A 53,358-nucleotide genomic window follows, 5' to 3' on the forward strand; every position below is an offset into this window, starting at 1 on the left:
TCTTCATTGTTGACTGGTTGAATTGCTGGTATTGCGGCTAGTAGTTTTTCTTTCTCCTTGGCTAAAAGGGCAATTTCTTCTAACGATTTAGATTGTATTGCCATTTGCTTTTTGATAATGTCTAAACGCTTTGTCGTAGCAATCACCATCTCAGAATTATTGAAACCCTCTAGAGATTTATAACGATTAATTCCTCCAAAACCTGCTCGCCGTTGCTCTTCCGGAATCGGATTAGCTTCAAAGTACAATCGGTAAATATTATTATCACGGTCTTCAATATTGGCAAGAACTTGTTCAATCTGTCCCATCTTCTTATTCAAAAGTTCAAACTGTAGTTCATAGTTCTTAGCTTCTCTTGCCAAAGAAAGCTCTCGAGGAGTATTCACTATGTTGGTGTTTAAAAGAAGTATTAACGAGAATAAGCCGAATAGGGCAGATCCTAAAAAGAAAAGTCCAATATTACGGTAGCGTCTTGATTTCTTCGGCTCTATCTTTCGGTAGGAGAGCGTATCAGGATCGTAATAGTACTTTACTTTAGACATGAATGTATTTTACCTATTTTTGTGTCGTTTTTACAGAACAAACAAATATAAAAATTGTTTTGTAGAAACCGTTAAAATTTGTAAAACTTACCATTTTATATGACTTCCAAAGAAATTAGGAATCAGTTTCTAGACTTTTTTAAAGAAAAAAGCCACAAAATAGTCCCTTCTGCACCCATGGTCATCAAAGACGATCCAACACTGATGTTCACAAATGCAGGGATGGTTCCTTTTAAAGAGTTCTTTCTAGGAAATACGGCTATTCAACACCCAAGAGTTGCAGATTCTCAAAAATGTCTACGAGTGAGTGGAAAGCATAATGATTTAGAAGAAGTTGGAAAGGACACTTATCACCATACGATGTTTGAGATGTTGGGGAATTGGAGTTTTGGCGATTACTTTAAAAAGGAGGCAATTCAATGGGCTTGGGAATTTCTTACTGAAGTTTGCAAAATAGATAAAGACAGTTTGTACGTTTCTGTTTTTGAAGGAAGTGATGATGCCGATAAGCTAGAAATGGATACTGAGGCTTTTGATCTTTGGAAGGCGATTGTGCCCGAAGATCGAATTATCATGGGTAATAAGAAGGATAATTTCTGGGAAATGGGTGACCAAGGTCCTTGTGGTCCCTGTTCTGAGATTCATGTAGATATCAGATCTGCAGAAGAAAAAGCAAAAGTTTCTGGAGCTTCTTTAGTGAATGAAGATCACCCTTTGGTTGTTGAGATATGGAATCTTGTTTTCATGCAGTACAATCGAAAGGCTGATGGAAAACTAGAATCACTACCTGCTAAGCACGTTGATACGGGAATGGGTTTTGAGCGCTTATGTATGGCTTTACAGGGTGTAGAGTCGAATTATGATACGGACGTTTTTACGCCCATAATTCGTGAGATTGAAACCATTACTAATTCTAAATATGGTAAAGAAGAAGAAACCGATATCGCGATTCGTGTAATTGCCGATCATATTCGTGCCGTTTCCTTTTCGATTGCTGATGGACAGTTGCCAAGTAATACCGGAGCTGGCTATGTAATTCGTAGAATTTTAAGAAGAGCCATTCGTTACGGATTCACATTTTTAGACACGAAACAGCCTTTCATGTATCGTTTGGTAAATGTATTGTCAGAATCTATGGGGAATGCTTTTCCCGAGTTGAAAGCGCAGCGACAGCTTATTGAAAATGTTATCAAAGAGGAGGAGCACTCTTTCTTAAAAACATTAGAGCAAGGTTTAGTTTTGCTTGATTCTATTATTTTAGGTTCAAAGGGAAAAGAAATTGATGGTAAAAAAGCTTTCGAATTATATGATACGTATGGATTTCCGATTGACTTAACTGCTCTGATTCTTGATGAAAAAGGGTACGCTTTAGATGAGAAAGGTTTTGAAATTGCCATGCAAGAACAGAAAAATCGTTCGAAATCAGCATCTGCAACTTCAAAAGAAGACTGGACGATTTTGTCTGATGATATCGAGCAAGAGTTTGTAGGATATGATCTTTTAGAAGCCAACGTAAATTTGGTAAAATATCGAAAGATAACTTCTAAGAAAGATGGGGATCAATTTCAAATGGTGTTTAATTTAACTCCGTTCTATGCAGAAGGTGGCGGTCAAGTAGGTGATAAAGGATATTTGGAAGCGCCTAACGGAGATGTTGTGTACATCGTGGACACGAAAAAGGAGAATAATGAGATTGTTCATTTTGCTAAAAACCTTCCCAAGAAAACAGAAGAAACTTTCAAGGCCGTTGTTGATAAAAAGCAGCGTCAAAGAACAGAAGCAAACCATACCGCAACGCATTTGTTACACCAAGCACTACGTGAGATTTTAGGAACACATGTAGAACAAAAAGGTTCGGCAGTGCACTCCAAATATTTGCGTTTCGATTTTTCTCACTTTTCGAAGTTAACTGTTGATGAACTTCGCGAAGTTGAAAATTTCGTGAATGCTAGAATTGAAGGGCAACTTCCCTTTGAAGAGAATAGAAATGTTCCCATGGAGCAGGCTCTAAAAGAAGGAGCCATGGCATTGTTCGGAGAGAAATATGGTGACGCTGTGAGAACGGTTCGGTTTGGGCAATCCATTGAATTGTGCGGAGGAACACATGTAAAGAACACGGCTGACATTTGGCACTTTAAAATAAAATCAGAGGGCGCTGTTGCAGCTGGAATACGAAGAATTGAAGCAATAACTTCAGATGCGGTTAAGGACTTCTATTTTGAAAATAACAGAGTGCTTTTCGAAATCAAAGATATTTTGAATAACGCACAAGATCCTCTGAAAGCAGTTTCTGCTTTGCAGGATGAAAATGCAAAATTGAAAAAAGAGGTCGAGCAACTCTTAAGAGATAAAGCAAAGAACTTAAAAGGAGAATTGACAAACGAGTTGGAAGAAATCAACGGAATTCAATTCTTAGCTAAAAAAGTGGACCTAGATGCTGCAGGAATCAAGGACCTTTCATTCGAAATGGGTCAAAACAAAGACAATCTCTTTTTACTCTTCGGAACAGAGCAAAATGGAAAAGCTTTGCTTTCTTGTTATATCTCCAAAGAACTGGTTGCTTCGAAAGATTTAAATGCCGGAACCATCGTTCGTGAACTTGGAAAATACATTCAAGGCGGCGGTGGTGGTCAACCGTTTTTTGCTACTGCTGGCGGTAAAAACCCTTCTGGAATTACTGAAGCTTTAGATAAAGCGAAGGAGTACATCATCTAATATATTCAGACCTTAAAAAGTGTTCTGTACAACAATAATCGTGGTTAAATGAGGTTTTATACAAACCAATTTAAACATTTAACCATGAAAAATTATCTTATTTTATTATTCGCTCTAGTAAGTTTTACGGGGCATTCTCAGATTTCTGTCGGAGCAAGGCACCGAGGTAAACCTGCCGACTTAAAAAAGGAGACCTTAGAAAGATTTAAATCAACTACTACAATTTTTGTGCTTTCAGATGTAATCAACGCTTCTGAATATGATCAAATACTTAAAGATACTTGGACGGTAACACCTTATGAATTAATCTCTAGGGATGATTTTTCCTTGATTAATATGTACAAGGGAAATTATTCTTTTGCAACCTTAACAGGATTTAAGGTAGTTGAAAAGCAATTCGGTATTGAAACACCAAAGTCACTACATACGTATTTTGACATTAGGATGTACGATGCGGAAGAAATAACCAAAAAACTTGGTAAATTATCACCAAGCCTTTCAGAAAAAAAACTAGAAAAGAAAGCAGAAAAAATATTCAAAGAGAACAAGAAATCAATCGCAAAGTTCTATTTGTTTCCTGATACTGATTTTGTAGTAACAGCCTTTACAAAAAAGAATGAGGAAATCATGAATAGTATTTATACAGAAGATGTGTTTTTCAATTATACTTCTGGTATGCTTAAGAACTACCTTCAAAAAACGAATGCATTACTTGACAAAGAAGAAACATATTGGATGTACAAAAAGGATTTTGATGCTGAAAAAATAGCTAGCTTATCAAGCCAAAAAATATATGTACCTGAGTATATCACTCAAAAAACCAATGCGTGGAATGCCAATATTTCAGATAGGGATGAAGAAGAAGTTGAGAAACTTTTTAAAGGATATGGTTTTGATTATGAATTCATTAACAAGGAAGATTTGGATAAAGCTATTGCATCAAATACCGAATTTTACTACATGCGATACATTCGTATAAATGCTGAGCGATTTCTTCAAGTTGTAAATTCGAGAACTGGGGAAGTCATTTATAGGGACTATTTTCCTGGTCTGCTGTCCTACAATTTGAAAGCTAAAAATTTGGAGTATCTTAGTAAGATAATTGCTAAATCAAAAAAGAAATTAGCCAAATAGTATGGTCGAAAAATGAAATTCCGTTCGGAAATCAATTTCACGAAAGCCCAAAATCAAATTGATTATCAAAGTCAATTGCTGATTTTGGGCTCTTGTTTTGCCAAAAATATTGGTAATAAATTAGCATACTTTAAATTTCAAAGTCTTCATAATCCTTTTGGGATTTTATTTCATCCTGTGGCAATTGAAAAATTGATTTCAAAAGCAGTTAAAAAGGAAAGCTATACAGAAGAAGATATTTTCTTTCTAAACGAACGTTGGCATTGTTTTGATGCACATTCTGATTTAAGTAATCCATCCAAGGAAATACTACTTCATGAATTAAATATAGGTTTAGAGAACACGTATGAACAAATAACCAAATCAACACACGTACTAATAACTTTAGGGACAGCTTGGGTTTATTGCAATAAAAAGACAAACTCAGTTGTTGCCAACTGCCATAAAGTACCGCAAAAGGAATTTACTAAGGAATTACTTTCAGTTGCAGCGGTTCAGAAAAGTATAGAGAATACCATCCAAAGCATTCAATCGGTGAATAAAGATGTGAAGTTTATTTTTACAGTTTCTCCAGTGCGACATCTCAAAGATGGATTTGTTGAAAATCAGAGAAGTAAATCACACCTGATATCGGCAATACATCAAATCATGGAAACTTCGCATTTCGTACCTCGAACTTCGTACTTTGAAAGCTATGAACTTATGATGGATGAACTCCGTGATTACCGTTTCTACGAAGCTGATATGATACATCCCAACGAGCAGGCTATTGACTATATCTGGGAAAAATTTGTTGAAGTCTGGATTTCACCTGAAGCACATCCTACTATGCAAAAAGTAGATACTATACAAAAGGGCTTACAACACCGACCGTTCAACCCAGAATCGGAACAACATCAAGCATTTTTAAAATCCCTAGAAAAGAAAATTACGTATCTTCAAAAGGAGCATTCGTTTATGGAGTTTTAGGCGACCTTGAATGTCATCCTGAGCGCAGTCGAAGGGCTAGGAACTGAAGAGGTTAAATAACAGTAATGGTCTTCGACTGCGCTCAGACTGACAATAGACGCAAAATAAACCTGTGATAAATGAAAAAAATCTTAATAGCAATAATCATCGTCTTGAGCGGAATCCTAATTTTTCGAGCGTGTTCAAATGACCAAGTGGAATATACTATTCTTCAAGAGAATTCGATGCTCATTCAGCAGGAAATTTTCAATGTTTCGAAGCTTATTGTTACTGAAGGCCACTTCGCCGAAGTCTACAATTACAAAGATTCACAAGAGCTATTCGGACCTCTAATTACTGCAGATAAAAAGGCTTTGGTGGTTGTGAATGCTGAGGTTACCGTGGCCTATGATATGCAAAAAATTGATTTTGAATTAGATGAAGAAAACAAAACACTTCGTATAAAAAGTATTCCTGAACCCGAAATCAAGATTAATCCTGATTTTGAATATTACGATGTTACTGCAGATTATCTAAATCAATTTGATGCTTCAGATTACAACAAAATCAAGAAAAATGTAAATGCTTCCTTGATGAAAAAGATTGAAGCTTCAACTTTAAAAAGTAACGCAAAAAATCGCCTAATCAGCGAGCTTCAAAAAATGTATGTGCTCACTAATTCTATGAACTGGAAACTAGTTTATAACAATGAACTAGTAGATGAAAATTTAACTCAATTATTGCTCAAAGATTAGTCTAAACAACAAAACTTGCGTTGACCAATTCCAATCCGTCATCAATTAATTGTCCGACTTTAGGATTGCTCAACTTTACGGTTTCTAAGTGATTTGCAATTTCTTGGGCAAAATCAGTATCTCCATTGTTTTTAGCTAGTTCATACAATTCGATTGATAAGAGCCAATCGGCAGGAAATTCTTTTGTTATTTGTTCAAAAACCTTGTGACGCGAAATGGTGGTATTCGTCCCTTCTCGAAAATCGCGGACTTGGCGGTAATAACTTTCCAACTTTTTTCGTTCGGCTGACATTTCAGGATTTACTTTAGTTGATGAAACCTCATGATTAATTAAATCAAAACTATTTAAATCTGCAGGGCCATTGTAAGCTGAAACAATATGTTCGCCTACTGCTATACTGTATAATCTTTCATCCGATTTAAAGAGGGTTTTCTTTTTATGGGTCACCTTGCAATTACGGAAGGTTATGAGAATGATTTCACCTTTTAGATTTCTTGTTCCGGTAATGATTTCTCCGGATATTTTGATACCTCCTTCGAATTCCAAAGTGATGGTTTGTCCTTCGAAAATATTGTAGGCTTTCAAATCCCTCGGACTCATATCTTCAATGGCCAAATTGATTCCCTTCAATTTTCCCATAGGGGAACCAAATCCATCATAATGAATTTCAGCACTATGACCCACCAATTCTTTTTCACGATAAGACAAAGCTGTTGGGCCAGTAGTTTGGAAAAAGACAGGCCGTCCTTCATAATCCATAACTTCATCAAAATTTCCAGAAACTTGAAGTCCTGTACTTAATTCTATAGTCCCTAATTCTTTAGAGTTGATCAGTTTTTGAATACTACTCAATCCTCCTTTTCGAACTGCCATTTCATTTGCAAATTCTTCCAAGACCTCACTAAGAAAAGCAAAATCAGGAGTTACAAAAAGTTGCGGTTGCGGTTTAGTAATATCGAAAGAAGTATGCGCTGCTTCAATCGAGTAGGGTATTTTTTTGACTTCATCCGTCATGCACCAAGCACTTTCACCAATCGAAGAGAGGAGTCCCGCTCCATATATTTTAGGATTATCAACTGTACCTATCAATCCATATTCAACGGTCCACCAATGTAGGTTTCTGATAAGGGCGATTTCACTTGGCTCGCCCATGTTATTTTGTAGATCTTCAATATGCTTTTCCGCTTTATTAATTTCATCTTGCGGTGTTCCTGTGGCTTCTTTGATTATAGAAAGATGTCGCACAGCCTCATAGAGTTCATAATCTTTAGCACTAGAAATTGCTTTACAACCAATTTCCCCAAAACGACGCAAATATTCCGCGTATTCAGGATTGGCAATAATTGGAGCATGCCCAGCACCCTCATGAATGATATCAGGAGCAGGCGTATATTCAATATGTTCCAATTGTCGAATATCGGAGGCAATCACTAAAACATTGTAAGCTTGAAACTCCATAAAGGCAGAGGGAGGGATAAACCCGTCAACGGCGACTGCGGCCCAACCGATTTCTTCAAGAATACGGTTCATACCATACATATTGGGAATATGGTTTATAGATATACCTGTTTTTTGAAGTCCATCCAAATAAGATTTATGGGCAACCTTACTCAGGTAATCGACATTTTTCCGCATCACATAGCGCCAAACAGCCTGGTCAATGGCGGTGTAATCGCTATAGTCTTGAGGCTTAATAAATTGCTTCAAATGTTCAGGAAGCTTGTCTAAAATGGGATTGCTTTCGTACGACATTCAATTTAATTTTTACCTCACCATGGGAGAGGTTGATATTGCCCTAAGCAATATCCGATGATGACGTAAAGTTACGAAAATCGAAATCGAAAAAGGATATGAAAGATGTTAAGAGAAAGTATAAAAAAAACCGCCTTTAAGGCGGTTTTTTAATTATTTTGATTGTATTATCTCCGGCGGATACTGCGTCATAATTTCAGCAACAAACTCCTTGATGCGCATTTCTTTCTTTTCGATATTCTTGGTATTGTTTAAGGTGCCGTCACCTTTACCCTGCCAAACCAATTCTTTGTTTTTGGAATCAATTAAGTCGATATAAAGTGAACCTTGTGTTCGGGTGCTAACATTGTTACCTCCCCATCCCCAACCGGGACCAAAACCACCGCCCCAGTACCAAGGACTCCAACCCCAACCGAAGCCACCGCCACCCCAGTAGTTATTGTATACATCAACTTGCTCACGTTCTTTGGTAAAAATACTTACTAAAATATCTGGACTTTCAGATTTTACAAAGCCTTTAGCACTCATTTCAGTTTCAATAGCTCGTAAAATTCGTTTTTTATCTAAATCAGAAATTTGGGCCTTATCAATACCTGTTTTATAGAAAGCATAGGATTTATAAGAACCGAAATCTGCGTTTTTGTCATAGTCAGATAAGACGCGTACCGAGGTGCAAGAGCTTAGAAAAAGTAGCACAAAAACAGGAAGCGCGAGAATTTTTAATTTTTTCATTTGTTCAATTTTTAATTGTTCTTTAATAGTCAAATGTAATTTGCCATTGCCGTTCTTAGTTAGTATTAAAGAATCAGTCTGGCTCATTTCATAATCAATTATTTTTGGAATTTGTCAAGTTTAACTTCCTTAAAAATATCAAAAACCATGCCGAATAGACTGTGAATCACTACTGTGAGTTCGTTTTTGCGTCATAACCATATGGGCAATGCCGGCAACCACTTTCGCAGCAATAACCGCGTTTCAAATGATACTGTTTTGTAAAAACACGATATCCTTCTTCTGACCAGTAAAAATCTCCTTCTTCAATAGGAATAATCTCTTTCATAGTTTTTTTGCTAATCACTAATTATGCTATCGCGTTGGTTTTAAAGAAAAAGCGTGCAGCGCAAAGCGATAAGCGTGTAGCGCTTTACGAGCAAAATTAGTAGATTTTTTGTTGATAACGTCTTTCTTCGGCCCTTGAAACGAGCACTTTATGGGCTTTTAGTGGTTTTTTAACGAGCAAATGCAATTGTTGGCAACATAATTGAGTTATGCAATGCAATAACGTTCTAACAATTAACTTTGTTAATAGACGTTTTACTATCAACCTATGATACTAGTCTTTAAACATTTTTTTTACAAGAATTATGTGGGTCTCTCTTTTTGGCCTTTTATTATTCTAAAGAATGATTCTTTAAAAGAAGATAGTGTACTTATCAATCACGAAAAGATTCATTTGAAGCAACAACTAGAATTGTTGATTCTTCCATTTTACGTAATTTATATTTTTGAATGGCTTGTGCGCAGTCTTTGGCATCTTAGTTTTTATCATGGGTATCAGAATATCAGTTTCGAGCAAGAAGCTTATCACAATGAGAATAATCTGAATTACCCCAATGAGCGCAAGGTTTTTAGCTTTATAAAGTATCTTTGATGCTGCAAAGCGTTTAAGGTGCAAGTCAAAAATCAATCCGTACATCTTCCGATTTTAACTGAGAAACAAATTTCTCTTACCATAAAAAGGGAAGACTTAATTCACCCTTTTATTTCCGGTAATAAATATCGAAAACTCAAATACAATATAGAAGCAGCTAAAACCCAAGGTTGCGTTACGCTTTTAACATTTGGAGGCGCTTTTTCCAATCATATCGCCGCTACCGCTTACGCAGGAAAAGTGCATGACCTACAAACTATTGGTGTTATTCGTGGGGAAGAACTATCTCAGAAATGGAAAACAAATCCAACGTTAAAACTAGCTTCTGAACATGGTATGCGATTTAAATTTATTTCTAGGAATGCCTATCGGGATAAAAATTCCGAAGAATTCAGAAAGGAATTAGAATCGGAGTTCGGCAAGTTCTATCTATTGCCTGAAGGCGGATCAAATAAATTAGCGGTAAAGGGTTGTGAAGAAATCGTAACAGCTGAAGATATTGAGTTTGATTTCGTTTGTTCTTCCGTAGGAACAGGAGGCACCCTAGCAGGCATTATTACTGCAACAAAGCAAAATCAAAGGGTTTTAGGCTTCCCTGCATTAAAAGGTGATTTTTTAAAAGAAGATATTCGTAATTTTACTCCCAAGAAGAATTGGGAATTGCAAACGGATTATCACTTTGGAGGGTATGCGAAAGTATCTGCAGAACTAATACATTTTATAAATGATTTTAAAATGCTAACAAAAATTCCTCTAGATCCAATTTATACTGGTAAGATGCTTTACGGAATTTTAGATTTGATCAAAAAGGATTATTTCAAACCTAAAACTAAAATTCTGGCAGTTCATACTGGTGGTTTACAAAGTATTGCTGGAATGAATGCAAATTTGAAAAAGAAAAATCTACCCCAGATTACGATATGATACGAAGACTTTTAGTAGTTGCCCTTTTAGGTTCTTTTTTGATGGGTTGTAAGGTGAAACAGAAAGTTACCTACGGAAAAGGAGGCAGTAAAGCGGTAAATAAAACAGCTCAAAAACCAGCACCAAAAAAGAGAACGGATGATGGCGGACTATACCCTATGCCTGAAGATACAGGTAAGTTCATTCGAATGGAATTTGAGAAACCACAAGATTATATCAATACTTTTGCTGAAGTAGCACAATTGGAAATGAAAGCCTATGGCATTCCTGCTAGTATCACTTTGGCTCAGGGACTTCTAGAAAGTGGTTTTGGAAAAGGCGCTCTAGCAAAAAAAACCAATAACCATTTCGGAATTAAATGTCATACCGGTTGGCAAGGTGATTACGACTTTCATGATGATGACGAGAAAGGCGAATGCTTCCGCAAATACAATCACCCTATGTATTCTTATCGCGATCATAGTATCTTCTTAACCGGCCGTTCGCGCTACGCTTTCCTTTTTGAGTATCGCAATACAGATTATAAAAAGTGGGCTCATGGTCTACGAAAAGCAGGTTATGCTACCGATAAAAAATATCCGCAAAAATTGATAAAACTTATTGAACAGTATGATTTAGCGAAGTTTGATAATGCGGTAGCAAAGGCAGGATATGGTAAAAAAAGAAAAGTAACTACCGAAGAGAAACGAGTGGTTGCTAATAAAAAAAATGAGGTGCATGTGGTAAAAGAAGGTGATACGCTTTATTCAATTTCGCGAAAGTATTCCGTTTCTGTAGATGATTTAAAACGCTGGAATTACATGTACAGTGATACCATATCTGTGGGGCAAAAAATCACTGTAGAGACTCAAAAATTCAATTAGAGAATGATTTACCAAAGAAGTAGTGCCCTCTTTCAAGAGGCGAAGAAATATATTCCAGGCGGTGTAAATTCTCCTGTTCGTGCATTTAAAGCAGTTGGTGGAGACCCAATTTTTGTTAAAGAAGCGAAGGGAGCGTATTTGTATGATGAAGACGGAAATCAGTTAATCGACTATATTGCTTCTTGGGGCCCTTTGATTTTAGGTCATGCGTATGAACCCGTTCTAAATGCAGTTATTGAAAAAGCAAAAAAAGGAACGTCGTTCGGAATGCCTACGGAAATAGAAACAGAGTTAGCGAAGCTTGCGGTTTCCATGGTGCCGAATATTGATAAGATTCGATTTGTAAATAGTGGAACCGAGGCTTGCATGAGTGCTGTGCGTTTAGCTAGAGGATATACAGGAAAAGATAAAATTATAAAGTTTGCGGGCTGCTATCACGGTCATTCTGATTCTTTTTTGATTCAAGCGGGTAGTGGAGCGGTTACTTTTGGGAGTCCGAATAGCCCAGGTGTAACGCAGGGTACGGCAAAGGATACCCTGTTGGCAGATTACAATGATTTAGAAGGAGTAAAAACTCTGGTGAAAGCAAATCAAGGAGAAATAGCTGCTATTATTATTGAACCCGTTGCCGGGAATATGGGTTGCATTATTCCTACGGATGAATTTATGCAGGGATTGCGAAAACTGTGTACGCAAGAAGGGATTTTACTGTTATTTGATGAGGTGATGACCGGATTCCGATTGGGAAAAGGAGGAGCTCAAGAAGCCTTAGGAATTGATGCGGACATTGTCATGTTCGGAAAAGTAATCGGTGGAGGTTTACCGGTAGGTGCTTTTGCCGCTCGATCTGAAATTATGAGTCACTTGGCTCCAGACGGACCTGTTTATCAAGCTGGGACTTTAAGTGGAAATCCTTTGGCGATGAGTGCAGGTTTGGCCATGCTCACGGAATTGAATAATAAACCGGAAGTTTTTAAGAGTCTTGCTGATAAAACTGTTTATTTACATAAAGGCATTGCAGAGGCACTAACAGAAAAAGGGGTTGCACATCAGATCAATAGATTTGGGAGTATGATCTCTGTGCATTTTACGGATGAACCTGTGGTAGATTTCGCATCTTCAGCAAAAGGGAATAATGATACTTTTAAAAAGTATTTCCATGGAATGCTAGATAAAGGGATTTATTTACCGCCTAGTGCCTTTGAAAGTTACTTTTTAAACGATGCTATTAGTTATGCCGATTTGGATGAAACCATTGCTGCTGTAGCTACCATTTTTTAAGACGACCGTATTTTAAGGGTTGTTCTACCTACTAATTTTATAGGTTAAAAGGGTATTTCATCGTGAAATTGTGCGATTCGTCAATTTTATGTAAGTTTTTACGGCTACAACGAGTTAGCATTAAACCAAACCAAAAGACATTCCCCGGTCCTATGAAATTAAATGTTATTGTAATCGACGACTCCGCAGTGCAATTGGCACTTTCCTCAAAACTAATTGAGAAGAGCCCTCACTTGAATCTTGTTGGTGCTTATTCGAATCCGTTTTTAGGATTGAGTGCTGTTAACAGTCAGGCTGTTGATCTTGTACTATTAGATGTTGAAATGCCTGAAATAGACGGGTTCTCCCTTCAGAAGCTATTCAAAGATTCTGTAGAGGTAATTATCAACTCTACAAGATCATCCTTCGAAATAGAAGCCTATTCTAACGGAGCAATTGATTTTATGGCAAAACCATTATCAGCTTCGCGTCTTGATCTTGCAGTTACACGTGTATTGGAATTGAAGCGCCTATTAGCGTTTGAGGCACCGGCAGTAAATACACACGCAAGTTAAAAAATACTACTCTAAAGAAATCGTTCCTAAATGTTTCGGAATAATCACCTTGGTCTCCGGAGAAATTCTTTTTACATCTTTTTGAAACGGAATCAGTTTTTGTTCCACGCCGCTTCGTTGTGAAAATCCATAGGGCAAACGAAAATTATCCCAGTGGGTTGGTATTACTATTTTGGGATAATTGGTTACTGCTAAAAGACGTTCGTTGTAATTGTATAATCCCAATTGGGAACGATTAACTCCCGCCAAAAGAATATCTGGTTTTTGGCCCACCAATTCCCTTTCTACAAAATTCATGGAAGCCATAGTCAGAATGGTATGTTTTTTAAAACGCGCTAAAAACATGAGTGAACCTCCTTCAATAAATTCGGATACCTTAAGCGGAGTTTTAGGTGTTTCTGTATACGTTCTGGAGTCGATATAATGTTTGTCGTTAAGCGCGGAATGTATCGACGGAATCACTTGAAGTGAAAAGTTTTCAAATTGATAATCCTCGCCTCCTCTTACGGGGTAAAGTTGCTCTTCAGGAATGCCATACCCGCGAAGAATGTTACGTGTAGTTTCGGTTCCAATTACTTTTGCCCCAGTTTTTTTGGCGATATAAGGTACATCTGATAAGTGATCGAAATGTGAATGATGTACGAGTATAAAGTCTGCCTTGGTGATCAAGCTATCAATAAGCAAGGTGTCAGAAACAAAAATATCAGAACGTAATACTGTTTTTCGAGTATCTTTTGCACTTACCCCTGGCCCTGTGCCTAACTTTAATCGCGTAATATAAGGGTCGATTAGAACTGTAATAGTTCCATCGGTTATCTCCCAACCGGCGGTGCCAAAATATCTGAGGTGAATGGAATCATTTTGAGCTTCTGCATTGAACGATGTCAGAAAAGCAAATAGAAAAAAACAGCAAAAAAGGCTAGATTTTAAGCGAGAAATTTTCATAATAATTTGGTTTATTAGGTTGTACTTATTTTTTAAGTCGGTTGAAATAATAGCGATTAATCGCATCAGAATTAGCTTCAATAATATCTTCCCTACCGTCATTGTTGAGGTCAATAGTAATGATATCATAGGTGTCTGAAGGTTCATCTTTTAGTGGGTAGGCTACCCATTTCTTTCCGTTTTCTTCGTTGAAATAGATCATATTTGTACTTTCAGAATTCCCAATAATAATGTCCAAATCTGTATCTGAATCCATATCGGCAATTGACACGGCGTAGCTCTCAGCATCCGTATTATCGAAAATTATCGTTTGGATATATGGGTCTTTGACACTTCCTAAATAAATCACATTGGGTGAACCGATGTTTGCCGTTATAATGTCTAGCATTCCATCTTCATTGATATCGCCTACACCAACCGATCGAGTATCATCGCTGCCAGTTCCGAAGGCAATTTTCTCATCAAATCCCAGTTTGCCATCGTTCAGATACACGTAATTGGATTGTCCATCTCGATTGGCTAGAATTAAATCTAAATCAGTATCCCCATCTATATCGACAGCTACTACATCAATTGTGGAATCTTTTGAATTTCCGAAATTCATAGTTTTTGAAAAACCACCTTTACCATCATTGAGACAAATCTCATTCGGGCGGCCTCTATTGGTAATTAGAATATCTATAAAACTATCTTGGTTGAGGTCTGCCAATGTCAAATTACGGGTGGAAGAATACGATTCTCCGAAAGAACCCTTTTTAGTGAAATTACCATTTCCATCATTGAAGAATAAAGCATTGGGTGCCATATCATTTCCGACGGCAACATCGAGATCTCCGTCATTGTCTAAATCAGCTAATTCTGCAGCATAGGTCGTTTCTTTTAAAGAACCTAAGTCTTTCTCCACCGTGAAAATACCACGGCCATTATTTATAAAAATTCGATTTTGACCTGGCCAGTGACGACCATTTGCAACTAGAATATCATGATCACCATCACCATCAATATCTCCGCTGGCTACTGATGCCGTTCGCTCTGAATAGGTGCCCAGAATTAAACGACCATTTGTTTTTATTGCTGTTGTTTGTGCGCAAAGAGACGTACTTCCAATGGAGATTAGAAGCATAAAAAGTTTCGACGTTCTAGATAACATTGATCTTGTTGCTTTGATTGTTGCTACAAGTTAGTAGGTTGAAGGGAATTAAAAGAATTTTTAGGGTTTAAATAAACATGAACATGGTACTTGTAGAATTGTCGCAATTGTTCAGTATAGTTTTTAAAGTCTGAATCCGATTCCTAGGTTGAAAATGGAGGTTTTGTAGTTATCTCGCTCCAAGAGTCCTAAACTATATCTAAGGTTCAGGTCGAGCTTTTCTGTAAGATTGTACCCAATTCCGATGTTCAGCCCCAAATCAAGTTTATCAAAATCGCTAACAAATGGTGAAGCGGTTGATTTTTGCCCTTCGGACGAAAGATCAAAAGGATTTTTTTTAATTAATTCAGTTCTTTTAAAAGCATAAGCTACTTGGGGTCCGCCTTCAAGAAAAAGATTGTCAGTCAACTTAAACTGGATCATTACGGGAAGCAAAATTGAAAATTCATTCAAATTAGATTCGATACTTCCAACAGTAAAATCACCTGAAGCATCTCGCAATGAAATTTCCCCATTAACTATTTGAGTTCCTTGATTGGCAACTAATAATTCAGGTTGTACACTAAATTTTTCTGATAAGCTGAAATTGTAAAAACCACCAATATAATACCCTGTTTTTCCTTGATAATCTATTGCTGTAATACCAGCAATAACGATATCTGGCGTAAATTGAGCATAATTTGCTCCGGCTTTAAATCCAAATGAACTATCAGTTTGGGCTGATATCGTAAACGATAGTAGTGAAATAATAAGAAAACTGATTTTTTTCATTTCTTGCTGTTGGTTTTGTAACGTACTTTAATCAATTAGTCTATCAAAAGTTCTATAAATAAATTTAGTTGATACCGAGTCTTGAAGAATGTCAAACTTTAAATTCGTGAATTCCGCACCTCGGCGGCCAACTCCTTTTTTTTCTTTTACCTCTTCTAATTTGGTCCAATGAGGCATTGATAGCTGCAAAATAGCGCATAAACTATCTCCTTGAATATGGAAATATAAAGATTCTTCTCCACTTTTTTCTTCATATTTTTGAAGCCAATAGGTGAGTTTGGTCTCATCAATACCACCCAATTGTTTTACTAGTTCATCTTTGTAGACCTTAGAATTTGGAGCGTTATTTTCAAATATGAGGTTTTCATTGCTACACTCAGGTCGATCACATGAGCTGAACCAAATTGAAAATAATAGAAAGAAGGTATAGCCAAATTTAGAGTTCATTCTTTAGATGTTTTGTTAGCCATAGTTTCTACTTTTTTTCTTCGCGCAAAATTTTCTCCATTTTACGACCTTTTGCCAATTCATCAATCAGCTTTTCCATTTGTCTGCATTGTTTGTATAACTCAAATTCATCTTCGATTTCTTCAATGCGATACCCACATACGACGCCTTTAATCAAGTGTGTGTTAGGGTGCATTTTAGCTCTTTGAAAAAATGTTCTAAAGCTTGCTTTCTCGTCAATGAATTTTTGAATTTCGGCTTCGTCGAAACCAGTTAACCATTCAATCACTTGATTGAGCTCCGCTTTGGTTCTACCATTCTTTTCCAATCGATTCAGATAAAGCGGATAAATAGACCCGAATATCATATTGGCTACTTTTTCATTTTTTTCGGCTGTTACTTTCATTTTGAAATCATTTTGAATTGATTGGTGCTAAAGCTTATTGCCTGCCTGCCGGCAAGGCAGGTTTAGTTTTAATTTTTCTTGTCCAAAGCTAAATTCATTCTCGATAGCTATCGGGATTAGCGACAGAATAAATATACACAGACCTTTCGGTTTAGCCCAAAAGTCCACATTACGTTTGGGTCGAGTTGTACCTAGGCCTTTTTTATTCCATTACACACAAATTGAAAATTAAGTTTTAATTTGACCTTATACTGTTTTTAAATTGCTCAATATTTATTTTAATTTCATTCAAGTCACATCGAAACATTTTTCCATTGATATCATATCCATAAAAGGCTATGCCATCGGTATTCTCTGTTAAAATCATTGTTGGCCAGTTATGTGCAAACATTACGTCAAGTCCCTTTATTTTAGCTAAATTCCAACTTGGTGATTCCCAGTTTGGAATATTTTGAATTTGGTTCTTATGCATAATGAATTGACTATCAAAGTAAATTGTGTCATAAGATTTAGGAATCTTGGTAAATTCAGAAAACTTTACCTCACTAGGTATACGAAATTCAAAAGCTTTTCTTGTTAACTTTTCTTTCCAGTCAGAATTGTTTTTTAAAGTATCTGGTATTTTTTTTAGTACAATTTCACGTTGTACCGAACCAGTTAAGTTTAAGACTAGGCTATCTCCTTTCACTTGATTGACCTTGAAAGAAAAATTATTTACATTTTCCTCGGATTCTAAATTAAGCTTCACACCAAAGTCAAAATAATTACTACCACGAACATTTTCTAAAGAACTTAAATTGTAATAATAAATTTTTTGGTTTTCGATATCCCACAAACCCTGTCCATCACTTTTAAATTCGAATTGATTATTGTCTGTGGTATGGTTAAGTATCCAAACGCCTTCTATTCGTTTGTTTAAAAAGAATAAATAAGCGCTACCTAATAATAGAAAGAGAATAAGCACTACAATGAACAGCCTTTTCATTTGATTCTTTGATTTTAGCTTACGCAACGGTTGGCTAAGGTTCGTTGCTGTGATTCGTCCGCAGGACAATCCAGCCGAACCTAAACCTGCCTGCCGGCAGGCAGGTTTAGCTTTTTGCGCGTGATTTCCGTTTCGGAAATCGGCAAGCAATGAATTTTATGCATTGTTGAGGCTAGTTATTTTTCCCGGTTATTTCTTTGCCAATTCGTTGATATTCCGATATAACTTTTTCTGGCATTCCTCGTGCACCAATCGATTCTGGTATGTCAAATCCATTGGGCCAAAAGTAGCCTAATATTCCAACAACCTTTTCATCACTTTTGGCTAATATGTAATAATTGTTCGCAACTTCGTCCATTTGTGTCAAGTCAATATTCCCTAAGTCACCATGGGCCCAGTCTATAAAGTGACTATCCAAGATGACCATTATTTTCTGCGTAGGATTTGATATTTTAGATTTTAATAACGCCCAATCCTTCTGAAACTCGCTGTTTGTATTTGGGTTCTTAATAAAATAGCGATCAAATCCAATCCAGTCCACAGTTTCTGGAATTTGTAAATCACTCAATGACGGATAAGCTTCGATTATCATTGAGGGAATGCTTGGAAAATCTGTTTTTAGTAGTTGAGATACGGAATTCAATTCAGTAAAAGTTATTCCATTCCAAGTTGGCTCTTCTCCAATGTAAAGCGCTCCGATATAGTTGGTGTTTAAAATAGATAGATTGATATCTTTAAATTCATTCCACCTGTCTTTATAATCAGGTCGTAAGTTGTAATTCGACCCTGAAGGGCTATTGGTGTCAATTAATTCAAAGAATAGTTCATTAAGATGTAAAATTGCTTTTAAATCCAAATCCGCAAAGGTTTGTATTCTTTGTGTCAAATCAGCATTAGGGCTAACAACTAAAACATCAGCTAGATTACTGAAATTATGAATTTCGTCGGCATAATTGGTTTTCGATTCAGAGTCGGTTGGATCATCCCAATAGGTGTCTATAATGGTAAATCCGAAATATTCAATATGTGAATTTTGATTGGCAGATGAGCTGACTTCTCCATCTTTTCTACAAGATAGAAGTATGGTTATGATCAATAGATAAACTAAAGTGCTTTTCATTTCGATGAATTGGCGACAACGTTTCGTGTATGGTGTCGTAGCATCCCGCAGGGTGCTATGCACTATACACATTGTTGTGTTTTCGTGTTTTATTTATTCAATTTCTTGTATTCCAATTTCCTTCAAATATTCATACGTCTCGTCATAAAAAGCCTTAGGCCTCGTGTGATCTAAATCACTGCTTTCAGGAACAAATATTACCATTCCCTGACGTGCTCTTGTGAGAAGAACTCGATAAGTGTTTTTTAAATACTCTTTGTCAATATCCTTATTTATGTTTTGCCATTTGGTTCCTTTGAAATTTTGATATTTCCAATCAGTATTATTGAAATGAAAGTTACCACCCCAAGCAACACAAGCCCAATCTATCTCGAGTCCTTGAATATCAAATTCAGTAGCAACTTCTTCTAAGAAATAAGAAGAGCGAATATCTTGGCTATTATTTAGAAACCAACTTGGTGCAGAAATTTCATTTTTCACGTCAATGCCTAAAGGCCTTAGTCTTCTAGCTCCTGAGGAACTTATCAATCCAATCCTTTCACTTCCTTTAGCACTATCGCGAAGCCACTTTTTTGCTTTTTCAAGGTTTCTTGTTAAAACTATAGGATAAGATTTTTTGATTTCCGAGTAAATTCGTTGTGAGTTTTCAATTTCGATATTAAGCAACTCGTGAATGAAATTTGATAATTGTTCTGATCTAAATGATCTAACAGAAACCGCAAGGTGCAATTCCATTTCACTTATTCCATTTCCAATTAACCATTTTCTCGATTCTTCAGATTTTAAATAGTTATCACTTTCTAATATTGAACTAGAGTAGTGAATGTCCCAGTCAGGAAAATGTTTTTTAAGAGAACTAATCCATTCTTCTAATCCAGCTTCGCCTGTGTTTATTTCTTGCCCACCACCAATTAAACAAACTATTGTACACCAATCAAAATGCCTGTTCATAACATCAATTAGAAATTCGGGTTCTGATTTGTTAAAATCTTCAACTCCTTTTTTCCTTTTCATAAACGAACTAACTTGATCATTTGTCCAAGCTCTTTGAGCCTCATCAAAAACTACAACTCTTTCAATTGGGGCTTTATCTGAAAGTAAATTATCATCACGGAAATGGTGAATATTTTGAATAAATGCATTCGCTTTAATGCCTGCCTGCTTCTTGCTTAGTCTTTCTCCATTTTCTTTTGCTGTTAATACTCCGTCTCTTGTTAGGGCTTCTCTTAGTACATCGACTAATGGTCCATTTCCAGATAGAAACACCGCATGTTCATCCTCATCAGCTTTCATTCTTTCAACCGCTATATTTAATCCAGCTAATGTTTTACCAGCTCCAGGTACACCTGTAACAAAACAAATTGATTTTATCCCTTTGTTTTTGGATTTTTCAATTACTGAATTAATGCAGTCCGCAGTTTTAGAAAGATTAATTGTTCCTGAGTCTGATCTTGTTATTTCTTTGACATTATGTCCCTTGTACAGAGCTTGAGCAGCTTCTACTATTGTTGGTGTAGGTTTGTAGATTGAGTTCTCCCAATAATCAATATCTATTGAGTTACCATTGATATTTAGATACCGTTTAAGTGTATTGGTTAAATCATATTGATTGGATTTAGCAGCAGTCTTATGATCAATGATTTGCTTATCCTGTTCAGCAACATTTGTCGCGTTTGAAGCAACTAAAACTGGTATGAGTTTGATATCGTGGCTTCCTTCGTGGAAGTTTTTCAAATCAATAGTGTAATCAATAACTTGTTCTATGGCGTGTTTTTCGTAACCACCATCCCCAACTTTAAACTCGATAATAAATGCGACTGCATCGATAATCACAATGTTATCAACTCTTTTACCCATTCTAGGTATTGCAAACTCGAAATAAATTTGGCCTTTAAATTCAGAAAGTTGATTTTTAAGGATGCTGATTTGTTTCCGCCATGCATTTACTTGTAATTCTTCAAGTGTTCTGTTGCTATGATTAGCTGTTAATTCACCTAGAATACTCGAGTCTGGTTCTAATAAAAAGTCACGTATGTTATTCGAGTAATAGGCTCTTTTCATAAAATTAGTTTGTTGGTTGTTCCGTTTTTTCTACATGAAACACAACTACATGATAAACGCAATACCCTAAAAATCTTACAATTTTTGCAAAAAAGCAACACGAATGGGCAAATACCCTGCATTAAATATTTACAAACAAGTACAAACGTTTTTAATGTTTAAAAAAATTAAAACGGCTAGTCTAACTAGTTTTTTTAAACAAAAAAACCACACTTTGCAGCGTGGTTTTTAACCAATCATTAATCAACCAATCGAACCAACTATTTTCTAGACTTGTTTTTGCGTTCTTTAGCCTTACTTCCTTTCTTGCCTTTAGCTCTGCGGTGTTTCATTTTTTCCCATTTAGCGAGTTGCTCTTCTGACAAGATTTCTTTGAGCTTTGCTTTTTGAGCAATTTGATGATCGAGGCGTTCATTTGTGCGCGCATACCGTTCTTCAGAAGTCAGTTCTTTAGTTTCATCACTTTCTTTTCTTGCTTTGCGCTCCTCCATTTTGGCCTTTCGCATTTTCGCATTTTCTTCAAAAAATGCTTTCATCTGTGTTTGTTGTGCAGATGTTAAATCTAAAGCTAGCGTGGCTTTCTTTGCTTGTAAGGTTGCGATTTGTTCTGGGCTAAGATCTTTCATTCGCTCTTTGCCGCCTCTTTCGCCTTTTTGTGCGAAGATGATTCCCCCCGCCATTAGCATTACTACTATTAGTATTTTTTTCATAATTAAGATGTTTTAATTTTTAATGTGTTTGTACCTAAGACTATGAAGGGGCAGCTTGGTTTAATTGGAGAAGTATAATTGGGAATTTTTTAACTGTTCTTGACTGCAAAAAGAACTCGTCGCAAAATGGAAAAGAAAAACGGCATTAGCTTGGGGAAGCTAATGCCGTTTTTGGTAATTCAAGTAGGTACTTTCAAGGTGAACGTGTCAAAGGTTTTTGGGAAACCTAGGCCTTGTTCAATATATTTTCTAGTTCAATGCTTCTAGGGCAGAAACATGTTCTACAGTATTATTGGCTAAAACGGTGTTCTGAATTGTATCTGCATTTCCAACATTGTAATACATAATCACTGCGATTACTAAACTTGCGAAATAAACGATACTTTTTACTTTGTAATTCATAACAGTCGGGGTTTTGATTCTGATTCAAATGTACAGCGCAAAAGGAGGCAAAAAACGCTGTTGTTGTCAAATCACCCTTTTGTGATGTCAAAGTAGCGGATGTTGTTGAATAGTGTTTTCACTCATCGGATTTATATTCTTTTCAACGATCAGGATGTTTTTTGATTGATTTCGTCAGGTGATTAAAGTATTGTGTTTCTAGGTTCTCGACTGCGATCGAAGTGACAATTTTGACCAGTGCTTAGCGCCACACGCCACACGCTTAACGCTGCATGCAAAGAAAAGCTTATTGCGTATGGCGTAAAGCGTATAGCGTGAAGCGAGAAAAATCTAGTTTCTAATAATCTTGTAGGCTGTGGTCTTATTAAATGTACTGACGTTTAAAATATAAATGCCTTTGGCCAGTAAGCTTACATTTATAATTACTTGATTATCTACAACATCGTATAATTTTGAAGATACACGACTACCGCGCATAGCGAAGAGTGATACCACGAGTTCTGTTTCTACTCCACCATCAAGATTAATGGTAAGTTCATCACCTTCAACGGGGTTCGGATAAATAGATACTTCAGGATTCACCGCAAAGGTCTCCTCATAAACAGCATCACAGTCTCTACCTGAACTAACCTGAAGCCTGTTCACAGGATCAGTAAGTGATAGCGTGATTTCATTTGTTGAAACCATTTGTGTTTCGTCATTTAGGATGACTTGATAAGTTTCGCTTCCCGTTAAGCTTAGGGTAACTTCTAATCGCGAATAGTCAACTTCTGTCTCTACAGAGAATGCCTCAGAAGGTTCAATGGTAACATCGAAACATGCTTCGTAATTTGGCTGTCCATCCACAGTAATACAAACGGAGTACATTCCTGCATCTAAATCTTCAAAAAGAGCGAAGCCTTCGAAATCTTTAGAAATACCAAAAGCACTTCCTGATAAGGTAGCCTGATATCTATAATCTTCAACAACATCAATTTGAATTCCTCCTTTATTAGCTTCACAAGAAGGAACTTGAGCAAATGAATAGTTTGATTCAGGTAATGTAAATGAATTATCGTTGGTATCACAAATATCGCCAATACCATCATTGTCTGAATCGGCTTGGTCGAGATTTGCTTCTAAGGGACAATTATCAACAATATCTAAGATGGTATCATTATCATCATCTGTATCACAAACATCGCCTATGCCATCATTGTCAGTATCTAGCTGGTCTGCATTTGATGTATTTGGACAGTTATCATCTGCGTTGAGAATGCCATCACCATCTAAATCATCTGCAGTACTATCACAAACATCGCCTATACCATCGTTATCAGCATCTTCTTGATTCGGGTTTGCTATCAAGGGACAATTATCGTCTACATCTAAAATGCCGTCATTATCATTATCTCGATCACAAACATCACCAATACCATCGTTGTCAGAATCTAATTGATCAGGATTGTAGGTTAATGGGCAATTATCTTGCGCATCGGCGATCATGTCATTGTCATCATCGTCATCACAAACATTACCTATCTCATCAGCATCTGTATCTTCTTGATCAGCATTTGCCATATCAATACAATTGTCAACTTCGTTGGCAATACCATCACCATCATTGTCATTTATATCTTCACAAACATCTCCAATACCATCTCCATCTACATCCGCTTGGTCAGCATTTGGTGTCAAGGGGCAGTTGTCATCTACATCTAAGATTCCGTCTCCGTCATCATCGTCATCGCAAACATCTCCCATAGCATCGCCATCTGTATTTAACTGATCTGCATTTGGTGTCAAGGGACAGTTGTCATCTACATCTAAAATACCATCATTATCATCGTCTTCGTCATCTGTTGGAGTGCCATCGATTACAAAATCGTCGATAACAATACCTTCTTGATTTTCTGAAAAATCTGAATGGAAAACAAAGCGAAACATAATATTATCGGCATTGGTTAGGTCAGTATCTGTTGCAGCATTTGCTGTAAAGTCATAACTGTATTCTGTAAAGGTGGTATTGGTACCCGTCCATTGTCCGCCTGGGCAGATTTGACAAAGTGTTGGAGTAGGCGTTTGATTGCTATTATACCAATTTGGTTGACTAGTACTAGACCCTAGTAGACTCCAAGTTTCTCCAACATTCAATGAATATTCTACATAGAGCACATCGAAATCATCTTCTAAGTCATAGGCCATTTGAAATTTCAAAACTGGATTTTCTATGCCAGTAAAATCGTAACAATTAGATACTAAGAAGCTTTTCTCACTGTTAGGGTGATTGCCATTTAATACTGTGCCGTAAGCATTTGTTCCTGAAGCTGCAGCATTTAAAAGGGTACCCGTGGGCGCTCCTCTTTCCCAAACTGAGCCATTACCTGATTCGTTGTAGGTTATCAATGCATCATCTAAAGTTTCGAATGAGTTCACCTGTGCGGCAACTCCTGAGATGTTTGCAAAGAAATTGCGAACAATTGTATTGTTTGTAGGAATATCGTCATTTGTAATCTGTGCGATAATTTCAACAGTTGAATTGCCATTTGAGGTTAATATAATATCAGACAGATCAACGGTAAGGCTTTGTTGCGGCGCTAAAGTATTTGTAAAGGATTGCGTTTCTTGAGCACCATTATTTACTGTATATAGAATATCAAATCCTGAAATTGTATTTAGCCCATCATTTTTAAGTTCTACGGATGGAGCGATACTACCGCATTCCAAGCTTCCTTCATCAAGCGAGATGGAAACCAATTCAATGTCATTCTCAGGAGTTTGTACCGTATACTGACCAGAAATAGAGTATTGCCCTAGGGATGCATAGTCTGAATATCCGGTGTCAACGGAGCCTGCCCCGACCCCTTGAACTTCTAAAAAGTAGAGTCCCGCAGTTAAGTTTTCGCTAATAGTAGCCGCTAACCCAGAAGGATTACTGCTTGCTACTTCAACACCGTTAGCATTTAATAACCTCGCTTGAATATCTAAATTTGGATGTACATCATGAGGATTAAAATTAAAAGTTGCATCTCCAGCCTGCGCCAAGAAAGAAAACATATCAACATCATCTCTGTTATGAATGATTCCTGAGTTTTCGAGGGCGTTTACATTCCCTCCGGCATCGACCTCGACAGTGCTTGCGGTATTAGTTTCATTACCATGATCATCCGTAATATATTCGAAGTTGTTTGCTCCGCCTCCAATAATTTGAAGGTCATTTTCCATGTTGGTTGCATTACTGTATTCACCAAGACTCCACTGTGCAATTGACTTGCTCAAACTGAAACCCATAATAGGAGCCCAGTCGCCATGGCCTTCATAATATTCTGTGTTTCCCTGTCCGTCATGATCAAGTCCCATAGTATGACCTATTTCGTGAGAACCCGTATCACCAGCCTGTTTTCCATTAAATATGTTATATACCCATGCAGGGTCATCATTATTCCAGGAAAAAGAGCCTAGGTAGGCAACACCACCAGAATCGGGTTGTGCATCATCGGTTGGTGTGAAAATACACATCATTCTATGATCTTTAGGAGTTGCTTCAAAAACAGAACGATCGGTAACTACGTTAATGTCAAACGGACTAAAATCTTCGGCCATAATTTCCCAAGCAATAGTGATTTGAGCATCTGACATACCTGAAGGTTCAGCGACAATGGTGTTACCGCCCAACCAAGTTGTGCCAGATACGGTTTCTCCGTCAAAATCAAGATAAATAACCGCTGGTGCTCCGGGTCTACTCTGCAAATTGGTAGGTTGCAGTTTAGCCGTAAGATTCGAGGAATTTTTCTTCGTGGCAGAACTTCCTTTTGCCTTGTCGTAGGCAATACAAAGAATGCTATTGATATCAGTTTCTTCAACTAACACTTCATTTACTTTGTTTGTGTAAAGAAGGTATGCTTTGTTTTCTGCCTTTTCTATAATATGCCCTTCAAGTTTTCCATTGGTATACCTAAAACTAAAAGAAGCATCTTTTTTCTGATTCACAGAACCGATAAAAGTAGTGATATTGTGCTCCTGGTTTTTAGCATTCAGCTGTAATGTTACTCTTTTTGAATTAGAGAGCTTAATGGTCTTCGTGGTGTTTCTTTTACCTGTTTTATTGGTTTGAGAAAGACCTTGAATAAAGCTGGTTGGATTTTCGGCAACTACAACCGAATTTTGACTTTGGCGCTGTGCATTTAAAAAAGTGAAGCTGAAAAACGCAAGCGTACAGATAAGTACTTGAGAATAAAAGTATTTCATAGCATTGGTAGGTTATCGAGTATAAACGTTCAAACCTTAGTATTTATTGGCTGTTTTTTGACTTTTAGATGAATGGTAGAAATGCAAAAAGGGCTTGGAACAATCCAAACCCTTTTTTGTTAAGTAGGTGTATTCGTGGTGAACGCTGCAAGGGTTTTGGGAAACCCAAGTTGGTTCAAAATATTTTTTAGTTCAATGCTTCTGGGGTAGAAACATGCTCTTTAGTATTATTAGCTAATTCAGTGTTTTGAACAGTAGTTGTATGATCCATATTATAGTAAGCTAAAACGGTTACTACTAAACTTGCGAAATACAGTACACTTTTGGCTTTATAATTCATGGTAATCGGGTTTTTTAATTCTGGAGCTAAACTACTTCAGAAAAAGGCACAAAAAAGCCCATTGTTGCGAAATGGGCTTTTTGTGATGTCAAATAAGAAGATCTTGTTGAATAGTGTTTTTCTTCGTCGGATTTTCTAATCAGTTCATCGATAGGTCAATAAAAATGGTGTTTATCAGAACCTTTTGATTTTTCTGATTGCTATTTATTTTGGGTCCAAAATCATATCAATACGCTCCACAACGTCTTGTAAATGATATTTGCTCATGCTGTCTGATGTTCTTCCAGTAGCACTTTTGATTTCTCGTTTTAAGGTATTCAATTCTGCGCGAGCTACCGATCGTATATCAGATTGACTTGTATTTAAAGCTGTAGATTTTTGATAACCGCCGAACTCAGGCATCTTTTTTTGATTCCCGGCAGTCATTAAATAGGCCAACCTATCTATATGAGCTTTCTGCAAGTTTCTGCGATAGGTATCAATTTTTCTTCCTGAACGGAGTTCTGACCAAACACCTCTTCTGAGATCACGCATCATTTCTAATAGGGTATAGGCTTCACTACCATTCATCGTCTCATTCTCAATCAATCGTGCCATTTTACCTAAACGTAACATGTTATTTAAAGTACGCTCCTGCATTCTGCGAATACGTTCTATGGAACCTGAATATTCGATTTTGGCAAATAGATCTTTGTCGAGCATCCATTTGGGAGTCTGAAACAATTCTTCTTGTAAAAAGCGCATGCAATTCTTCTGATGCTCTTTTGAGACATGCGTATACACAGCTCCTTCTTGATCGTAAGTTTTATGGTGTTCATAAACTCCTCCAATATTATTAGATACATGACCCATATATCTATTGTATTGCGAAAGTACTTGGCCGTAGAGCGTTTCAAGATCGTCGTAATTTTTACCGTCTTCTGCTGTCCATTCTACCAATTTGGGAACAATACGTTTCAGGTTTGCAATTCCGTAAGAACCTGCTTTGATGGCATCATCTCCTAAATCTTCGGTTTGCGAACTCGGGTCCACAACGTCACCAACTTGCTGATGACCAAAACGATACATCGGGTCTCCGGCATGTTCTAATATCCAACTATCCAAAGTTGATTTTTCATCTTCAGCGGTTTTATCTATAATAGGTTTGTATCCCCATCGAATAGCATGTTTATCATAAATACCAATATCCGGCATCAAGGCTACACCTTCATCACCTGGTTGCGCGATATAATTGAAGCGAGCATAATCCATAATGGAAGGCGCTGTTCCGTATTTTTTGGTAAAAGAAGCAGAACGTAATGAATCAACCGGGTAGGCAACACTGCTTCCCATATTATGAGGAAGCCCTAAAGTATGACCTACTTCATGAGAAGATACAAAACGAATCAAACGCCCCATGACTTCATCTTTAAATCCAACGCCACGAGCATCAGGGTTGATTGCTGCTGTTTGCACAAAGAACCAGTTGCGCAGTAAAGTCATCACATTGTGATACCAGTTGATATCAGATTCTAAAATCTCTCCACTTCGAGGATCGCTTACATGAGGTCCGTTTGCATTTGGAATCGGAGAAGCCAAATAGCGAACTACAGAATAACGCACATCTTCGGGCGACCATTCAGGGTCTTCTTCTTTTGTTGGGGGGTCTTTTGCGATGATGGCATTTTTAAATCCAGCAGCTTCAAAAGCTACCTGCCAATCTTCAATTCCTTTTTTAATAAAAGGAATCCACTGCTTTGGTGTGGCGCGATCTACATAATATACGATCTGTTTTTTCGGTTCAACCAATTCTCCAGCTTCATATTTGGATTTGTCTTCATCTTTCACCTCTAATCTCCATCGATCGAGAAAACGAATGGTTTTACTTTCTTGGGCATCTAATCCGTAATCAACTTGCCCTCTGGCGAACCATCCTACGCGGCGATCGAAATACCGTCTTTTCATGGGTTCTTTCGGAAGCAAAATCATCGAATTATTGATTTCTATAGATATCGATCCCAAGGAACCATTTGAAGGCGGTTCCTTTGCGAAATATGTTTTTACGTGTCTAGCCTCAATATTTAAAGGATAACTTCTAAGGGAATCGATATAACTTCGTTTTTCATCTAAACGACTTACCTTATATCTTTTGCGGAAGAATTCTGGCATGCCAATGGCATTCACATCTTTAATGAAGAAGTCATTTACGTCAATAACAGTTGCTGGTGCTAAGGAGTCCTTCTTGAACGCCTTGATATCAAAAGCTTGAAGTACGGGCTCAAAATTGGAGTTCAAAACAGCCTCATGCACTGGCAGAGAATCTGCGGCTACAATTCCGTACGAGACGACACGGAGCAGTATTTTCTTTCCTTTCTTTTCCCAACGTAAAACCTGGGTGTTGATTTTTCCACCACCAAATCCTATTCCAGTAGCAGTTTTGGCTATTCTAGTTACCATCAACATTTCTTTATTCAATAAAGAATCGGGAATTTCATAATAATGCTTATCGTCAACCACGTGTACATCAAACAGACCTTTGTCGGTTTTGGCGTCTTTGGTAATTACTTTGTCATAAGGTTGAATTTTACCTTTTTTAGGTTTTTCAGAGGCCTTTTCGGTTTTCTTGTTTTTCTTTTTAAAAATTTGAGCTTCTGTTGTAGTTGTGCTCAAAAGGAAGAAGGCGAGAAGTAATTTCGCCAAAACAGACTTTGTCATTTGGTAGTTCGTTTTAGTTTTTCAAATATCCAAAGAACTAACAAATAAACTACACCTGTGTTCATTGAAATTTCAAGTTTCGGTTGTTAAAATATAGAAATTCTTGGTGTTTTATGTAACAATTCGTTTTTAGAGACGTCTTTAAAGTATAGAAATTCATTTTTCAATTAGCGAATTAGTCAATGATAAAGCTGTTTACTTCTGTAAATAGCTTTATTTTTTTGATTTTTTTCTCATAATAATTCAAAAGAAATATTGCTAAGGCACCAATACTTCAAATGTTAAAATATAAAGTTGTTAATATTATCAAGCTCTTTCTAAGAATACCTTAATATCCTCATTTTTAGTGCCATCGATGAACTACACGGCTAACAATAATACAAGTTCATAGCGTTATACTATATCATAGATTAACCTACGAACGTTATGAACAAAAAGAATTTTATTTTAAGTGTAGCAATGGGCCTAGCCTTGGTGAACGGAGTTTTTGCCAATAGCCCAAACAAAGACATTGAAGTTTTTGATATCAATACTATAGAGTACATTGAAGACGAAGAGCAGGTCGAATTAGGCTTCGATGTAGCTGATTATCTTCCAGAAGGATTTGATCCATACAAAATGTATGTTGATTTGAATGCCATAGAATATATCGAAGAAGAAATCGAAATTTCAGATTTTACAAAGTATTTACCTGAAGGATTTGATGCCTATTCCTATCCAACAGATATACAAAGCATCAACTATATTGATGAAAGTGACTCATTTACAATAGATTTCGACACAAAGAAACATCTACCGGAGGGTTTTAATGCGTATATAAAATAAAGAGTCCTCCATATTTGAGTTAGCACCTATAAAAAAGACCTTCGTTTAACGAAGGTCTTTTGCTTTTTGTAATATATCCGCGATATTGAATAATTTGATAAGCCTAGAATTATTTGGTATTTGGAAAACCAATGGTCTATGATTGCCAATATTTATAAAATTAAAGAGTTGTATAACTAACCGTGTTTTGTTTTTTAACTTGTTTATTAATAGTGAATTGACTGATTTATAATTATGCAAATTTATAGTTACATAGTGGTTTTACTCTTTGTGACTGGATGCTCATCCGATGATAATAAGGTGTCTGTCGAAGATTCAGTTCAAGTAGAGAATCCTGTAAGTGAGGAAGTGGAAGAATTGACCGATGACGAACTGATGGACTTTACTCAAAAGGAAAGCTTTAAGTATTTTTGGGATTTTGCAGAAACAAATTCTGGAGCTGCAAGAGAACGCTACTTTCCAAATGAGCCAGCAATAGATGAAAATATTGTCGCTATTGGAGGAACGGGTTTCGGATTGATGTCTTTATTAGTAGGTATTGAAAAAGGTTTTATTACTAGAGAACAGGGAATAGAAAGAATAGCAAATATTATATCCTTTCTTGAAACAGCAGATCGCTTTCATGGGGCTTGGCCGCATTGGATTAATGGGGTGAATGGAAATACCATAGCCTTTAGTGATACAGATGATGGTGGTGATCTTGTAGAAACCGCTTTTTTGGTGCAAGGCTTAATTTGTGTGAAAGAATATTTTTCAGATGGAAATGATACTGAAAAAACACTCGCCTTAAAAGCTGATACATTGTGGAAAGGCGTAGAATGGGATTGGTATACTCAAGACCAAAAAACCCTCTATTGGCATTGGAGTCCAAATTTCGGATTCGATATTAATTTAGAATTAAAAGGATATAATGAAGTGTTACTTCCTTATGTTTTGGCTGCCAGCTCTCCTGATTATACAATTAACAAAGATGTTTATACAAATGGATGGGCCTCAAATGGGGGAATCGTCTCATCAGACACTCCATATAACTTACCTTTAGTAGTTGACCATGCAGGGAATTCACCTTATGGTGGCCCCTTATTCTGGGCGCATTATTCATATTTAGGTCTCGACCCTAGAAATCTTTCTGATGATTTTGTAAATTTTAATGACGTAACTGTTAACCATGCTAAAATCAATTATTTGTATTGTGTAGAAAACCCAGGTGGCTTTGCAGACTATGGGGAAGATTGCTGGGGACTGACCTCTAGTTATTCTAGAAATAATGATGGCACACTTACCTATAAAGCACACCACCCCGGCAGTGAAGATGTGGGAGTAATTTCACCAACAGCTGCCTTAAGTTCTATGCCGTATACTCCCGATGAATCAATGCGAGCTCTACGTTATTTTTATTCGAATAAAGATAAACTCTTAGGTCCGGCTGGTTTTTACGATGCCTTTAGTCCGCAATATGATTTTTGGGTGTCTAATGCCTATTTAGCTATTGACCAAGGACCGATTATCGTAATGATAGAAAATCACAGAACGGGCCTTTTGTGGAATCTTTTTATGCAAAATGAAGATGTTCAATTAGGTCTTAATAAACTAGGTTTTTCGTACTAGAAAAATCACTTCTTAAAATTTAATAGGCATTGAGGCGGTACTACAGTTAAATGTATTTATCGAACGATGTATTTAAATGTTGTATTTTTTCATAAACTAAAACCAACCACATGAATAACTATATCTTAGGATTTTGTTTTCTATTATTCATATCCTGTTCGCAGGAAAGCATTGTACAACCTCAAGAAATAAATGAAGCCCTTAAAGAAGTGGTCGAAGGTGAAACCTTTGCCTACATGGAAAAAAATTATGAGAAATGGTCGTCTTATTGGGACCATAGTACTGATGTTTTAAGACTTGATGTTACTAAGGCAGGTTTCTCACAAACTAGGGGTTGGGATAAAAGTGGTGGAAACCTAGAAAGTTTTTTTAAGGAAAACCCCGAGCCTATTTCTTCTACCTTTAAAAACTCAAACTACCTTATTTTTCATGATACTAATCTTGCATGGGTTGCTTTCGACCAAACATGGACGACGACTGCGGGAGAAGAGAGCGTGGCAAAAGCTACCATCACCCTTGTCAAAAAGGAGAATTTATGGAAAATTATATCATACACAGCAATTCAATACGAATCAGAAGATGCTGCTGTAGATACGTTGGGAAGAGAATAGAATTCTCAATTATAAATTTTGTTTAACGTTAGCTATAAAAAATTAAACATTTTGTATCTTTATATAAAATATGTAAACCCTAGTTTTTAGAGATTACATTAAATAAGAAAGATGTTCGGACTATTTAAAAAGAAATCAGAAAAGGAAGTATTGCAAGCGCAGTACAAAAAACTTCTAAAAGAAGCACATTCGCTATCTACTACAAATAGAAAATTGAGCGATGAGAAAGTTTTTGAAGCTGAAGAAGTCATGAAGCAAATCGAAAAACTAGCGTAATTAAGATGCTTTAATGGCTTATACAAAACAATTTACTGAAAGAGAACTTGACCGTATTATAGAAATGGCTTGGGAAGACCGAACGCCGTTTGAAGCGATTCTGTTTCAGTTTAGCCTACCCGAAAAAGAAGTAATCAAACTCATGCGCAGTAACCTTAAAGTATCGAGCTTTAAACGTTGGCGAAAAAGGGTTAATAGTGGCGTTAGTCAAAAACACCTTAAAAAACGCAATCCTGATATTACACGTTTTAAATGTTCACGTCAAAAGGCAATCTCTGGGAATAAAATCAGTAAACGCTAAATGCAGTTATTTGAGCAACAAGATTTCATCTTCCCGCTTTCTTATGACGAAATTCGGCAGCGAATTAGGCATATTGATCCAGTAAAGTATGGATCAACTCGCAATTACCTGAATGGTGCAGTCACCTATTTGTCGCCATATATTTCTAGAGGTATCATCTCCACTAAATTTATACTTTCTGAGGTATTGAGTCGTGGTTACAAACCTGCTCAAATTGAAAAGTTTATTCAAGAATTGGCCTGGAGAGACTACTGGCAACAAGTTTGGATAACGAAAGGGGAGGCAATCAATAAAGATTTAAAAAACGAACAGCAACCAGTTTCCAACATAGGTATTCCTCAAGCAATTGTGGTTGCAAAAACAGGTATTGAAGCAATCGATAAAGCGATTGTAAGCTTTTATAAAACTGGATATATTCATAATCACTTAAGAATGTATATAGCAGCGATAGCCTGTAATATGGGGCAAAGTCATTGGAAGGCTCCTGCACAGTGGATGTATTATCATTTGCTAGATGCCGATTGGGCAAGTAATGCCTTGAGTTGGCAATGGGTCGCTGGTGCAAACGCAAACAAGAAGTACGTTGCCAATCAAGATAACATCAACAAGTATTGTTTTTCAGCACAAAAAGACACCTTCTTAGACCTACCTTATGTAGCATTTGCTTCGATGGAAATTCCTGAAGTATTAAAAGATACGACTGCCTTCAGCTTAAAAACCCCTTTGCCAAAACCTAGGTCGATAAGTATCAATGAAAACCTTCCCACTTACATTTATAATTTTTACAATCTAGACCCCCTTTGGAAAAAAGATACTTTGGCGAATAGAATTTTACTACTAGAGCCCTCGCATTTTGAGCAGTATCCCGTATCGCAAAAGTCCATTGATTTTATTTGTAAGACGTCCGCAGAAAACATTTCTAATATTCAAATTTTCGTTGGGGAGTTCACCGACCTAGTGTCAAGTTATCCGTTAGGAAAAGTGTATTATAAAGAACATCCCCTTAACAATCACTACGAGGGTATCGAAGAAGCTAGAGACTGGATGTTCGATGTAAAAGGCTATTACCCTTCCTTTTTTGCTTTTTGGAAGAAATGTAAAAAACAGCTGCGCTATTGAAAAAGCAACCGGTAAATATTGTCTGGCTAAAGCGCGATATACGTTCGCAAGACCACGAACCGCTCTTAAAAGTGGAGGAAGCTGGTATTTCGTATCGTATCATTTATTTGTTTGAACCGTCACTTATTGCATATCCTGATACGAGCCCTAGGCACTTGCAATTTGTATATCTTTCGCTTGCTGCTTTGAATAAGACCCTAGCACCTTTTAACAGAAGCGTGGATGTTTTCTATGGAGAAGCAACCGATGTGTTCGCATTTCTGGCACAGTCTTTAGATATCAAAAACCTTTTCAGCTACCGCGAAAGTGGTACGCAAATTACGTGGGAGCGTGACAAAAAAATAAAACAGTTTTGTAAGACTCGTGACATCAATTGGCATGAATCGCAACGAGATGGTATTTTACGAGGGATTAAAAACCGAGATGATTGGAGCAAACAATGGCATGTTGCAATGCATAAGCCTGTACTTCAAAACAGCTATTCCGTTTCAACGGCAGCACAGCTCGTACACGATTTTCAACTTCCTAAAAAATTAGAAAATCAGTTGAGGGAATACCCAAAACAATATCAACCTGCAGGTGAGCAAAATGCTTGGCGCTATTTAAAATCATTTACAGCGGGGCGCGGTTTTAACTACCAAAAACATATTTCAAAACCTTTGGAAAGCCGAACGTCTTGTAGCAGATTGTCTCCCTATTTGGCCTGGGGAAATATGAGTATTAAACAAGCCTTTCAATTTATTGGAACACATCCGAACGGCACAAAAAATAGTAGAGCATTTTCGGCAATGCTAACCAGATTGCACTGGCACTGTCATTTTATTCAAAAGTTTGAAGTGGAATGCAGTTATGAAACTGATTGTATCAATAAAGGTTACGAATTACTAGCACATAGAAAGAACGAAGCTTACATTAAAGCATGGAAAACAGGTACTACAGGATATCCGTTAATAGATGCTTGTATGCGCGCGGTGGAGCAAACGGGTTGGATTAATTTTAGAATGCGGGCAATGGTCGTTTCGTTTTTAACCCTTAATCTAGACCAAGATTGGCGCCAGGGAACGTATCATTTGGCAAGACAATTTTTGGACTACGAACCGGGTATTCACTATCCGCAGTTTCAAATGCAAGCTGGTACAACGGGTATAAATACGGTGCGTTTGTATAATCCGGTAAAGAATTCTCAAGAGCATGACCCACAAGGCATATTTATAAAAAAATGGATTCCCGAACTTGCGAACGTTCCAATAAGTCATATTCATGAGCCTTGGAAAATGACCGTGATGGAGCAAACTTTTTGTGGTGTTACGATTGGTGACGACTATCCGTTCCCTGTTGTAGATTTACAAGAAAGTGCACGAATGGCAAGAGCTAAAATTTGGGGCCATAAGAAGCACCCTGCCGTGCAAAAAGAGAAGAAGCGGCTGTTGAATACCCATGTGAATAGCAGACGATGAAAAAACAACATCTTCCAGAAAAAATTTGTGTCGTTTGTGAACGTCCGTTTACATGGCGTAAAAAATGGGAAAAGAATTGGGATGCCGTAAAATATTGCAGCGAACGTTGCCGAAAGAATAAATGAAACGAATAAACATCATATTTCCACATCAATTATTTGAAGCATCTCCACTTTTTGCAAATAATGCTCCCGTATACCTTGTTGAAGAGTATTTATTTTTTAAACAGTACCCCTTTCACAAGCAAAAGATAGCTTTTCACAGGGCTACGATGAAACGTTATGCGGATTTTCTCCGTGAAGAAAAAGAACTTACGGTACATTATGTTGAAGCCACAGATGAGTTTTCAGATATTCGAAAACTACTTCCTGAATTGAAGAATCAGGGTGTTACACATATCAATTATATAGATCCTACAGATAATTGGTTGCAAAAAAGAATAGCGAAAGGCTGTTTGGAAAATGATATTTCAACTGAGGTTTACGATTCTCCTTTGTTTTTAAATAGCAAGGAAGAATTGGTAGGTTTTTTTAGGAAGGACAAGAAAAAATACCATCAAACTAGCTTTTACACCGAACAGCGTAAAAAGCGAAACATACTCCTAGAACCTGATGGAAAACCAAAAGGTGGTAAGTGGACGTTTGATGCTGAAAATAGGAAGAAGTATCCCGCAAAAAAGACACCGCCGTCTATTCAGTTCCCCGATTTGGATAATTACTATACGGAAGCAAAACAGTATGTTGAAACACACTTTTCGAATCATTTGGGAACGTTAACCGACTATGCCTTATACCCAACAAATTTTGAGACAACCAAGTCCTGGTTGCAGCAATTTTTTGACCAGCGTTTTATGGACTTTGGAGTGTACGAAGATGCTATCGTTGCTGAAAACTCTATATTGAATCACAGTGTGTTAACACCCATGCTCAATGTGGGTTTAATTACACCAAAAGAAGTTATTGACGCCTGCTTAATCTATGCCGAAGAAAACGATGTTCCTATTAATTCTACCGAAGGTTTTGTGCGTCAAATAATTGGATGGCGTGAGTTTATTCGAGGGGTTTATGAGTCAAGGGGAAGTGAAGAGCGCACGACCAATTTTTGGAAATTCAAAAAGAAAATACCTGCTTCGTTTTACGATGGTACTACGGGTATTCCTCCAATCGACCAAACCATCAAAAAGGTACTACAAACTGGCTATTGCCATCATATTGAACGACTCATGGTACTGGGTAATTTTATGATGCTCTGCGAGTTCGACCCAGATGAAGTATATCGATGGTTTATGGAGCTCTTTATTGATGCCTATGATTGGGTCATGGTGACGAACATTTACGGAATGAGTCAATATGCAGATGGTGGCTTAATGGCTACCAAGCCCTATATCAGCGGTAGCAATTATCTAATGAAAATGAGCAATTATAAAAAAGGAGAATGGCAGGCCACTTGGGACGGTCTGTTTTGGCGTTTTATGGACACACATCGTGATTTCTTTTTGTCTAACCCTCGACTGGGAATGCTTGTGCGAATGTTTGATAAGATGCCCCACGAAAAACGCCAAAAACACATTGAAAATGGGGAAGTTTATTTAGAAAGTTTAGTAATTAATTGATATGGATAAGGAAGCATATAAAATACACATCGTTGGTGCAGGAATCAGTGGATTAATCGCAGCTACGGTGCTCGAGCAAAACGGATTTAAACCTACACTGATTGAGGCTACCGATAGCGTCGGTGGAAGGGTAAAAACCGATTTGGTAGATGGGTATCAACTTGACCATGGCTTTCAAGTTTTGTTGACTGCATATCCAGCGGCCCAAAAATATCTAGATTTCGAAGCCTTAGATTTACAAAAATTCTTACCAGGTGCTTCAATTTTTAAAAATGGGAGTCAAAATATCATAGGAGACCCGTTAAGAGACGCATCGCTGTTATTTTCCACATTGTTTTCAGGAATAGGGAACCTATCGGACAAATTTAAAATACTGAATTTAAACACAAGACTAAAGAAAAAAACACTGACTGATGTATTTGCTGAAAAAGAAATGTCTACGAAGTCCTATCTAATTAATCTGGGTTTTTCCTCTCGAATGATAGATGATTTCTTTACACCCTTTTTTAGTGGTATTTTTCTGGAAAACAAACTAGAGACTTCAAGTAGAATGTTCGAGTTTGTGTATAAAATGTTTGGTGAAGGTTATGCCGCCCTTCCCAAATCTGGAATCGAAGCCATACCAAAACAGTTGGCCCAGAATCTCAAGAACACCACTTTCAAATATGATGCGCAAGTAATCTCAGTGAAAGAAGGAGAAATAGCATTTTCCGATACAAATACACTAGAAAGTGATTTTACGATTGTTACTACAAAAGCTAATGATTTGATTCCCAATTTAAAGAATCAGTCAACCGAGTGGAAGTCGTGTGATACACTCTATTTTGAAACTAAAAAAAGAACGATTAAAAAACCACTAATTGGTCTCGTTCCAGAACCTGGCTCTCTAATCAACAACATTTTTTTTCATACGAGCCTTGAAACCAATACCAGGGGGGATAGCGAGTTGCTTTCGGTCACCATAGTTGAGAATCATAATCTTACCGATGAAATCCTTGTTGAAAGCGTGCAAAAAGAATTAAAAGACCTTTGCAATATTGATTCATGTAAATTTATCAAGCATTATAAAATTCCCATGGCCTTACCTAAGTTAAATGATATTCAATATGAAATGTCACCAAGCGAAACGCGTTTGACCGAGACTATTTTTCTTGCTGGAGACACACAATTAAATGGTTCATTAAATGCTGCTATGATTTCGGGTGAAAGAGCGGCCCTTGGAGTTATTGAGACTTTATCAAATACTATTACCTCTTAGAAAACAGATACTTAATCAGTCCCATTCAAATTCTCATCATCAAGAATACTACCCTCAACGGTGTCAACATCAGTTATGGGTGCACATATAGTACCACCATTTCCGTCTGTCTGTTCAAATTGCCCTTCATCACAATTTCCTTGTTTAAAGTCACTATCACAAGCGAGCAGCGAAATGGAGAAAAGAGTTAGGAACACAATTTTTTTTAACATGGATAACAATTGTTTAAGCTTTTAAATTATTAATTAAAATAGCATCGGAATTACAAACTGAAACAGCAGCACTAAAAGCCCTACAGCAATCAAATTTAAAATCACCCCAACGCGCGCCATTTCATGTACTTTAATATAGCCACTTGCAAATACAATCGCATTGGGCGGAGTCGCCATGGGAAGCATAAATGCACAGCTACTGGCCATTGTTACAGGAATCAGTAAATAAAGAATTGGTATTTCGAGACCTATAGCAATACCTGCAACCACTGGAGCCAATACTGCCACAAGTGCCACATTACTCATGAGTTCGGTCATAAACAACATCAAGAAGATAAGTAGTATCGCAGTAAACAAGATGCTGATGTCACTGGCTGCAATAGCACCTGAAACCATATCGACAATACCACTTACCGCCATTCCTTTGGCTAATGCAAGCCCACCGCCAAAAAGTATTAAAATACCCCAGGCAAGTTTCGAAGTGTCTTTCCAGTTGATAATAAAATCTCCTTTTTTAAGATTGTAAGGTACAGCGAACATTGCAATGGCACCTAGCATGCTAATAATCGTGTCGTTCAATTTTAGATCGGGTAATAGGCCATTAATTACAGTTCTGAAAATCCAAAGAAAAACGGTTACTCCGAAAATAGCGAGTACCATTTTTTCCTTTCCGCTCATGGGCCCTAACTTTTTTAATTCATCGTTTATGACATCTTTAGAAGCTGCAAATTTCAATTGCTTGTTCGGAAACATAACTTTGACCATCACCAAATAAATAATAGTAATCATGATTATGGAAAAGGGGAGGCCGATGACCATCCACTTTAAAAAGGAAATTTCAATATTGTATTCGTTTTCTAGTAGACCTATCATTACTGAATTTGGAGGAGTTCCTATGACGGTAGCAATTCCTCCCGCATTAGCGGAAAAAGCAATTCCAAGCATAACTGATAGGGCAAAATTTTGGTCACTTTTAGTAAAACCGTCTTCATCGTTTACAAGCAGACTAATTACCGACATGGCAATAGGAAGCATGACCACTGTGGTTGCCGTATTGCTTATCCACATGCTTAAAGAAGCGGTAGCAATCATAAAACCTAAGACCACTTTGTTTGGTGTTGTACCCGTTATTCTAATGATATTCAGCGCAATACGTTTGTGGAGGTTCACTTTTTCTAAAGCCAAGGCAAGCACAAACCCACCAAAAAATAGGAATATAATAGGGCTGCCGTAATTCGCACCAACATCACCTACAGGCATGATTTTGAGTAAGGGGAAAAGCAGTAGGGGCAACAGTGCTGTTACTGATATGGATGTAGCCTCGGTAATCCACCAAACGACCATCCAAACTGCTACTGCGATAACCGCATCACCTTGTTCGGAAACAAGCTCGAAGGGTAGGTTTAGTATTATTAGAAATAAAATCAGACCAAGAAATAGTCCTATTTTGCTACTGATATGCATAGAGTTTGATTGGTTGCCCTAAGCTATGATTTTCTTTTGGTTTTTGAAACCTCTTATCTCAATCTGTGGATACCTATCTTTAACTACATCGTCGCACTATGGCAAAAAGAGTTACAATGAGGAGGCCAATAATAATAGGCCATTTGCTTTTTGCCCCTGATTCTTCGGTCGCCCAACGCTCGTGATGCTTTTCGTAAAGTTGACTTTCCAATTCGGTCAATACATGACCATCACGTTGTTTTTTCATGATTTTTTGAAGGGCATATTTTTCCTTCATTGAAAGTTGGTCGAATTCTTTTTCTATCATGATTAATGAGTAAGATTGATAATATACTCTTTGTCAGTCTTTTAGTTTGATAAGGACGTCGTCATTACTTTTGAAGATTTCAATTATTTGCTTTGATTTTAATGATTTAGTGACTTTGTCCCATTTTTTATTACTTAAACCGGACCTTCCTTTTATTTCATTTAAATAAAATTTATCATCAGTATAGTCATCTGAATCAATCACGTTTAGAACAATTTTTTCATCCTCAGTAAGTTCGACGGCTTTTTTCTCTGGTCGCATTTGCGGGAAGAACAACACTTCTTGAATCGAAGAATTGTTGGTCAATAGCATAACCAGTCGGTCAATACCAATCCCGATTCCTGAGGTTGGTGGCATTCCATATTCTAAGGCACGAATAAAATCTTGGTCGATGAACATCGCTTCATCATCTCCTTTTTCAGAAAGACGCAATTGCTCTTCAAAACGTTCACGTTGGTCAATAGGGTCATTGAGCTCTGAATAACAATTGGCCAATTCTTTTCCATTAACCATCAATTCAAAACGTTCGGTCAAAGCAGGATTATCACGGTGTTCTTTCGTTAACGGACTCATTTCCTTTGGATAGTCGGTAATGAAAGTCGGTTGTATGTAAAAATGCTCACATTTTTCACCAAAAATCTCATCAATCAATTTTCCGACACCCATGGTTTCGTCAACTTCAAGCCCAAGTTTTTTGGCAGTTTCACGAAGTTCAACTTCATCCATTCCAGCAACATCAACTCCAGTATGTATTTTTATAGCTTCCAGAATCGGAACTCTTGCATAGGGTGCTTTGAATTCAATCTCATTTTCCCCGACAGTAACTTTTGAAGTTCCATTGGCATCAATGGCGACTTTTTCCAAAAGTTGCTCGGTAGTATCCATCATCCAATTGTAATCCTTGTAGGCGACATACAATTCCATAACCGTAAATTCTGGGTTATGGGTACGGTCCATTCCTTCGTTTCTAAAATCTTTTGAGAACTCATAGACACCGTCAAATCCGCCGACAATCAATCGTTTTAAGTATAATTCATTCGCAATTCGCAGGTACAAAGGAATGTTCAAGGCATTGTGATGTGTCAAAAACGGGCGTGCCGCAGCTCCTCCAGGAATAGGTTGAAGAATAGGAGTTTCCACTTCTAAATATCCTCGCTCATTATAAAATTGACGGATGCTATTTGTAATCTTGGTCCGCTTGATAAAAGTCTCCTTCACATGCGGATTGACCACCAAATCAACATACCGCTGACGGTAGCGTAATTCTGGGTCATTGAACTCGTCGTATACATTACCATCAGCATCTTGCTTTGGTAAGGGAAGTGGGCGAAGCGTTTTACACAGAATCGTAAAATTCTTTACCATTATCGTTTTTTCACCTACTTGAGTAGTGAAAAGCTCCCCTTCAATTCCGATAATATCTCCTATGTCCAACAATTTTTTATAGACATCATTGTATAAAGTTTTGTCTTCGCCTGGGCAGATTTCATCGCGATTGAAATACACTTGAACACGACCGGCACTATCTTGCAATTCAGCAAAAGAGGCTTTTCCTTGAATTCTTCTGGACATCAATCTACCAGAAACCACAACCTTTTTACCCTCTTCATAATTCTGTTTGACACTTTCTGAAGTAGCATCCACAGGGTATAAAGCCGCAGGATAGGGGTCAATACCCATCTCACGTAATTTGGTCAATTTCTCTCTTCTGATGATTTCTTGTTCCGACAATTGCATTGCGCTCTTATTTAAGGCGCAAATATAGGGTTTCGCAAGGGTAATTTAAAAGGGAATTGGTTTGAAAAAGGGTTGGATGTCTGAAGCACGAAGCTCGATGCCTTTCTATAACTTCGAACATCGAGCACCGAGCATCTAGCAAACCCCCTTTAATCGAAATGCAGTGAAGTTGGATAGTTAGGCGTATATTCTTTGTTAGTGACGATTGCTTCAATATCGGTTTCTAAAGATGTAATCGGACTTTCAATAATGCGGTTGGTTTCTTTTCCATCTTTATAGAAAATAAAGGTAGGTACGCGTTTGATGCTTAGTCCCCATTCTTCTCCTGTAGGGCTTTTTTTATAGTGTTCTTTTCTTCGATCAACCGCCACAATTTTTAGATTTTCCATTGGGAAATTTGCTGCCTCCAAGGTTTTTATAAATCGAGGGACTTCTCGTTTACTATCGCCGCACCAGGTGCCCATAAATACTAAGATTTTATGTTCGGTCAGTTCGTTTTTGATTGATGAGATGATTTTGGTATCTACTTCGTAGGCTTTATGATTGATATCATACCAACTTTGATAGGAATTAGAGGTGAGCCCGTTGAGGTCAATTTTACCGACCATATAAGGTTGATTACCCTCGATTTTGATTTCTTGATTGATTTCTTGGGCGGATACTGAAGTTGAAAGGGTGGCTAATAACAGTAATAAAATAAATGGATTCATAATTTTCGGTTTTAAAGATTCAGACCGAAAGTTGTTGAAAATGTACGCTCAAAGTGGATTTTATGGGATGGAAATAGGGACTAGACCCTAGGTGGATTTTAAATGAAACACAAATACAAACTCAAAAACAAAATACAAGTTATATGTCATGCTGGGCGCAGTCGAAGCACAAGCTCAAGTGTCAAGTTCAAATGCAAAAAATAGCTTAATTAGGGTTGTATTTCTTTGGAGACAAGTGACACTAGCTAAAGAGCTGCTTTATTTCTTCACGGGAAGAAACGTTCAATTTCTTATAGAGATTATTGATATGTGTTTTAACCGTGCTCAGGCTTATGAACAAATCAGAAGCAATTTCTTTATTCGTTTTATCCTTTAGAATTTCGTTGACAATTTTCTGTTCTTGAGCAGTTAGTTTTCCTAAAGTGCTGTTTTTGTGATTCTTTTGAAGGGATTTTTGTCTAAAAACTAGGAAGATGTTCAGCAGAATGGAAAGTGCTAAAAGGCAACCTAGAATCCATTTCCAATTGGAGTAGATAGACTTGTTTTGATTTGCTATTTGTTGGTCTGTGGCTATTTCGGTTTGATACAATTCTGTAAAAACCGTGTTTGGATATTTTTCTTCAAGTCTATGACTCAGATTTTCATAATAGTTGTTTTTTGTAATATCCTTGAGATAATAGGAATAGGTTTCATTTCGCTTATCCGACAGAAAATCAAAAATGTAGAGTTCTACCAATGGTTCATTTAGCTTTTTCCCAAACTCTTGCAAGGTCTTAAACCATTTTTTAGAATTTAGCTTTCGATTCGCTTCACTTCGGAAGTCGTAAAAATCAAAGGCCATTTCTTCTTTTAGAGCATCGATTTGGAGAAAAGCTTCCGATTTGTCATTCGTAGAAGTAATCTCGCATAAAACTTCATCAGCAAAGGAAGTTGGAAAAGTTATTGTATCGGAATTATTGGCGATAAAGAGAATACTTCTGCTGTTTTCGCACCTGCCTAAGAAATGATTCGAATCCAAAGCTTCCTCAGAACATTCGTCGACATGAATGCGGTAAATACTGTTGTCCACGGATAGATTGTCTCCTTGAAACTTAAAACGCCCAAGAGAATCGACACTTGTCTTTTTAATGATTTGTTCAAGATACGGTCGCGACAATTTTCGATAGTCTTCGACTATGGAAAGATAGACCGTTTTTCCATCTACGTTTTCAGCAATTTGTCCATCAAAAATATATTGCGAATAAGTTGAAAAGTTAGATAGGAAAACTAGAATGAAAACAAGCTTTTGAGTCATGAAAACAATACTTATAATCCTCTAAAATAGCAGATTTTGTAACAATATGGATACATTTGCGACTAATTAGTTACATCAATCAAAAATCCAAATCAAATGAGTTTTTTAAGAGTATTACTTGCCATATTATTCCCGCCGCTATCAGTAATCGGCAAAGGCTGTGGGTCATTTCTAATCGTTTTGTTGCTTACCTTCTGTGGATGGGTTCCCGGAGTCATTGCGGCCTTGGTTATTTTGAACAACCCGAATTAGTCACTCCTTTATATTAAAATATTAGCAATTTTTTTAGGGTTTGACTTTCTCCTTTTCGGGGGAACTTTGGGGAAGGTCTTACCCTTTTTCATTTTCGTATCTTTGCAGGGATGAATAAGAAGGTCATTTTACAAGATTTAGAACAGAGAGATTACAAAGAAACTTGGGATTATCAAGAACAACTTTTTCAGAAAACTTTAGACCTCAAAATCAAGAATAGGAGGGAAGAAGCAAATCTTGAAACCCCAAATCATTTTCTATTCGTAGAACACCCCCATGTCTTTACTTTGGGGAAAAGTGGTGATTTGTCAAATCTTCTGGTAGATGAAAAACAACTTGAAGAGAAAGATGCTAAATTCTATAAAATAAATAGAGGTGGAGACATCACTTATCATGGTCCCGGACAAATAGTAGGCTACCCCATTTTAGATTTAGATAATTTCTTTACGGATATACATAAATACCTCAGACTTTTAGAGGAAATGGTCATTTTGACTCTTGCAGAATACGGGCTCAAAGCAGAACGTTCAGATGGTGAAACAGGAGTTTGGTTAGATGTAGGCACTCCCTTCGCTCGTAAGATTTGCGCTATGGGCGTTCGTGCTTCAAGATGGGTAACCATGCATGGTTTTGCTTTGAATGTAAATTCAGACTTGGGGTATTTTGATTTAATGATTCCCTGCGGAATAAAAGATAAAGCAGTTACTTCTTTGAATTTAGAATTGGGGAAGGCTGAAGTCGATATTGAAGAAGTGAAACAAAAGTTACTTCGACATTTTGAGGTACTTTTTGAGGCAGAGGTTGTAAAAGAAAAAACCTCGGTTTAAAGCCGAGGTTTTAGTTCAAATGTTATTCACTAGAACTATTGCGAAAACTGGGTAAGTTCTGTTTTACTCATCAAATCCCCATTCTTTTTATACGTTTCTTGCTTGATCATACCCACTCCTTCTGCTAACCAGAGTTTTGAATTGAATTCCATAGTAGCACCCATAGTTTTAGATTTGGTGTTTTCAGTAATCACAACACAATCAAATGTGCCCGCCGTAGTAGTGACACTTTCTTCGCTAATCACCTTGCGATTGGTTTGATCAACAGAAATATTCATTTTGATTCCACTCATATTCATGGCAACTGCAATATTTGCATCTGCCAAATCTTTACCCACACTAAGGTCATTTGGTAGTTCGATATCTGTCCCTGATATATCCATTTCTATATCCATCTCACTATACTGCTTCATCATTTGGGCTGGAAATAATGATTTGTAATCGATTTTTACCATGTTGTTGTCACAGGTAAAATTATAGTTAGAAGTAAAAAGTTCTTTTCCTTTTTTATCAAACATTTTAAAATCTAATGTGGCCTCTGTAGCTGAGCCTTTAGAAGTAACCGACGAAACTGTATAATTGGTAACTCCGTCAACTTTTCCTTTTTTGTTGTAATTGGTATATTCAAAAGAAGAACCCTCTGCCATAGGGTAATACTTACTGCAACCCTCTTGGGCTTTGCTACCAAAGGATAGCAATACAGCGCATAGGCTAAATAGTAGTGTCTTTTTCATTTTCAAATTTTTATTGTTTTATAAATTCTACTCTTCGATTTTGTGCTTTTCCATCTGCAGTGTTATTGTCACCCACAGGAGTCGATTCTCCCATGCCTTCTGCGCTTAGGCGCTCAGGAGATGCGTTGTAAATTGAAATTAGAACATTCATAACTGCCTCTGCGCGCGCTTTAGAAAGCTTCATGTTAATTTCATCGCCACCATCTGCATCAGTATGTCCGACAATTTTTAGATTGATAGAAGCATCTTGTTGAAGTACTTGTGAAATTTGTCTGATAATACCCATTGATTGGGGCTGAATGTTTGCCGACCCTGAATCAAAAAGAATTCCATTTGTAGACACTTTCCCTTCAGACATCAATGTTCTTCTAAGGTCTAAACCACCTTCTGCAACCTTAATATTGGAAATGAATACACTTTCTTTCCCATCTTTCAGAGAGTTGACATTAAATTTTAATGCTTTAAATTGACTTTCAGGAACAATGGCTCTGGGCACATCGATATATTTTTTTTCGTTTACCCATAATCGATAACGCTCTTTATTTACGGCAATTGAAATATGAGGACTATTCAAAATGGCCTCTCTAATATCTGCTTTAACCGTGTTATTAATATTTTTAGGACTTCCTGCACCAGTTTTTTTGGCCTTTATTCTTATTCCTACTGGGGTATATTGACAAAGAGGAATACTTGCACTAACATATTTGTTACCTGTTCTAAACTCGTTAGAATCACTCAATTCAACTTTTAAATCAGCAGTTGAAGAAGTTTGCCTATCAATTCCATCAACTAAAATGTCAAACTCGATAGTGTATTCTTCAGGAAGATTTGGAACGTCAGGGATATAATACGTACTAAACCCTTGTGACATAAGAAGCCAACGAGCCGGCAAATCATTTACTGTTACTACTTCTCCGCCGCCATTGGTATTCCATTTTGCAGGAAAATCTCCAATAAAATCATTAGAAAAGTCATCAAAGAATAACAATTTATCACCGGGAACGAAATCAAACTTGCTGTAGACTTTTATAGATTTAGGCTCGGACGATTCAGAAGTGGGTGATACATCTGGTTTTTGAGAATTGCCTTCCGAATTTGGATCTGAACTTTCTTTGTCGGATGGACTCTTATCATTGGGAATAGGTGATTTTTTCTTTTTCCCTTTTTTTCCTGGCTCTAGAATACTATCTAATACTTCATCGGTTTTTTCTTGAGCTTCTTTTTCTACCCGCCTTTCGATTGCTCTTTCGGCGGCTTTTTCTGCTTTCTTACCAAGCTTTTTTAAAATTTGACTGTTGGCGCTAGTTGTGAATCCTAGCATAAGTAAAAAGGATAGTATTAATTTTGTTGAGGGAGATAAATTTTTCATAGGTACCTATTTAGTGTTCAGTAAGTTACTAAATTATCACAGCAATAAATGTTCCAATTTTCTCAATAATTAAACAGTTGTTTCGAGTGAATTGAAAAGCTTAGTACAACAAAATACATTAGAAAGTTATGAAAGACCTTTTAAAATGTGCTTTTGGCAAGTAAAATTGTGTAAATGGAAGAAACTATGCTCTAGTTTACTTTATAAACTGAAATCGAACTATTACTATCTTTTGTTACCAACTCAAGAGTTTTGTTTTTATCAATATCAGCTATGTCAATTTTTGAAGAACCGCTTACAGGAAAATTGCCGATAGGTTTTGCTTGGCTATCAAAGAGATACACCTTTTCGTTTTGTAGGTCAGTAACACCTACATATATTTTGTTGTTCAAATAGAAGATTTCCGGTTCAGTATATACTCCTAATTCCAATTCCACTTGCTTACCTTTAATAGTAAGTACGTTATCATTCATTAAGACTAAGGTGTTATCAGTAGTTGTCATCCCATGATCGCTTGACAGGTTGAAATTAGTCTTTGTGATTTTTCCTCCAAGATCTATTTGATTAAGAACACCTTTTTGATCAGTTAACGCAAATTTGTTTTTATATCTAAAAACTTCATTGTCAGAAAAATTAATTTTCTCGTCAACTTTTACTCTTACATCACCTACACGATTGAGGAGTTTTAAAGAGCCACCTTTCAATTTGAAGACTAGAAAATCTTTGTTGTTAATTACAATGTGCTTAGGAGCCGCAATTATTGGTTGTTCTGCAGAGGTATACTTAAAACCAGTTACTATTTTGGCTTCCCTATCATACATAAAAGTTTTTGTTGCTTGTGTTACAACAAAGCGATAATTTTTTTTCTTATCGTAGTCGAACACCGCTAAGGGGTTTAAATTTCCACCTTCGTAAGTTTTTGTGAATTTCTTTACTTCGTTTCCATTGCGATCTAAGAGCATCAACTGATTGTTGGTGGTAAAGGCAAGTTGCAAGCGTCCATTTTTGAAAATATCAACTTGTTTTACTTCTCCCTGTATTAAACTATTCAACTGTTTTTTCCAAAGAACTTTTCCTTTGTCCGAAATTAAATAGAGTACATTGTTCTCGTCTTGTACAACGATTTCTTTTCGGCCTGTTTGATGATTGGTAATAAATTGTGGATCTGTAGCTATTTCAGAATTTAAATCAACTTTGAAGACCTGTTTTGCATTTGTGGTTAATTCTGCTCCTTTGCTTTCAACCTTTTTGACAATCAGATTTGTATGGTAAAAGTTTTTATCTGTTATAGTCTGTGCAGCTAAACCATAACCTGAGAGCGTAATTTTCTTTATTTCATTTGAAAAACTTGCCGAAAAATTATCCGCAACTAACCTCTTAATGTTTTTAGAATTTGATATGAAAAGAATGCTCGACTCTTTGGCTAAGTCTTTGTTTAGGGTCTTAAAAATTGGAGTCTTATTAAAGGTGCTCGCGTTTTTGTAATTTCTGATAATTGTTTTTAAAAGTTTTTGGGTGGTAGAAAAAACAAAGGCATTGTTTAAAAGGGCACAAAACCTTGCTTCATAGTTTTCTACAATTGGTGAAAAACGATTATTTAGAAAATCACTTTTGTTTAATTCTAATATTTCTTGACCTTGAAAATCTATTGTTGCTTTTTTCTGAGTCATTAAATATTCTGAAATGTTCTCTGATCCGAAGGTATTAAGTACAATGGCCTTTTGATTGCCCATATAAATTATACCTATCTCTTCTACGGTGCTCATTGAGGGTTCTACTGGTGAAACAATTCCAGTTGATAATTCACGATTTTTTGCTAAAGTGGCGTAGGCGTCAAAAGTGTATGATAAAATAGCGTCAGCCTGCGCAGGGGTAAATAGGGCCGTTTCGTTTGCTAATGGTTTAGTGTTGGCAAGTAGGTCAACATAGTTCCAAGTAGAATCATTTGCAATACTAATACCACTTAGATTGAGGTCTTTTGAGTTTTTGTTAATATCTAGCGAAATCCAATCAGAAAAACCAGATATTTTCATTTTGGAATTTTCAATTTCAATAGAAGTCAATAGGGAATTCCCTTTATTTATATTTATAAAAATAGATGCTGGTTTCTCCTTGTTTACAATAGAATAAAGCTTGCTAAGCATCTCTGGTTGTTTGAAAGACGGGTTTTCCTCTACTTTTTCTAGAAGTAATTTTGAGGAGCTTATAAAAATCTTTTGATTAGAACGAAGTCCGAAAAAAGAACTGTTATCCAAGGTAAATGCATCAAATGCAGAATTGGCATCAACAGGTTCTAGTGCCTTATTTTGATTAGCACTTAGATCTATTAGATTTGAGGAGTCTTTTGTCATATATAGAAAATCAAAATGATTTTCAGCACTTTTAGAAAGAGTTAAAATTCCTTCTGATTCCGGATTTACATATTCAAGAAATTTTACTTTATCTAAAATTTGAGTAGAAGTCTTTGAGTTCTTTAATTCTGATAAAAACTCATTATTCCTGAGAACGTTTTTAAACGCTGCATGATCATTTATGACCGCAATCATAACTGCATCTTCTGGTATATAGTCCAAAAGCGGTTTCGTGATGGTTTCTTTTTGGTTACAACTTACAAATAGAGCTAAAAGAAGGACAAATAGGGTAGATCTCATTAACCAGTTATATTTTACTCAAAGTTATGATTTTTAAAGATTTAACGTAAGCTGTTCAGGTAATTGTTTAAAACTTTTTCTGTGATAAGGTGTCAATCCATACTGGCGTATTGCTTCTCTGTGTTCTTTAGTGGGGTAACCTTTGTTTTGTTTCCAATTATACATGGGAAATTCTTTATGCAGTTCTTCCATATAATGATCTCGAGCGGTCTTTGCGAGTACTGAGGCCGCGGCTATGCTCATAAATTTTCCATCACCTTTAATAATGCATTCGTGTGGAATTGTTTTAAATGGTTTAAACCGATTACCATCAACAATGATAAATTCAGGATTAACCTTTAGTTGCCCTAGGGCCTTATGCATAGCTAATATAGAAGCATTGAGAATGTTGATTTTATCAATTTCCTCAGAAAAAACATGAGCAACTCCAAAAGTAACAGCTTCATTTTCAAGTATGGGCCTGAGCTGAAATCGTTTGGTTTCAGATAGCAACTTGGAATCGTTTAAAACTTTATTTTTAAACTTGAAAGGTAATATTATAGCGGCGGCAGTTACAGGGCCCGCTAAACATCCTCTTCCGGCCTCATCTGTGCCGGCTTCAATTAATTTTGAAAAGTAACTTTTAAGCATATGAAGTAGTAAAGAAAATCGAATTTATCAAATTATGATTTGTTCATGAAAAATAATGTTTTCAACGGGAGAAATGTGGCACAATTGATTTTGAAATTTTATTCGCAAATTTTCACATTTTATTACGAACAAAAAAAATTAACTTTGCTCGGTAATTGTTTACAATGAGATATATTCTTCTGGTAGTTTTTTTATTGACGGCTAACTATGTTTTTACCCAAGACAAACCTTCCGCTCCGACTCAAAAATTAGACACCCTTTCTAAATCAAAAAAAGAAGGAAAAAAAAGAATAGAAAAATCAGAGCCTCCCAAAATAACTATAAAGGATTATAAAATCATCTCTTTTGCAAGAGACACCACTTATTTAGATACTACTTTAACTATTCAAAAGGAATACAAGTACAATTATTTGAGGGCAGATGATTTCGAGCTAATGCCCTTTTCAAATGTGGGGCAACCCTATAACAACCTCGGAGTAGATTTTGAAAGAAATAATATGTATCCGCAGTTAGGGGCCAAGGCAAAACATTTCAATTACGCCGAAATGGAGGATATCAACTACTATAATGTGGCTACTCCGATGACAGATATTCTTTTTAAAACGACTTTTGAGCAAGGGCAATTGTTAGATGCTCTTCTCACTTTCAATACTTCGAGAAGATTAAATTTTTCCATCGGCTATGAAGGAATGCGATCGCTAGGTAAATATAATTTTGATGAAGGAGAATCAGGAAATTTTCGCGCAACCACTAATTATGTAACAAAAAATGGGCGATATTCTCTTAGAGCACATATTGCAGCTCAAAGCGTAGATGCTGAAGAAAATGGAGGTATAACTGTGAGAGAACAATTCGAATCAGGAAGTGACAATTTCTCCAATAGAGTTAAGGTCGATGTTAGATTCGACAATCAAAGAGCGAGCAATAGAATTTTAGGCAAACGATATTTCCTAGATCATAAATTCAAGTTAATAAAGAAACAAAAAGACTCGAGTAGAGTTGAAAAAACATCTTTAGCTCTTGGGCATCAGTTCAATTACGAAACCAAGTACTATCAATTTATACAAGAAACACAAAATTCATATTTTGGCAATGGGCTTCTATCCAGTGTAAATGATCGAGCAAACTTGAAGACCATGTATAACCAAGTGAGTTTAGATTTTTACAATGCAACTTTAGGCAGCCTTCAGGCTAATGTGAGCTTGTACAATTATAACTATTTTTTTAATAGTGTTTTGGTTACTGATGTCCAACGAATTGAGAATCAGTTAAAAGGTGAAGAAGTTGCGTTTGGAGCTAATTACGAAAAACAAATTGGTGGTTTCTTAGTAAGAGGTGGAATTAAGTATAACCTCGCGGGCGACCTTACGGGCAATATAATAGATGCATCTGCAAGTTATCGGTTCAATGAAAAACATAAAATGGCGGTAGGTTTTCACACATCAGCACGTATGCCTGATTTCAATTATCTATTGTATCAAAGTGACTACCTCGATTATAACTGGCAGAATACCGGAACCTTTAAAAATGAAAGAGTAAATAGTCTTGAGGTAAGTTTTGATTCAAGTGTTTGGGGAAACATATCAGCGAAAGTTACTAATCTTGATAACTATACCTATTTCGATCTGAACCCAAACCCAATCAGTGTAATTGAAGAAGATGTAGAGAATGTTATTTTAAAACCTTTTCAAGAGACTAGTAGTATTCAGTATTTAAAAGTGAAATATAGTAAGGAGTTTAAAGTAGGTGCATTTGCTTTAAACAATACTATAATGTATCAAAGCGTAAATCAATCCAGTGATGTACTTAATGTTCCAGAATTGGTGACTAGAAATACATTATACTTTTCCAGTGATATTTTTAAAAAGGCCATGCACCTGCAAACCGGGGTTACCTTTAAGTACTTTACCGAATATAATATGAATGCCTATAATCCGCTACTCGGTGAATTTTATATTCAGAACACCGAAAAAATTGGAGGCTATCCTTTGCTCGATTTCTTCATAAATGCGAAAGTGCAACAAACGCGAATATTTTTAAAGGCAGAGCACTTCAATTCTTCCTTTAGCAAGAACAATTATTATTCTGCACCCAATTATCCATATCGTGACTTTGTAATAAGATTTGGTTTGGTATGGAATTTCTTTTCTTAAACCTCGTTTACAGAACTTAAAATACCATCAAAAAATAAGCTTTACTTTAAGTTTTAGTTTGAGGGCTGTTATGAAAAAATAGCACCAGGCTTTCGCCGCTCGCTTTTTCAACCACATCAAAAAAGATTGATGTTGTAGAAAAGAGCTCAAACAAAGGCTCTATCCTTGCCCCGGTTAAATTATTTTTCATCTTTTTATTGCTGATAATCAGTTAGTTGAATATTTTTTTCATAAGGTTTTCAAAAAAAATCATTTAGGTATTGTGTAAGCAAGAAAACCATCTTATATTTGCAGCCGCTTTGAGAGTGAGATGCTTTCAAAAGTCTGAAAAGCTGAAATTCGAATCAAGGGTATTATTACCTTATTAGTAAGAATTTCGGTTTTTTATTTGAAGTTCATTGACAAATTGTAGAGACAGCGCAAACATTCTTTAGGGGATGTTTTGTAAATTTAAGAATCATATATGGTATTTATTGAAAGATAGATATTGTAAGAATTAAATCGAGATTACGGAGCTGGGAGATGATTTTGGTTGTTAGTACTTAATATTATTTAAAGATTAACGATGAAGAG

At 36.6% G+C, this 53,358-nt stretch carries 49 protein-coding genes (1 of these 49 only partly in view); 22 read left to right on the forward strand and 27 right to left on the reverse strand.

Annotated features, from left to right (window positions below; translation table 11 throughout):
- Nucleotides 1-542, reverse strand: partial view of a M23 family metallopeptidase gene (locus ACKWCD_RS16225; RefSeq protein WP_413985002.1) — the 5' portion only. 436 nt of this gene lie to the left of the window's left edge; the window shows 542 of its 978 coding nt (coding positions 1-542); the start codon lies at nt 540-542; the stop codon falls past the left edge of the window.
- Between the two features lie 99 nt (nt 543-641).
- On the opposite strand from ACKWCD_RS16225, the gene alaS reads away from it, so the two are divergent.
- From alaS to ACKWCD_RS16245, 4 genes are all read left to right on the forward strand, one after another.
- Complete coding sequence (alaS, locus tag ACKWCD_RS16230; RefSeq protein WP_413985003.1) at nt 642-3,257, forward strand: alanine--tRNA ligase; 2,616 nt, start codon at nt 642-644, stop codon at nt 3,255-3,257.
- An 84-nt stretch (nt 3,258-3,341) separates the two neighbouring features.
- Nucleotides 3,342-4,391 (forward strand): hypothetical protein, encoded by a 1,050-nt coding sequence (locus ACKWCD_RS16235; protein WP_413985004.1) that lies wholly within the window; start codon nt 3,342-3,344, stop codon nt 4,389-4,391.
- A gap of 12 nt (nt 4,392-4,403) precedes the next feature.
- Nucleotides 4,404-5,360: a GSCFA domain-containing protein gene (locus tag ACKWCD_RS16240; protein WP_413985005.1), complete on the forward strand. Its 957-nt coding sequence runs from the start codon at nt 4,404-4,406 to the stop codon at nt 5,358-5,360.
- Nucleotides 5,361-5,479: 119 nt separating this feature from the next.
- Nucleotides 5,480-6,094, forward strand: coding sequence for a DUF4230 domain-containing protein (locus ACKWCD_RS16245; RefSeq protein ID WP_413985006.1), 615 nt, complete (start codon nt 5,480-5,482; stop codon nt 6,092-6,094).
- 1 nt (nt 6,095) lies between these two features.
- Here the strand turns inward: ACKWCD_RS16245 and ACKWCD_RS16250 are convergent, their stop codons facing one another.
- The 3 genes from ACKWCD_RS16250 to ACKWCD_RS16260 form a co-directional block, all read right to left on the reverse strand.
- On the reverse strand, nt 6,096-7,847 hold the full coding sequence (locus tag ACKWCD_RS16250; protein ID WP_413985007.1) for an aromatic amino acid hydroxylase: 1,752 nt from the start codon (nt 7,845-7,847) through the stop codon (nt 6,096-6,098).
- Nucleotides 7,848-8,000: 153 nt separating this feature from the next.
- Entirely contained in the window at nt 8,001-8,579 is a 579-nt protein-coding gene (locus tag ACKWCD_RS16255; protein ID WP_413985008.1) for a DUF4136 domain-containing protein, read from the reverse strand.
- Between the two features lie 169 nt (nt 8,580-8,748).
- The gene (locus ACKWCD_RS16260; protein WP_413985009.1) at nt 8,749-8,907 is read right to left on the reverse strand and encodes a DUF5522 domain-containing protein; all 159 of its coding nucleotides are present in this window, start codon (nt 8,905-8,907) and stop codon (nt 8,749-8,751) included.
- 267 nt (nt 8,908-9,174) lie between these two features.
- On the opposite strand from ACKWCD_RS16260, the gene ACKWCD_RS16265 reads away from it, so the two are divergent.
- From ACKWCD_RS16265 to ACKWCD_RS16285, 5 genes are all read left to right on the forward strand, one after another.
- Nucleotides 9,175-9,498, forward strand: coding sequence for a hypothetical protein (locus tag ACKWCD_RS16265; protein ID WP_413985010.1), 324 nt, complete (start codon nt 9,175-9,177; stop codon nt 9,496-9,498).
- 18 nt (nt 9,499-9,516) lie between these two features.
- Nucleotides 9,517-10,422 (forward strand): 1-aminocyclopropane-1-carboxylate deaminase/D-cysteine desulfhydrase, encoded by a 906-nt coding sequence (locus ACKWCD_RS16270; RefSeq protein ID WP_413985011.1) that lies wholly within the window; start codon nt 9,517-9,519, stop codon nt 10,420-10,422.
- Complete coding sequence (locus tag ACKWCD_RS16275; protein WP_413985012.1) at nt 10,419-11,285, forward strand: glucosaminidase domain-containing protein; 867 nt, start codon at nt 10,419-10,421, stop codon at nt 11,283-11,285. The genes ACKWCD_RS16270 and ACKWCD_RS16275 overlap by 4 nt, the downstream gene beginning before the upstream one ends.
- Nucleotides 11,286-11,288: 3 nt before the next feature.
- Nucleotides 11,289-12,566 carry a glutamate-1-semialdehyde 2,1-aminomutase gene (gene hemL / locus ACKWCD_RS16280; protein WP_413985013.1) on the forward strand — a complete coding sequence of 426 codons (1,278 nt, stop codon included), beginning with the start codon at nt 11,289-11,291 and terminating at the stop codon, nt 12,564-12,566.
- 152 nt (nt 12,567-12,718) lie between these two features.
- Nucleotides 12,719-13,120 (forward strand): LytR/AlgR family response regulator transcription factor, encoded by a 402-nt coding sequence (locus ACKWCD_RS16285; protein WP_413985014.1) that lies wholly within the window; start codon nt 12,719-12,721, stop codon nt 13,118-13,120.
- A 6-nt stretch (nt 13,121-13,126) separates the two neighbouring features.
- On the opposite strand, the gene ACKWCD_RS16290 is transcribed toward ACKWCD_RS16285, so the two are convergent.
- The 12 genes from ACKWCD_RS16290 to ACKWCD_RS16345 form a co-directional block, all read right to left on the reverse strand.
- Nucleotides 13,127-14,065 carry an MBL fold metallo-hydrolase gene (locus ACKWCD_RS16290; protein WP_413985015.1) on the reverse strand — a complete coding sequence of 313 codons (939 nt, stop codon included), beginning with the start codon at nt 14,063-14,065 and terminating at the stop codon, nt 13,127-13,129.
- 25 nt (nt 14,066-14,090) lie between these two features.
- On the reverse strand, nt 14,091-15,215 hold the full coding sequence (locus tag ACKWCD_RS16295; RefSeq protein ID WP_413985016.1) for an FG-GAP repeat domain-containing protein: 1,125 nt from the start codon (nt 15,213-15,215) through the stop codon (nt 14,091-14,093).
- Nucleotides 15,216-15,338: 123 nt separating this feature from the next.
- Nucleotides 15,339-15,986 carry a porin family protein gene (locus tag ACKWCD_RS16300; protein WP_413985017.1) on the reverse strand — a complete coding sequence of 216 codons (648 nt, stop codon included), beginning with the start codon at nt 15,984-15,986 and terminating at the stop codon, nt 15,339-15,341.
- 27 nt (nt 15,987-16,013) lie between these two features.
- Nucleotides 16,014-16,433 carry a hypothetical protein gene (locus ACKWCD_RS16305; RefSeq protein ID WP_413985018.1) on the reverse strand — a complete coding sequence of 140 codons (420 nt, stop codon included), beginning with the start codon at nt 16,431-16,433 and terminating at the stop codon, nt 16,014-16,016.
- A 28-nt stretch (nt 16,434-16,461) separates the two neighbouring features.
- The gene (locus tag ACKWCD_RS16310) at nt 16,462-16,839 is read right to left on the reverse strand and encodes a DUF2200 domain-containing protein (RefSeq protein WP_413985019.1); all 378 of its coding nucleotides are present in this window, start codon (nt 16,837-16,839) and stop codon (nt 16,462-16,464) included.
- A 235-nt stretch (nt 16,840-17,074) separates the two neighbouring features.
- The gene (locus ACKWCD_RS16315) at nt 17,075-17,824 is read right to left on the reverse strand and encodes a hypothetical protein (RefSeq protein WP_413985020.1); all 750 of its coding nucleotides are present in this window, start codon (nt 17,822-17,824) and stop codon (nt 17,075-17,077) included.
- A gap of 172 nt (nt 17,825-17,996) precedes the next feature.
- Complete coding sequence (locus tag ACKWCD_RS16320; RefSeq protein ID WP_413985021.1) at nt 17,997-18,944, reverse strand: hypothetical protein; 948 nt, start codon at nt 18,942-18,944, stop codon at nt 17,997-17,999.
- A 93-nt stretch (nt 18,945-19,037) separates the two neighbouring features.
- Nucleotides 19,038-21,005 (reverse strand): DUF2075 domain-containing protein, encoded by a 1,968-nt coding sequence (locus tag ACKWCD_RS16325; RefSeq protein ID WP_413985022.1) that lies wholly within the window; start codon nt 21,003-21,005, stop codon nt 19,038-19,040.
- Nucleotides 21,006-21,265: 260 nt separating this feature from the next.
- On the reverse strand, nt 21,266-21,715 hold the full coding sequence (locus tag ACKWCD_RS16330; protein WP_413985023.1) for a hypothetical protein: 450 nt from the start codon (nt 21,713-21,715) through the stop codon (nt 21,266-21,268).
- 249 nt (nt 21,716-21,964) lie between these two features.
- Nucleotides 21,965-22,117 carry a hypothetical protein gene (locus tag ACKWCD_RS16335; protein WP_413985024.1) on the reverse strand — a complete coding sequence of 51 codons (153 nt, stop codon included), beginning with the start codon at nt 22,115-22,117 and terminating at the stop codon, nt 21,965-21,967.
- Nucleotides 22,118-22,447: 330 nt separating this feature from the next.
- Nucleotides 22,448-26,344 carry a thrombospondin type 3 repeat-containing protein gene (locus tag ACKWCD_RS16340; protein ID WP_413985025.1) on the reverse strand — a complete coding sequence of 1,299 codons (3,897 nt, stop codon included), beginning with the start codon at nt 26,342-26,344 and terminating at the stop codon, nt 22,448-22,450.
- A gap of 544 nt (nt 26,345-26,888) precedes the next feature.
- Nucleotides 26,889-29,378: a zinc-dependent metalloprotease gene (locus tag ACKWCD_RS16345; RefSeq protein WP_413985026.1), complete on the reverse strand. Its 2,490-nt coding sequence runs from the start codon at nt 29,376-29,378 to the stop codon at nt 26,889-26,891.
- Between the two features lie 426 nt (nt 29,379-29,804).
- Here ACKWCD_RS16345 and ACKWCD_RS16350 point away from each other — a divergent pair, with 426 nt between their 5' ends.
- The 10 genes from ACKWCD_RS16350 to ACKWCD_RS16395 all read left to right on the forward strand — a co-directional run bounded on the left by ACKWCD_RS16350 (nt 29,805) and on the right by ACKWCD_RS16395 (nt 38,445).
- Nucleotides 29,805-30,203: a hypothetical protein gene (locus tag ACKWCD_RS16350; RefSeq protein ID WP_413985027.1), complete on the forward strand. Its 399-nt coding sequence runs from the start codon at nt 29,805-29,807 to the stop codon at nt 30,201-30,203.
- Between the two features lie 234 nt (nt 30,204-30,437).
- Nucleotides 30,438-31,811 (forward strand): glucoamylase family protein, encoded by a 1,374-nt coding sequence (locus ACKWCD_RS16355; protein WP_413985028.1) that lies wholly within the window; start codon nt 30,438-30,440, stop codon nt 31,809-31,811.
- A 110-nt stretch (nt 31,812-31,921) separates the two neighbouring features.
- A complete protein-coding gene (locus tag ACKWCD_RS16360) occupies nt 31,922-32,422 on the forward strand; it encodes a hypothetical protein (protein WP_413985029.1) in 501 nt (166 codons plus the stop codon).
- 111 nt (nt 32,423-32,533) lie between these two features.
- The gene (locus tag ACKWCD_RS16365) at nt 32,534-32,698 is read left to right on the forward strand and encodes a Lacal_2735 family protein (RefSeq protein WP_413985030.1); all 165 of its coding nucleotides are present in this window, start codon (nt 32,534-32,536) and stop codon (nt 32,696-32,698) included.
- A gap of 13 nt (nt 32,699-32,711) precedes the next feature.
- A complete protein-coding gene (locus ACKWCD_RS16370) occupies nt 32,712-32,999 on the forward strand; it encodes a TIGR03643 family protein (protein WP_413985031.1) in 288 nt (95 codons plus the stop codon).
- The gene (locus tag ACKWCD_RS16375; protein ID WP_413985032.1) at nt 33,000-34,118 is read left to right on the forward strand and encodes an FAD-binding domain-containing protein; all 1,119 of its coding nucleotides are present in this window, start codon (nt 33,000-33,002) and stop codon (nt 34,116-34,118) included.
- Nucleotides 34,115-35,575 carry a cryptochrome/deoxyribodipyrimidine photo-lyase family protein gene (locus tag ACKWCD_RS16380; RefSeq protein WP_413985033.1) on the forward strand — a complete coding sequence of 487 codons (1,461 nt, stop codon included), beginning with the start codon at nt 34,115-34,117 and terminating at the stop codon, nt 35,573-35,575. The genes ACKWCD_RS16375 and ACKWCD_RS16380 overlap by 4 nt, the downstream gene beginning before the upstream one ends.
- On the forward strand, nt 35,572-35,700 hold the full coding sequence (locus tag ACKWCD_RS16385) for a DUF2256 domain-containing protein (RefSeq protein WP_413985034.1): 129 nt from the start codon (nt 35,572-35,574) through the stop codon (nt 35,698-35,700). Before ACKWCD_RS16380 ends, ACKWCD_RS16385 begins: the two co-directional genes overlap by 4 nt.
- Complete coding sequence (locus tag ACKWCD_RS16390; RefSeq protein ID WP_413985035.1) at nt 35,697-37,187, forward strand: cryptochrome/photolyase family protein; 1,491 nt, start codon at nt 35,697-35,699, stop codon at nt 37,185-37,187. Before ACKWCD_RS16385 ends, ACKWCD_RS16390 begins: the two co-directional genes overlap by 4 nt.
- Before the next feature lies 1 nt (nt 37,188).
- Nucleotides 37,189-38,445, forward strand: coding sequence for an NAD(P)/FAD-dependent oxidoreductase (locus ACKWCD_RS16395; protein ID WP_413985036.1), 1,257 nt, complete (start codon nt 37,189-37,191; stop codon nt 38,443-38,445).
- A gap of 11 nt (nt 38,446-38,456) precedes the next feature.
- On the opposite strand, the gene ACKWCD_RS16400 is transcribed toward ACKWCD_RS16395, so the two are convergent.
- The 6 genes from ACKWCD_RS16400 to ACKWCD_RS16425 form a co-directional block, all read right to left on the reverse strand.
- Nucleotides 38,457-38,657, reverse strand: coding sequence for a hypothetical protein (locus ACKWCD_RS16400; RefSeq protein WP_413985037.1), 201 nt, complete (start codon nt 38,655-38,657; stop codon nt 38,457-38,459).
- A gap of 33 nt (nt 38,658-38,690) precedes the next feature.
- The gene (locus ACKWCD_RS16405) at nt 38,691-40,121 is read right to left on the reverse strand and encodes an SLC13 family permease (RefSeq protein WP_413985038.1); all 1,431 of its coding nucleotides are present in this window, start codon (nt 40,119-40,121) and stop codon (nt 38,691-38,693) included.
- A gap of 79 nt (nt 40,122-40,200) precedes the next feature.
- The gene (locus ACKWCD_RS16410) at nt 40,201-40,428 is read right to left on the reverse strand and encodes a hypothetical protein (protein WP_413985039.1); all 228 of its coding nucleotides are present in this window, start codon (nt 40,426-40,428) and stop codon (nt 40,201-40,203) included.
- A gap of 33 nt (nt 40,429-40,461) precedes the next feature.
- Nucleotides 40,462-42,165, reverse strand: a complete 1,704-nt coding sequence (gene lysS, locus ACKWCD_RS16415) for a lysine--tRNA ligase (RefSeq protein WP_413985040.1) — start codon at nt 42,163-42,165, stop codon at nt 40,462-40,464.
- Nucleotides 42,166-42,314: 149 nt separating this feature from the next.
- A complete protein-coding gene (locus ACKWCD_RS16420) occupies nt 42,315-42,875 on the reverse strand; it encodes a thioredoxin family protein (RefSeq protein WP_413985041.1) in 561 nt (186 codons plus the stop codon).
- A 241-nt stretch (nt 42,876-43,116) separates the two neighbouring features.
- A complete protein-coding gene (locus ACKWCD_RS16425) occupies nt 43,117-44,169 on the reverse strand; it encodes a response regulator transcription factor (RefSeq protein ID WP_413985042.1) in 1,053 nt (350 codons plus the stop codon).
- Nucleotides 44,170-44,265: 96 nt separating this feature from the next.
- Here ACKWCD_RS16425 and ACKWCD_RS16430 point away from each other — a divergent pair, with 96 nt between their 5' ends.
- Nucleotides 44,266-44,421 (forward strand): YqaE/Pmp3 family membrane protein, encoded by a 156-nt coding sequence (locus ACKWCD_RS16430; RefSeq protein WP_413985043.1) that lies wholly within the window; start codon nt 44,266-44,268, stop codon nt 44,419-44,421.
- A gap of 110 nt (nt 44,422-44,531) precedes the next feature.
- Nucleotides 44,532-45,248: a lipoyl(octanoyl) transferase LipB gene (lipB, locus tag ACKWCD_RS16435; protein ID WP_413985044.1), complete on the forward strand. Its 717-nt coding sequence runs from the start codon at nt 44,532-44,534 to the stop codon at nt 45,246-45,248.
- A gap of 35 nt (nt 45,249-45,283) precedes the next feature.
- Here the strand turns inward: lipB and ACKWCD_RS16440 are convergent, their stop codons facing one another.
- The 4 genes from ACKWCD_RS16440 to ACKWCD_RS16455 form a co-directional block, all read right to left on the reverse strand.
- Nucleotides 45,284-45,982 (reverse strand): TapB family protein, encoded by a 699-nt coding sequence (locus tag ACKWCD_RS16440; RefSeq protein ID WP_413985045.1) that lies wholly within the window; start codon nt 45,980-45,982, stop codon nt 45,284-45,286.
- A 10-nt stretch (nt 45,983-45,992) separates the two neighbouring features.
- Nucleotides 45,993-47,351, reverse strand: coding sequence for an OmpA family protein (locus ACKWCD_RS16445; protein WP_413985046.1), 1,359 nt, complete (start codon nt 47,349-47,351; stop codon nt 45,993-45,995).
- 191 nt (nt 47,352-47,542) lie between these two features.
- Complete coding sequence (locus tag ACKWCD_RS16450; protein WP_413985047.1) at nt 47,543-50,002, reverse strand: ribonuclease HII; 2,460 nt, start codon at nt 50,000-50,002, stop codon at nt 47,543-47,545.
- 33 nt (nt 50,003-50,035) lie between these two features.
- Nucleotides 50,036-50,632: a ribonuclease HII gene (locus tag ACKWCD_RS16455; protein ID WP_413985048.1), complete on the reverse strand. Its 597-nt coding sequence runs from the start codon at nt 50,630-50,632 to the stop codon at nt 50,036-50,038.
- A 164-nt stretch (nt 50,633-50,796) separates the two neighbouring features.
- On the opposite strand from ACKWCD_RS16455, the gene ACKWCD_RS16460 reads away from it, so the two are divergent.
- Nucleotides 50,797-52,785: a putative porin gene (locus tag ACKWCD_RS16460; protein ID WP_413985049.1), complete on the forward strand. Its 1,989-nt coding sequence runs from the start codon at nt 50,797-50,799 to the stop codon at nt 52,783-52,785.
- Nucleotides 52,786-52,831: 46 nt separating this feature from the next.
- Here ACKWCD_RS16460 and ACKWCD_RS16465 read toward each other — a convergent pair whose 3' ends face one another.
- Nucleotides 52,832-52,975, reverse strand: a complete 144-nt coding sequence (locus ACKWCD_RS16465; protein ID WP_413985050.1) for a hypothetical protein — start codon at nt 52,973-52,975, stop codon at nt 52,832-52,834.
- Nucleotides 52,976-53,358 lie beyond the last annotated feature (383 nt).

The organism is Maribacter taeanensis, assembly GCF_047345145.1.
Taxonomy (GTDB): domain Bacteria; phylum Bacteroidota; class Bacteroidia; order Flavobacteriales; family Flavobacteriaceae; genus Maribacter_C.

What these genes read in the sequence shown, in the direction of transcription:
- alaS (WP_413985003.1), top strand. Translation starts at nt 642, where the DNA reads ATGACTTCCAAAGAAATTAGGAATCAGTTTCTAGACTTTTTTAAAGAA.
- ACKWCD_RS16235 (WP_413985004.1), top strand. Translation starts at nt 3,342, where the DNA reads ATGAAAAATTATCTTATTTTATTATTCGCTCTAGTAAGTTTTACGGGG.
- ACKWCD_RS16240 (WP_413985005.1), top strand. Translation starts at nt 4,404, where the DNA reads ATGAAATTCCGTTCGGAAATCAATTTCACGAAAGCCCAAAATCAAATT.
- ACKWCD_RS16245 (WP_413985006.1), top strand. Translation starts at nt 5,480, where the DNA reads ATGAAAAAAATCTTAATAGCAATAATCATCGTCTTGAGCGGAATCCTA.
- ACKWCD_RS16250 (WP_413985007.1), bottom strand. Translation starts at nt 7,847, where the DNA reads ATGTCGTACGAAAGCAATCCCATTTTAGACAAGCTTCCTGAACATTTG.
- ACKWCD_RS16255 (WP_413985008.1), bottom strand. Translation starts at nt 8,579, where the DNA reads ATGAAAAAATTAAAAATTCTCGCGCTTCCTGTTTTTGTGCTACTTTTT.
- ACKWCD_RS16260 (WP_413985009.1), bottom strand. Translation starts at nt 8,907, where the DNA reads ATGAAAGAGATTATTCCTATTGAAGAAGGAGATTTTTACTGGTCAGAA.
- ACKWCD_RS16265 (WP_413985010.1), top strand. Translation starts at nt 9,175, where the DNA reads ATGATACTAGTCTTTAAACATTTTTTTTACAAGAATTATGTGGGTCTC.
- ACKWCD_RS16275 (WP_413985012.1), top strand. Translation starts at nt 10,419, where the DNA reads ATGATACGAAGACTTTTAGTAGTTGCCCTTTTAGGTTCTTTTTTGATG.
- hemL (WP_413985013.1), top strand. Translation starts at nt 11,289, where the DNA reads ATGATTTACCAAAGAAGTAGTGCCCTCTTTCAAGAGGCGAAGAAATAT.
- ACKWCD_RS16285 (WP_413985014.1), top strand. Translation starts at nt 12,719, where the DNA reads ATGAAATTAAATGTTATTGTAATCGACGACTCCGCAGTGCAATTGGCA.
- ACKWCD_RS16290 (WP_413985015.1), bottom strand. Translation starts at nt 14,065, where the DNA reads ATGAAAATTTCTCGCTTAAAATCTAGCCTTTTTTGCTGTTTTTTTCTA.
- ACKWCD_RS16295 (WP_413985016.1), bottom strand. Translation starts at nt 15,215, where the DNA reads ATGTTATCTAGAACGTCGAAACTTTTTATGCTTCTAATCTCCATTGGA.
- ACKWCD_RS16300 (WP_413985017.1), bottom strand. Translation starts at nt 15,986, where the DNA reads ATGAAAAAAATCAGTTTTCTTATTATTTCACTACTATCGTTTACGATA.
- ACKWCD_RS16305 (WP_413985018.1), bottom strand. Translation starts at nt 16,433, where the DNA reads ATGAACTCTAAATTTGGCTATACCTTCTTTCTATTATTTTCAATTTGG.
- ACKWCD_RS16310 (WP_413985019.1), bottom strand. Translation starts at nt 16,839, where the DNA reads ATGAAAGTAACAGCCGAAAAAAATGAAAAAGTAGCCAATATGATATTC.
- ACKWCD_RS16315 (WP_413985020.1), bottom strand. Translation starts at nt 17,824, where the DNA reads ATGAAAAGGCTGTTCATTGTAGTGCTTATTCTCTTTCTATTATTAGGT.
- ACKWCD_RS16320 (WP_413985021.1), bottom strand. Translation starts at nt 18,944, where the DNA reads ATGAAAAGCACTTTAGTTTATCTATTGATCATAACCATACTTCTATCT.
- ACKWCD_RS16325 (WP_413985022.1), bottom strand. Translation starts at nt 21,005, where the DNA reads ATGAAAAGAGCCTATTACTCGAATAACATACGTGACTTTTTATTAGAA.
- ACKWCD_RS16330 (WP_413985023.1), bottom strand. Translation starts at nt 21,715, where the DNA reads ATGAAAAAAATACTAATAGTAGTAATGCTAATGGCGGGGGGAATCATC.
- ACKWCD_RS16335 (WP_413985024.1), bottom strand. Translation starts at nt 22,117, where the DNA reads ATGAATTACAAAGTAAAAAGTATCGTTTATTTCGCAAGTTTAGTAATC.
- ACKWCD_RS16340 (WP_413985025.1), bottom strand. Translation starts at nt 26,344, where the DNA reads ATGAAATACTTTTATTCTCAAGTACTTATCTGTACGCTTGCGTTTTTC.
- ACKWCD_RS16345 (WP_413985026.1), bottom strand. Translation starts at nt 29,378, where the DNA reads ATGACAAAGTCTGTTTTGGCGAAATTACTTCTCGCCTTCTTCCTTTTG.
- ACKWCD_RS16350 (WP_413985027.1), top strand. Translation starts at nt 29,805, where the DNA reads ATGAACAAAAAGAATTTTATTTTAAGTGTAGCAATGGGCCTAGCCTTG.
- ACKWCD_RS16355 (WP_413985028.1), top strand. Translation starts at nt 30,438, where the DNA reads ATGCAAATTTATAGTTACATAGTGGTTTTACTCTTTGTGACTGGATGC.
- ACKWCD_RS16360 (WP_413985029.1), top strand. Translation starts at nt 31,922, where the DNA reads ATGAATAACTATATCTTAGGATTTTGTTTTCTATTATTCATATCCTGT.
- ACKWCD_RS16365 (WP_413985030.1), top strand. Translation starts at nt 32,534, where the DNA reads ATGTTCGGACTATTTAAAAAGAAATCAGAAAAGGAAGTATTGCAAGCG.
- ACKWCD_RS16370 (WP_413985031.1), top strand. Translation starts at nt 32,712, where the DNA reads ATGGCTTATACAAAACAATTTACTGAAAGAGAACTTGACCGTATTATA.
- ACKWCD_RS16375 (WP_413985032.1), top strand. Translation starts at nt 33,000, where the DNA reads ATGCAGTTATTTGAGCAACAAGATTTCATCTTCCCGCTTTCTTATGAC.
- ACKWCD_RS16385 (WP_413985034.1), top strand. Translation starts at nt 35,572, where the DNA reads ATGAAAAAACAACATCTTCCAGAAAAAATTTGTGTCGTTTGTGAACGT.
- ACKWCD_RS16390 (WP_413985035.1), top strand. Translation starts at nt 35,697, where the DNA reads ATGAAACGAATAAACATCATATTTCCACATCAATTATTTGAAGCATCT.
- ACKWCD_RS16395 (WP_413985036.1), top strand. Translation starts at nt 37,189, where the DNA reads ATGGATAAGGAAGCATATAAAATACACATCGTTGGTGCAGGAATCAGT.
- ACKWCD_RS16400 (WP_413985037.1), bottom strand. Translation starts at nt 38,657, where the DNA reads ATGTTAAAAAAAATTGTGTTCCTAACTCTTTTCTCCATTTCGCTGCTC.
- ACKWCD_RS16405 (WP_413985038.1), bottom strand. Translation starts at nt 40,121, where the DNA reads ATGCATATCAGTAGCAAAATAGGACTATTTCTTGGTCTGATTTTATTT.
- ACKWCD_RS16410 (WP_413985039.1), bottom strand. Translation starts at nt 40,428, where the DNA reads ATGATAGAAAAAGAATTCGACCAACTTTCAATGAAGGAAAAATATGCC.
- lysS (WP_413985040.1), bottom strand. Translation starts at nt 42,165, where the DNA reads ATGCAATTGTCGGAACAAGAAATCATCAGAAGAGAGAAATTGACCAAA.
- ACKWCD_RS16420 (WP_413985041.1), bottom strand. Translation starts at nt 42,875, where the DNA reads ATGAATCCATTTATTTTATTACTGTTATTAGCCACCCTTTCAACTTCA.
- ACKWCD_RS16425 (WP_413985042.1), bottom strand. Translation starts at nt 44,169, where the DNA reads ATGACTCAAAAGCTTGTTTTCATTCTAGTTTTCCTATCTAACTTTTCA.
- ACKWCD_RS16430 (WP_413985043.1), top strand. Translation starts at nt 44,266, where the DNA reads ATGAGTTTTTTAAGAGTATTACTTGCCATATTATTCCCGCCGCTATCA.
- lipB (WP_413985044.1), top strand. Translation starts at nt 44,532, where the DNA reads ATGAATAAGAAGGTCATTTTACAAGATTTAGAACAGAGAGATTACAAA.
- ACKWCD_RS16440 (WP_413985045.1), bottom strand. Translation starts at nt 45,982, where the DNA reads ATGAAAAAGACACTACTATTTAGCCTATGCGCTGTATTGCTATCCTTT.
- ACKWCD_RS16445 (WP_413985046.1), bottom strand. Translation starts at nt 47,351, where the DNA reads ATGAAAAATTTATCTCCCTCAACAAAATTAATACTATCCTTTTTACTT.
- ACKWCD_RS16450 (WP_413985047.1), bottom strand. Translation starts at nt 50,002, where the DNA reads ATGAGATCTACCCTATTTGTCCTTCTTTTAGCTCTATTTGTAAGTTGT.
- ACKWCD_RS16455 (WP_413985048.1), bottom strand. Translation starts at nt 50,632, where the DNA reads ATGCTTAAAAGTTACTTTTCAAAATTAATTGAAGCCGGCACAGATGAG.
- ACKWCD_RS16460 (WP_413985049.1), top strand. Translation starts at nt 50,797, where the DNA reads ATGAGATATATTCTTCTGGTAGTTTTTTTATTGACGGCTAACTATGTT.
- ACKWCD_RS16465 (WP_413985050.1), bottom strand. Translation starts at nt 52,975, where the DNA reads ATGAAAAATAATTTAACCGGGGCAAGGATAGAGCCTTTGTTTGAGCTC.